The sequence below is a fragment of the Bordetella sp. BOR01 genome (genome assembly GCF_019218885.1).
GTDB lineage: Bacteria > Pseudomonadota > Gammaproteobacteria > Burkholderiales > Burkholderiaceae_B > Bordetella_A.
The window spans coordinates 1,187,036-1,243,405 of sequence record NZ_JAHUWT010000003.1 but is presented as its reverse complement, the minus strand read 5'-3'; the positions used below and the strand labels follow the sequence as shown (position 1 = coordinate 1,243,405).

At 66.1% G+C, this 56,370-nt stretch carries 55 protein-coding genes (1 of these 55 running past the window's edge); 40 read left to right on the top strand and 15 right to left on the bottom strand.

Translation table 11 applies throughout. From position 1 onward, the window contains the following. From KW845_RS20770 to KW845_RS20760, 3 genes are all read right to left on the bottom strand, one after another. Positions 1-261, bottom strand: partial view of a sterol desaturase family protein gene (locus tag KW845_RS20770; RefSeq protein WP_218371209.1) — the start only. Its footprint begins 516 nt before the window's first position; only the first 261 of its 777 coding nucleotides appear in the window; its start codon is at positions 259-261; the stop codon falls past the left edge of the window. A 234-nt stretch (positions 262-495) separates the two neighbouring features. Then, positions 496-1,452 (bottom strand): 4-hydroxy-tetrahydrodipicolinate synthase, encoded by a 957-nt coding sequence (gene dapA / locus KW845_RS20765; RefSeq protein WP_218371208.1) that lies wholly within the window; start codon positions 1,450-1,452, stop codon positions 496-498. 335 nt (positions 1,453-1,787) lie between these two features. Continuing rightward, positions 1,788-2,273 (bottom strand): GAF domain-containing protein, encoded by a 486-nt coding sequence (locus KW845_RS20760; protein ID WP_218371207.1) that lies wholly within the window; start codon positions 2,271-2,273, stop codon positions 1,788-1,790. 130 nt (positions 2,274-2,403) lie between these two features. Here KW845_RS20760 and KW845_RS20755 point away from each other — a divergent pair, with 130 nt between their 5' ends. The 5 genes from KW845_RS20755 (at position 2,404) to KW845_RS20735 (ending at position 7,478) form a co-directional block, all read left to right on the top strand. After that, positions 2,404-3,603 carry a PLP-dependent aminotransferase family protein gene (locus KW845_RS20755; RefSeq protein WP_218371206.1) on the top strand — a complete coding sequence of 400 codons (1,200 nt, stop codon included), beginning with the start codon at positions 2,404-2,406 and terminating at the stop codon, positions 3,601-3,603. Between the two features lie 71 nt (positions 3,604-3,674). Then, a complete protein-coding gene (gene ubiA, locus KW845_RS20750; protein ID WP_218371205.1) occupies positions 3,675-4,601 on the top strand; it encodes a 4-hydroxybenzoate octaprenyltransferase in 927 nt (308 codons plus the stop codon). A 44-nt stretch (positions 4,602-4,645) separates the two neighbouring features. After that, complete coding sequence (locus KW845_RS20745) at positions 4,646-5,056, top strand: DUF1090 domain-containing protein (protein ID WP_218371204.1); 411 nt, start codon at positions 4,646-4,648, stop codon at positions 5,054-5,056. Positions 5,057-5,768: 712 nt separating this feature from the next. Continuing rightward, positions 5,769-6,161, top strand: coding sequence for a DUF4148 domain-containing protein (locus KW845_RS20740; protein WP_218371203.1), 393 nt, complete (start codon positions 5,769-5,771; stop codon positions 6,159-6,161). 207 nt (positions 6,162-6,368) lie between these two features. Then, positions 6,369-7,478 (top strand): saccharopine dehydrogenase family protein, encoded by a 1,110-nt coding sequence (locus KW845_RS20735; protein WP_218371202.1) that lies wholly within the window; start codon positions 6,369-6,371, stop codon positions 7,476-7,478. A 12-nt stretch (positions 7,479-7,490) separates the two neighbouring features. On the opposite strand, the gene glcC is transcribed toward KW845_RS20735, so the two are convergent. Beyond that, the gene (gene glcC / locus KW845_RS20730) at positions 7,491-8,255 is read right to left on the bottom strand and encodes a transcriptional regulator GlcC (RefSeq protein ID WP_218371201.1); all 765 of its coding nucleotides are present in this window, start codon (positions 8,253-8,255) and stop codon (positions 7,491-7,493) included. 238 nt (positions 8,256-8,493) lie between these two features. On the opposite strand from glcC, the gene KW845_RS20725 reads away from it, so the two are divergent. The 8 genes from KW845_RS20725 (at position 8,494) to KW845_RS20690 (ending at position 17,949) form a co-directional block, all read left to right on the top strand. Then, a complete protein-coding gene (locus tag KW845_RS20725; protein WP_218371200.1) occupies positions 8,494-10,677 on the top strand; it encodes a malate synthase G in 2,184 nt (727 codons plus the stop codon). 101 nt (positions 10,678-10,778) lie between these two features. After that, positions 10,779-11,462, top strand: coding sequence for a GntR family transcriptional regulator (locus KW845_RS20720; RefSeq protein WP_218371199.1), 684 nt, complete (start codon positions 10,779-10,781; stop codon positions 11,460-11,462). 19 nt (positions 11,463-11,481) lie between these two features. After that, complete coding sequence (gene ilvD / locus KW845_RS20715) at positions 11,482-13,194, top strand: dihydroxy-acid dehydratase (RefSeq protein WP_218371198.1); 1,713 nt, start codon at positions 11,482-11,484, stop codon at positions 13,192-13,194. Next, complete coding sequence (locus KW845_RS20710) at positions 13,191-14,081, top strand: NAD(P)-dependent oxidoreductase (protein WP_218371197.1); 891 nt, start codon at positions 13,191-13,193, stop codon at positions 14,079-14,081. The genes ilvD and KW845_RS20710 overlap by 4 nt, the downstream gene beginning before the upstream one ends. Beyond that, complete coding sequence (locus KW845_RS20705) at positions 14,078-15,031, top strand: SDR family oxidoreductase (RefSeq protein WP_218371196.1); 954 nt, start codon at positions 14,078-14,080, stop codon at positions 15,029-15,031. The genes KW845_RS20710 and KW845_RS20705 overlap by 4 nt, the downstream gene beginning before the upstream one ends. Positions 15,032-15,075: 44 nt before the next feature. Then, positions 15,076-16,101, top strand: a complete 1,026-nt coding sequence (locus KW845_RS20700; RefSeq protein WP_218371195.1) for a TRAP transporter substrate-binding protein — start codon at positions 15,076-15,078, stop codon at positions 16,099-16,101. Positions 16,102-16,174: 73 nt separating this feature from the next. Then, positions 16,175-16,660: a TRAP transporter small permease gene (locus tag KW845_RS20695; RefSeq protein WP_218371194.1), complete on the top strand. Its 486-nt coding sequence runs from the start codon at positions 16,175-16,177 to the stop codon at positions 16,658-16,660. Continuing rightward, positions 16,657-17,949: a TRAP transporter large permease gene (locus tag KW845_RS20690; protein WP_218371193.1), complete on the top strand. Its 1,293-nt coding sequence runs from the start codon at positions 16,657-16,659 to the stop codon at positions 17,947-17,949. Before KW845_RS20695 ends, KW845_RS20690 begins: the two co-directional genes overlap by 4 nt. A 61-nt stretch (positions 17,950-18,010) precedes the next feature. Here KW845_RS20690 and KW845_RS20685 read toward each other — a convergent pair whose 3' ends face one another. From KW845_RS20685 to KW845_RS20675, 3 genes are all read right to left on the bottom strand, one after another. Then, entirely contained in the window at positions 18,011-18,949 is a 939-nt protein-coding gene (locus KW845_RS20685) for a glyoxylate/hydroxypyruvate reductase A (RefSeq protein WP_218371192.1), read from the bottom strand. A 67-nt stretch (positions 18,950-19,016) separates the two neighbouring features. Beyond that, the gene (locus tag KW845_RS20680; protein WP_218371191.1) at positions 19,017-19,775 is read right to left on the bottom strand and encodes an ABC transporter substrate-binding protein; all 759 of its coding nucleotides are present in this window, start codon (positions 19,773-19,775) and stop codon (positions 19,017-19,019) included. A gap of 96 nt (positions 19,776-19,871) precedes the next feature. After that, the gene (locus KW845_RS20675; protein ID WP_218371190.1) at positions 19,872-21,194 is read right to left on the bottom strand and encodes a beta-propeller fold lactonase family protein; all 1,323 of its coding nucleotides are present in this window, start codon (positions 21,192-21,194) and stop codon (positions 19,872-19,874) included. Between the two features lie 143 nt (positions 21,195-21,337). On the opposite strand from KW845_RS20675, the gene KW845_RS20670 reads away from it, so the two are divergent. From KW845_RS20670 to nadB, 3 genes are all read left to right on the top strand, one after another. Continuing rightward, positions 21,338-22,216, top strand: coding sequence for a LysR family transcriptional regulator (locus KW845_RS20670; RefSeq protein WP_218371189.1), 879 nt, complete (start codon positions 21,338-21,340; stop codon positions 22,214-22,216). Positions 22,217-22,366: 150 nt separating this feature from the next. Then, a complete protein-coding gene (nadA, locus tag KW845_RS20665; RefSeq protein WP_218371188.1) occupies positions 22,367-23,518 on the top strand; it encodes a quinolinate synthase NadA in 1,152 nt (383 codons plus the stop codon). A 14-nt stretch (positions 23,519-23,532) separates the two neighbouring features. Beyond that, a complete protein-coding gene (gene nadB / locus KW845_RS20660) occupies positions 23,533-25,110 on the top strand; it encodes an L-aspartate oxidase (RefSeq protein ID WP_218371187.1) in 1,578 nt (525 codons plus the stop codon). A gap of 58 nt (positions 25,111-25,168) precedes the next feature. On the opposite strand, the gene panB is transcribed toward nadB, so the two are convergent. After that, on the bottom strand, positions 25,169-25,996 hold the full coding sequence (gene panB / locus KW845_RS20655; protein WP_218371186.1) for a 3-methyl-2-oxobutanoate hydroxymethyltransferase: 828 nt from the start codon (positions 25,994-25,996) through the stop codon (positions 25,169-25,171). Positions 25,997-26,119: 123 nt separating this feature from the next. Here panB and KW845_RS20650 point away from each other — a divergent pair, with 123 nt between their 5' ends. Both KW845_RS20650 and KW845_RS20645 read left to right on the top strand, forming a co-directional pair. Further along, positions 26,120-26,584 (top strand): PaaI family thioesterase, encoded by a 465-nt coding sequence (locus KW845_RS20650; RefSeq protein WP_255592771.1) that lies wholly within the window; start codon positions 26,120-26,122, stop codon positions 26,582-26,584. Between the two features lie 2 nt (positions 26,585-26,586). Next, positions 26,587-27,270 (top strand): nitroreductase, encoded by a 684-nt coding sequence (locus KW845_RS20645; protein WP_218371185.1) that lies wholly within the window; start codon positions 26,587-26,589, stop codon positions 27,268-27,270. Here KW845_RS20645 and KW845_RS29740 read toward each other — a convergent pair. Then, entirely contained in the window at positions 27,248-28,240 is a 993-nt protein-coding gene (locus KW845_RS29740; RefSeq protein WP_218371184.1) for a helix-turn-helix transcriptional regulator, read from the bottom strand. The genes KW845_RS20645 and KW845_RS29740 overlap by 23 nt on opposite strands. A 229-nt stretch (positions 28,241-28,469) precedes the next feature. On the opposite strand from KW845_RS29740, the gene KW845_RS20635 reads away from it, so the two are divergent. From KW845_RS20635 to KW845_RS20615, 5 genes are all read left to right on the top strand, one after another. Beyond that, positions 28,470-28,862 carry a RidA family protein gene (locus KW845_RS20635; RefSeq protein WP_218371183.1) on the top strand — a complete coding sequence of 131 codons (393 nt, stop codon included), beginning with the start codon at positions 28,470-28,472 and terminating at the stop codon, positions 28,860-28,862. Then, positions 28,859-30,043, top strand: a complete 1,185-nt coding sequence (gene argE, locus KW845_RS20630) for an acetylornithine deacetylase (protein ID WP_218371182.1) — start codon at positions 28,859-28,861, stop codon at positions 30,041-30,043. The genes KW845_RS20635 and argE overlap by 4 nt, the downstream gene beginning before the upstream one ends. 25 nt (positions 30,044-30,068) lie before the next feature. After that, positions 30,069-31,352 carry an MFS transporter gene (locus KW845_RS20625; protein ID WP_218371181.1) on the top strand — a complete coding sequence of 428 codons (1,284 nt, stop codon included), beginning with the start codon at positions 30,069-30,071 and terminating at the stop codon, positions 31,350-31,352. 71 nt (positions 31,353-31,423) lie between these two features. Further along, the gene (locus tag KW845_RS20620; RefSeq protein WP_218371180.1) at positions 31,424-32,407 is read left to right on the top strand and encodes a threonine/serine dehydratase; all 984 of its coding nucleotides are present in this window, start codon (positions 31,424-31,426) and stop codon (positions 32,405-32,407) included. Between the two features lie 168 nt (positions 32,408-32,575). Further along, the gene (locus KW845_RS20615) at positions 32,576-33,589 is read left to right on the top strand and encodes a histone deacetylase family protein (RefSeq protein WP_218371179.1); all 1,014 of its coding nucleotides are present in this window, start codon (positions 32,576-32,578) and stop codon (positions 33,587-33,589) included. 77 nt (positions 33,590-33,666) lie between these two features. Here KW845_RS20615 and KW845_RS20610 read toward each other — a convergent pair whose 3' ends face one another. Next, positions 33,667-34,770 carry a beta-propeller fold lactonase family protein gene (locus KW845_RS20610; protein WP_218371178.1) on the bottom strand — a complete coding sequence of 368 codons (1,104 nt, stop codon included), beginning with the start codon at positions 34,768-34,770 and terminating at the stop codon, positions 33,667-33,669. A gap of 29 nt (positions 34,771-34,799) precedes the next feature. Further along, a complete protein-coding gene (locus KW845_RS20605) occupies positions 34,800-35,792 on the bottom strand; it encodes a tripartite tricarboxylate transporter substrate binding protein (RefSeq protein ID WP_218371177.1) in 993 nt (330 codons plus the stop codon). 117 nt (positions 35,793-35,909) lie between these two features. Between KW845_RS20605 and acnA the strand changes: the two genes are divergently transcribed. Further along, positions 35,910-38,555 (top strand): aconitate hydratase AcnA, encoded by a 2,646-nt coding sequence (gene acnA / locus KW845_RS20600; protein ID WP_218371176.1) that lies wholly within the window; start codon positions 35,910-35,912, stop codon positions 38,553-38,555. Positions 38,556-38,576: 21 nt separating this feature from the next. After that, a complete protein-coding gene (locus KW845_RS20595; RefSeq protein ID WP_218371175.1) occupies positions 38,577-39,497 on the top strand; it encodes a GntR family transcriptional regulator in 921 nt (306 codons plus the stop codon). 48 nt (positions 39,498-39,545) lie between these two features. Here KW845_RS20595 and KW845_RS20590 read toward each other — a convergent pair whose 3' ends face one another. Next, entirely contained in the window at positions 39,546-40,460 is a 915-nt protein-coding gene (locus tag KW845_RS20590) for a LysR family transcriptional regulator (protein ID WP_218371174.1), read from the bottom strand. 111 nt (positions 40,461-40,571) lie between these two features. On the opposite strand from KW845_RS20590, the gene KW845_RS20585 reads away from it, so the two are divergent. The 9 genes from KW845_RS20585 to KW845_RS20545 all read left to right on the top strand — a co-directional run bounded on the left by KW845_RS20585 (position 40,572) and on the right by KW845_RS20545 (position 47,834). Next, positions 40,572-41,579 (top strand): agmatinase, encoded by a 1,008-nt coding sequence (locus KW845_RS20585; protein ID WP_218371173.1) that lies wholly within the window; start codon positions 40,572-40,574, stop codon positions 41,577-41,579. Positions 41,580-41,626: 47 nt separating this feature from the next. Further along, entirely contained in the window at positions 41,627-42,040 is a 414-nt protein-coding gene (locus tag KW845_RS20580) for a RidA family protein (protein WP_218371172.1), read from the top strand. A gap of 161 nt (positions 42,041-42,201) precedes the next feature. Next, the gene (locus KW845_RS20575; RefSeq protein ID WP_218371171.1) at positions 42,202-42,987 is read left to right on the top strand and encodes a transporter substrate-binding domain-containing protein; all 786 of its coding nucleotides are present in this window, start codon (positions 42,202-42,204) and stop codon (positions 42,985-42,987) included. Positions 42,988-43,077: 90 nt separating this feature from the next. Further along, a complete protein-coding gene (locus KW845_RS20570; RefSeq protein ID WP_218371170.1) occupies positions 43,078-44,460 on the top strand; it encodes an MmgE/PrpD family protein in 1,383 nt (460 codons plus the stop codon). A gap of 40 nt (positions 44,461-44,500) precedes the next feature. Continuing rightward, the gene (locus tag KW845_RS20565; protein WP_255592770.1) at positions 44,501-45,175 is read left to right on the top strand and encodes an amino acid ABC transporter permease; all 675 of its coding nucleotides are present in this window, start codon (positions 44,501-44,503) and stop codon (positions 45,173-45,175) included. Further along, positions 45,172-45,822, top strand: coding sequence for an amino acid ABC transporter permease (locus KW845_RS20560; RefSeq protein ID WP_218371168.1), 651 nt, complete (start codon positions 45,172-45,174; stop codon positions 45,820-45,822). Before KW845_RS20565 ends, KW845_RS20560 begins: the two co-directional genes overlap by 4 nt. A gap of 10 nt (positions 45,823-45,832) precedes the next feature. Continuing rightward, positions 45,833-46,591: an amino acid ABC transporter ATP-binding protein gene (locus KW845_RS20555; protein ID WP_218371167.1), complete on the top strand. Its 759-nt coding sequence runs from the start codon at positions 45,833-45,835 to the stop codon at positions 46,589-46,591. A gap of 129 nt (positions 46,592-46,720) precedes the next feature. Beyond that, positions 46,721-47,020: an AzlD family protein gene (locus tag KW845_RS20550; protein WP_218371166.1), complete on the top strand. Its 300-nt coding sequence runs from the start codon at positions 46,721-46,723 to the stop codon at positions 47,018-47,020. A gap of 25 nt (positions 47,021-47,045) precedes the next feature. After that, positions 47,046-47,834: an AzlC family ABC transporter permease gene (locus KW845_RS20545; protein ID WP_218371165.1), complete on the top strand. Its 789-nt coding sequence runs from the start codon at positions 47,046-47,048 to the stop codon at positions 47,832-47,834. A 3-nt stretch (positions 47,835-47,837) separates the two neighbouring features. Here the strand turns inward: KW845_RS20545 and KW845_RS20540 are convergent, their stop codons facing one another. Continuing rightward, on the bottom strand, positions 47,838-48,704 hold the full coding sequence (locus tag KW845_RS20540; RefSeq protein WP_218371164.1) for a fumarylacetoacetate hydrolase family protein: 867 nt from the start codon (positions 48,702-48,704) through the stop codon (positions 47,838-47,840). Positions 48,705-48,783: 79 nt separating this feature from the next. Continuing rightward, entirely contained in the window at positions 48,784-49,908 is a 1,125-nt protein-coding gene (locus KW845_RS20535; RefSeq protein WP_218371163.1) for a mandelate racemase/muconate lactonizing enzyme family protein, read from the bottom strand. A 143-nt stretch (positions 49,909-50,051) separates the two neighbouring features. Here KW845_RS20535 and KW845_RS20530 point away from each other — a divergent pair, with 143 nt between their 5' ends. The 6 genes from KW845_RS20530 (at position 50,052) to KW845_RS20505 (ending at position 56,062) form a co-directional block, all read left to right on the top strand. Beyond that, the gene (locus tag KW845_RS20530) at positions 50,052-50,825 is read left to right on the top strand and encodes a FadR/GntR family transcriptional regulator (RefSeq protein ID WP_218371162.1); all 774 of its coding nucleotides are present in this window, start codon (positions 50,052-50,054) and stop codon (positions 50,823-50,825) included. 31 nt (positions 50,826-50,856) lie between these two features. After that, a complete protein-coding gene (locus KW845_RS20525; protein ID WP_218371161.1) occupies positions 50,857-51,624 on the top strand; it encodes an SDR family oxidoreductase in 768 nt (255 codons plus the stop codon). Next, positions 51,621-52,598, top strand: a complete 978-nt coding sequence (locus tag KW845_RS20520) for a C-terminal binding protein (protein ID WP_218371160.1) — start codon at positions 51,621-51,623, stop codon at positions 52,596-52,598. The genes KW845_RS20525 and KW845_RS20520 overlap by 4 nt, the downstream gene beginning before the upstream one ends. Positions 52,599-52,679: 81 nt before the next feature. Further along, positions 52,680-53,459 (top strand): acetoacetate decarboxylase, encoded by a 780-nt coding sequence (locus tag KW845_RS20515; protein ID WP_218371159.1) that lies wholly within the window; start codon positions 52,680-52,682, stop codon positions 53,457-53,459. A gap of 41 nt (positions 53,460-53,500) precedes the next feature. Continuing rightward, positions 53,501-54,856: an MFS transporter gene (locus KW845_RS20510; protein ID WP_218371158.1), complete on the top strand. Its 1,356-nt coding sequence runs from the start codon at positions 53,501-53,503 to the stop codon at positions 54,854-54,856. A 219-nt stretch (positions 54,857-55,075) separates the two neighbouring features. Next, on the top strand, positions 55,076-56,062 hold the full coding sequence (locus KW845_RS20505; protein WP_218371157.1) for a tripartite tricarboxylate transporter substrate binding protein: 987 nt from the start codon (positions 55,076-55,078) through the stop codon (positions 56,060-56,062). Positions 56,063-56,107: 45 nt separating this feature from the next. Here the strand turns inward: KW845_RS20505 and KW845_RS20500 are convergent, their stop codons facing one another. Beyond that, positions 56,108-56,335, bottom strand: coding sequence for a DUF1049 domain-containing protein (locus tag KW845_RS20500; RefSeq protein WP_218371156.1), 228 nt, complete (start codon positions 56,333-56,335; stop codon positions 56,108-56,110). Positions 56,336-56,370 lie beyond the last annotated feature (35 nt).

The window sequence follows — 56,370 nt, the reverse complement described above, 5'->3', positions numbered from 1 at the left end:
GCCCAGTTGCAGCAGGCCCCACGGGAAGACCATGCCCAGGCCGAAGATCAGCACCGAAATGCCCGACTGCGCCAGTTCGCGCCGTAGCTGGCCTGGCGCAAGCGGGCGCGGGTCCAGCACGCGGCCGATGCCCAGCGCCGGCAGCACATGGCGGGTCAGCAACCATGTGGCCGCGCCGAACAGCAGATAGATGCCCCCGAAGAACAGCAGGCCCGCGAACATGACCTGCCAGGCCGACAGCGATTGGAATGCTTGCGCCATGAAAGTCCGTAGCCCGCCTCCGGGCTGCCCAGGATCGCCGCATCATAGCAATCTGCCGGCGCGGTGCCACGGCGGGCGCCGCCTGCCGGGTCTTGTCAGGTGTCAGGCTCCCGCCAGGGTGCCTGACACCATACGACTGAGACAGCCTTGCCACACAATGGTGTCAGGCACCTGCGGAGCCTGACACCTGGCACCGTCGGTGTCCGACACCTGAAGATTCCTTGAGCTTCACGATCACGCTGCCGCCTGGCTGGGCAAGGGCGCCGCGCCGGCCAGCGCTGATGGCGGAAACTGCCGGTCCAGTTCCGCCACGGCTTGCGCCAGCCTGCCCGCCAGGTCTGCGCTGGCGCGCGGCATGGGCGGACGCAGCACGTCTTGCAGCAGCCACTGCCCGGCCAGCCAGGCCTTCAGCGGCCCCGGATTGGGCTCGGCGAACACCAGCCGGATCACCGGCGCCAGGGCATGGAACAGGCGGCGCGCGGTATCCAGGTCATGGGCGCGCACGGCACGGTCCAGCGCCACGAACAGGTCGGGGCGAATGTGGGCGGCCGCCGCGATCATCCCGCTGCCGCCCAGGCACAACGTAGACAGGGCATGCAGGTCTTCGCCGGCCATCACCTGCAACCCGCCGTGGGCGATCAGGGCGGCCGTCTTGTCCAGCGAGCCGCCGCAATCCTTCACGGCAGCGATATTGCCGTGCGCGGCCAAGGCCAGCAGCGTATCGGTGTCCAGCGTCGCGCCGGTGCGATACGGAATGTCGTACAGCACCAGCGGCACGCGCGAAGCGTCGGCAAGGGCATGGAAGTAGGCCTGCGCGCCCTGCTGGCCGGGTCGCACATAGTACGGCGCCGGCACCAGCACACCAGCCAGCGGCCGGGTGCCGAAGGCGGCCAGCCGCTGCAGCGCATGCCCCTGATGGTTGCCGGCCAGGCCCATCACCACCGGCAGGCCGCCCGCCTCATCCAGCACGGTATCCAGCACCGCCAGTTGCTCGGCATCATCCAGTGCGGCCGCTTCGCCGGTACTGCCGCACACCACCAGGCCATCCACGCCGGCCGCAGCGCAGTGGCGCACCAGGCGCCGCAACGCGCCGCCGTCGATGCCGGTGCCGGCACCGGAAAAGGGCGTCACCAGCGGCACCCACACGCCCTGGAATATCGCTGCCGAAGAAGAAAGAGAAGAAATTGCCATGACATACTCCTGCAAGACGGACCGCTAGGGGAAACCGTGCAGAAGTGCCAGGGATGCAGTGGAAAGCACGCAGCGCGCCGCGCCGCCGGATTGCCGCCGTTCCGTCGCCCATCTGACGGAACAGCCAGCTCCGGTCAGATGAGCTGCTGTTTTTTGGATTTCAGGCCGATGCAACGCACCGCCGCGCCGGGGGCGCGAAAGCAGGTAGCGAAGCAATGGGCCGCAATCATGGGAAGAAAACGCGCGGGCGCGAAAACCATTGAAGATACGGAAATCTACCGGGCGCCCCGCACGATGTCAACGCGCCCGTCACCCCAAGCCAGGGCCGTAAAAGGCTAGGCCAGGCTGTCCAGGAACACGGCGCACAGCGCCTGCATGCCCTGGCGGTCGTCTTCGTCGAAGCGGCCGGGCTCGGGGCTGTCGACGTCCCACACGCCAATCAGTTGGCCGGCCTGCACCAGGGGCACCACGACCTCGGAACGCGAGGCGGCATCGCAGGCAATATGGCCCGGGAAAGCGTGCACATCGGCCACCAGCTGGGTTTGCCGCTGGCTGGCGGCCGCGCCGCACACGCCGCGGTCCAGGGCAATGCGCACGCAAGCCGGCTTGCCCTGGAACGGGCCCAGCACCAGTTCGTAGCCATCGTAGAAGTAGAAGCCGGCCCAGTTGATGCGCGGCAGGGCCTGGTAGGCCAGGGCGGCGAAGTTGGCGGCGTTGGCAATGCGGTCGGTTTCGCCATGCAGCAGCGCGCGCGCCTGGGCGGCCAGTTCGGCGTAGAAACGCGGCTTGTCGTCGGTGGGCAGGTCGGTGGCGATGAACATAAAATGTAACTGTACAGGCAACTATCGAACCAACTGATTTTAGAGGCGGCACCGCATCATGCAGTGCAGTGTCGGCGTTGTGGGACAATATTTGCTCTTTTTTCCCGTTCTTTCGTCAAGAAGCCCTTCCATGGACAAGCCTTTCGAACCCGTGTGCGCATTTTCCGAACGCGCCAAGCAACTCACCAGTTCCGCCATCCGCGAAATCCTCAAGGTCACCGAGCGGCCCGAGGTCATTTCCTTCGCGGGCGGCCTGCCCGCCCCGGGCGGCTTTCCGGTCGAGGTAGTACGCGCGGCGTTCGACAAGGTATTGGCCACCAACGGCCGCGCCGCCCTGCAATACGGGCCCACCGAAGGCTATGCGCCGCTGCGGCAATGGGTGGCCGACGACCTGAACCGGGCCGGCGCCAATGTCGCCCCCGACCAGATCCTGATCGTCTCGGGTTCGCAGCAGGCGCTCGACCTGCTGGGCAAGGTGCTGATCGACGAAGGCAGCAAGATCCTGGTCGAAGACCCCAGCTACCTGGGCGCGCTGCAGTCGTTCAGCCTGTACCAGCCGCAATACGTGCCCGTGCCCACCGATGACGGCGGGCTGATCCCCGAATCCATCACGCCCGAACTGGCCGCTGGCGCACGCTTTCTTTATGCGCTGCCCAATTTCCAGAACCCCACCGGCCGCACCCTGAACCTGGCGCGCCGCAAGGCGCTGGTACAGCAGGCCGCGCAACTGGGCCTGCCCATCATCGAAGACGACCCCTACGGCGAACTGCGCTACGCTGGCGAGCCTCAGCCTGGCCTGCTGGCCCTGGCCGGCGAATACGGCGCCAACGTCATCCGCCTGGGCACGTTCTCGAAAGTGCTGGCGCCGGGCCTGCGCCTGGGCTACATCGCCGCCCACCGCAGCATCATCGACAAGCTCGTGCAGGCCAAGCAGGCCACCGACCTGCACACGCCCACGCTGACGCAAATGGCGGTGTACGAAGTCGTGAAAGACGGTTTCCTGGAAGAACACCTGCCCACCGTGCGCGAAATCTACCGCGCCCAGGGCCGCTGCATGCTGGAAGCCATCGAACAGGAATTCCCCGCCACGGTCAGCTGGACCAAGCCGGAAGGCGGCATGTTCCTGTGGGTGACGCTGCCCGAGCACATCGACAGCGCCCAGTTGCTGACCCAGGCCGTCGCGCAAAATGTAGCCTTCGTGCCGGGCGGGCCGTTCTATGCCGGCAAGCCCCGTGCCAACACGCTGCGCCTGAGCTTTGCCACGGTACCCGAAGAGCGCATCCGCACCGGTATCGCCATACTGGGCAAGCTGATCAAGCAATACGCCTGAACGCCGGGCGGCGGCCCGGCCGCCACCCCCGTTTCTTTTTAACGCCCCACGCCTACCCGTCGCATTGTCATATGGTGAGCGCGCCGCACTCAACGTCCCCCGATCTCAACGACATCGTCTTCACCGACTGGGTCGAACGCTGGCTGCCCCGCGCTTGGCGCCCCTATGCGCGCCTGTGCCGGCTGGACCGTCCCATCGGCACCTGGCTGACGCTGCTGCCGTGCATCGCCGCGCTGATCCAGGCGGCCGGCGGCCTGCCCGACCTGCGCCGCCTGATCATTTTCTCGCTGGGTGCGCTGCTGATGCGCGGCATCGGCTGCACGGTCAACGACATGTGCGACCGCGACATCGACAAGCACGTCGAACGCACGCGCTTTCGGCCGCTGACCAGCGGGCAGCTCAGCATGCGCAACGCCGTGTGGTTCTTGCTGGGCCAATTGCTGGTGTGCGGCTCGCTGCTCTTCTTCATCAATGACATGAGCCGCTGGCTGGCGGTGGCCGTGCTGCCCTTCGTCTTCATCTACCCGCTGTGCAAGCGGGTTACCTACTGGCCGCAAGTGGTGCTGGGCATCTGCTTCAACTGGGGCATGCTGATGGCCTGGTCCGATACGCAGAACATCTTGCCGTTGGCCGGCATCGCCATGTGGCTGGGCGCCGTGCTGTGGCAGGTGGGATACGACAGCATCTACGCCTATGTCGATGTGCGCGACGACCAGCAACTGGGCCTGCGTTCCACCGCCATGCGGTTCGGCGCGCAGGGCAAGCTATGGATCGGCGGCTTCTATATCGCCACCATTGCGCTGTGGGCCTGGGGCGGCTATGCCATGGGCCTGGGCTGGGGTTATCAGGTGGGCATTGCCGCCGTGGCCGCGCACTTGGCCTGGCAGCTGTATACGTTCAACCTGCAACGGCCCGACCGCAATTTCATGCTGTTCCGCGCCAACCTCTGGACCGGCGCCCTGCTGGTCGTGGCGGCGCTGGCCGGCACCCTGATCTGAACCCCGGCCACGGCCGGCATCCGACAACCCTGCAAGGATTCGCCATGCCCGCACGCGTTCGATTCTCTTTGGCACTGACTGCCGCCACGCTGGCCACGGCTGCGCTTTCGGCCGGCGCCCAGGCCGCGCAAGACTGCACCGCCCTGCGCGGCTGCGCAGCCAAGTTCTGCCATATCGAGAACGACATCGCCGCCGCGCAGGCGCAGGGCAACAGCCACCGCGAAGCCGGCCTGCGCCGCGCCTTGTCCGAGGCCCGCGGCTCGTGCACCGATGCCTCGCTGCGCGCCGAACGCCAGGACGCCATCGCCGAGCGCCGCGAAGAAGTCACCGAGCGCGAGGAAGAACTGGCCGAAGCCCGCCAGGACGGCCGGCAAGACAAGATCGACAAGGCGCTGCGCAAGCTGAAAGAAGCCCAGGACGACCTGAAAAAAGCGCAAGACGACCTGCTGCGCTAAGCTGCGAACGTACAGACGCCAGCAGGCTGAAGGCCCAGCCTTTCGTCGAATGAAGGATCGCTGCGCAACTTCCGACTTGGATGAAGTTCCGCAACTCTTTGAAGAAGCCTAATGAGGCACACTTGCCGCCTCACAGATTCTCAAGAGCGCGGAAGGGACGATGGGGGTCAACTGGAACGAAGGCATGATGCGCTGGGCGCCGTATATTGACGCGAACGGCCGGGCTATCCGCAAGTGCGGTTACGCCAAGGACGAAAACTACGTGCGTCGCGCAGGGGTTGACCACGCGATAGATTGAGCTGACCCTGCTGGGCGTTAAGCCACGCCCTCGAAGAACTAACGGCCCCGGAAAAGCGAAGGCCCCCGAAGGGGCCCCGTAGTCTGGTGGTCTGTTGCCTCCGCTTTTGGCGGAACCGCTTGCACGGCAGTCAACGCTTTTGCCCGAAGGCTCACCAGCTATTGCGTTGCTCTTGTTGTTACTCAAATTTGAGTCATGAGCAACCCAGCAAACAGAGGCGCGTAGAGTTTCACCGCCCAAACAGGCTCAATCCTTTCAGCAAACTGCGATTAGTCGTTTATTTGGAAAAATATTTTCAGAAAACTAGGGTTTATCCCAATCCCTCGCAGGTCCAGAATGTCTTCACCGGGAAACATTCGCACCCCAAGAAATCACCCAGGTGCGATGTCCCAACAAGACAACTGGAGATCTGCCATGAAGAACATTGCCACTGCCATCCTGCTTTCCCTGGGCGTCGCTGCCGGTGCCCAAGCCGCCGATACCCAATCGCAACCCCTGACCCGCGCCCAGGTGCAAGCCGAACTGGCCCAAGCCAAGGCCACCGGCCAATACAGCTTCGGCGAACTGGACTACCCCGCTCCCGCCCCCGCCGCCCAGGCATCCAGCGTCAGCCGGGCCCAGGTCCAGGACGAACTGGCCCAGGCGCGTGCCGCCGGCCTGATCACCTACGGTGAAGAGCAGTATCCGCCCCAGGTCGCCGACCAGGGCAGCCACCTGACCCGCGCCCAAGTGCAAGCCGAGCTGGCCCAGGCCAAGGCCGAAGGCCACTACTCGTTCGGCAACCTGGACTATCCGTCGCAAGGCTGATCCGGCCCCGCCGGCCCCAGCAGGAACGCAGGCCTTTTCTTCGGAAGGCCTGCGTGCTTTTGCGGGACGGTTATCACCCAATCAGACATATCAACCAATTTTCCAGTCTTTTTGTCTGAATTATTAGAACGAATCGATGTTTTGTACCCTACATATCGACTCAAGCTGGCGCTAGGATGAAGGCACACCTTCCACCAGGAGCCCGCCATGCCTCGCACACTGCAACCGGTCACCGTCCTGGGTGCCGGCAAGATCGGATACGCCATTGCCCTGCTGCTGCAACGCACCGGCGACTACGCGGTCTGCGTGGCCGACCAGGATGCCGCCCGGCTGGACGCGGTAGCGGCACTGGGCTGCCAGACCCTGCACATCGGCAATGATGATGCCGCCCTGCAAGACACGGTGGCGGGCCGCTACGCCGTATTGAACGCTCTGCCGTTTCACCGCGCCATCGCCGTGGCCGGCTTGTGCGCCCGTCACGGCGTGCACTATTTCGACCTGACCGAAGACGTGGCCAGCACGCATGCCGTCAATGCCCTGGCGCGCGAGGCCAGCACCGTGCTGATGCCGCAATGCGGCCTGGCGCCTGGCTTCATCGGTATCGTCGGCAATGACCTGGCGCGCCGCTTCGACACCTTGCTGGACCTGCGCATGCGGGTGGGCGCATTGCCTCGCTATCCCACCAACGCCTTGCGCTACAACCTGACCTGGAGCACCGAGGGGCTGATCAATGAATATTGCAACCCTTGCGTAGCCATTGTCGATGGCCAACTGACCAGCGTGCCGCCGCTCGAGGGCTACGAGACCTTCGCGCTCGACGGCGTCGAATACGAGGCCTTCAATACCTCGGGCGGGCTGGGCACCTTGCCCCAGACCCTGGCGGGCAAGGCCCGCAATGTCGACTACAAATCGGTACGCTACCCTGGCCACGGCGCCATCATGAAACTGCTGCTCAACGACCTGCGCCTGCGCGAGCGCCGCGAGCTGCTGCAAGACATCCTGGAAAACGCCATCCCCGCCACGGGGCAGGACGTCATCGTCATTCTGGCGACGGCGTCGGGCTACCGGCAGGGGCAATTGCTGCAAGAGTCGTATTCCACGCGCATCTACGGCGACACCGTGGACGGCCATGCCCTGAGCGCCATCCAGCGCTCGACGGCGGCCGGTATCTGCACCGCGCTGGACCTGGTGGCGCAGGGCACGCTGCCGCAACGCGGTTTCGTGGGGCAGGAAAGCATCGCGCTGGACGCGCTGCTGGCCAATCGCCACGGCCGCATCTATGCGGGCCAGGCCGTGCCCGACGCGCTGGCGGCCTGAAGCCGCGCGAGTCTAGGCCCAGCCTTCCAAGCGCAGGGTGGCGCGCACCAGGCGTTGTTCTTCTTGCTCGATCTCGCCCAGGCTTTGCCGCACGCTGTTGACGTGATCGGTGGCGGCCTTGTGGGCCTGCTCGGGCAGCCGCCCGATCACGGCATCGAACACGCCCGCATGCTGCAGGTCGATCTGGCGCTTGTGCGGCTCGCGGTGGTACAGGTTGTTGACGCAGGCAAACACCGACCCCAGCATCAGGTCGGTGAGCGATTGCAGGGTGTGCGTCAGCACCGGATTGTGCGAGGCCTCGCAAACCGCCAGATGGAAAGCGTGATCCAGGTGGGCATGCGTGGCGATATCGGTATCCTGCCCATGCGCGGCGATCATTTCTTCATAGCGGCGGCGGATCATGATGAAATCGGCCTCGGTGCCGCGTATGGCGGCCAGCCGCGCCGATTCGCCTTCCAGCAGGGCACGCACTTCCAGCAGGTCGTACAGCGTGCGCGGCTGCGAATGGAACAAATGCACCAGCGGGCCGGCGTCGACCTGCGAAATGGGCGCCACGAACGAACCCTTGCCCTGCTCGGTGCGAATGATGCCGCGGGCGCGCAATAGCTTCAGGCCCTCGCGCAGCGCGGTGCGCGACGCGCCCAGCTTTTCGGTCAGGCGGCGTTCGGACGGCAGGGCCTGGCCCGACTTGAGCACGCCGTCCATGATCAGACGCTCGATTCGTTCGGCCACCACATCGGCCACTTGGCGGCCGGTGGCCGCGACATCAGTTTCCATGCCACTCCAACTGGTATGACCAGATTGCACCAAGCTGCGCAACCGATCGATGCTTGCTCGGGCTCTTCCTCTCAAGATACTGAAATAAAACCATAAAAATTACCCGACGCGCAAATCGGGGGTAAATAAACTGGTATGACCAGTGTCCTGGGATATGGACATGGCTGGCTGCAGCCCCGATGATGTAGGTTCGCTGTGCCGGTTGAGCCGGCCCCGATTTTTCTTTTCCGAGACCCGCATGACTGAACGTATCCAGCAAGACGGCCTGCAAGTGGCGGCCGTGCTTCATCGCTTCATCGAGGACGAGGCGCTGCCCGCCAGCGGCATCGACGCTTCGCGCTTCTGGGCCGGCTTCGCTGCCCTGGTACGCGACCTGGCGCCCCGCAACCGCGCCTTGCTGGCCGAACGCGACAGCCTGCAGCGCGAACTCGACACCTGGCATCGGGCGCATCCCGGCCCGGTGCGCGACCTGCGTGCGTATCGCGCCTTCCTGGAACAGATCGGCTACCTGCTGCCCCAGCCTGATGCGGTGCAGGTTGAAACCGCCCATGTCGATGCCGAGATCGCCGAGCAGGCCGGCCCGCAGTTGGTGGTGCCCATGTCCAACGCGCGCTATGCGCTGAATGCGGCCAATGCCCGCTGGGGCAGCCTGTACGACGCCCTGTATGGCACCGACGCCATTGCGCCCACGCCGGGCGACACGGGCCGTGGCTACCATCCGCAGCGCGGCCAGGCCGTCATTGCGCGCGCCCGCGCCTTCCTGGACCAGGCCGCGCCACTGGCGCAAGGCTCGCACGCCGACGCCACAGGCTACAGCGTCGGCAACGGCCAGTTGCGCGTGGCGCTGGCACAAGGCAGCACCGGCCTGGCACAACCCGGACAGTTCGCCGGCTACCAGGGCGATGCGCAAGCGCCCCATGCCATCCTGCTCAAGCAGCACGGCCTGCACATCGAAATCCAGGTCGACCGCGCCCACAGCATCGGCGCCACCGATGCCGCCGGCATCAAGGACGTGGTGGTCGAAGCCGCGCTGACCACCATCATGGACTGCGAAGACTCGGTCGCCGCGGTCGATGCCGACGACAAGGTGCAGGTCTATCGCAACTGGCTGGGCCTGATGAAGGGCGACCTGGCCGAGCAAGTCACCAAGGGCGGGCAAACCTTCACGCGGCGCCTGAACGATGACCGCGAATACCGCACGCCCGGCGGTGGCACGCTGACGCTGCACGGGCGTTCGCTGATGTTCGTGCGCAACGTGGGCCACCTGATGACCAACCCCGCCGTGCTCGATCACGACGGCAAGGAAATCCCCGAAGGCATTCTCGATGCCGTGGTCACCACGCTGGCGGCCCTGCCCGACCGCGCCACCCGCCGCAACTCGCGCGCCGGCTCGATCTATATCGTCAAGCCCAAGATGCACGGCCCGGCCGAGGCGGCCTTTGCCAATGAACTGTTCGACCGCGTCGAAGACCTGCTGGACCTGCCGCGCCACACCCTGAAAATGGGCATCATGGACGAAGAGCGGCGCACCAGCGTCAACCTGAAGGCCTGCATCCAGGCCGCTGCCGGGCGCGTGGCGTTCATCAATACGGGCTTCCTGGACCGCACCGGCGACGAAATGCATTCCACCATGGAAGCCGGCCCCATGATGCGCAAGGGCGACATGAAGTCCAGCGCCTGGATCGTCGCCTACGAACGCAGCAACGTGCTGGTGGGGCTGGATTGCGGCCTGCGAGGCCGCGCCCAGATCGGCAAGGGCATGTGGGCCATGCCCGACCTGATGGCCGCCATGCTGGAACAGAAAATCGCCCATCCGAAGGCGGGCGCCAATACCGCCTGGGTGCCTTCGCCCACCGCGGCCACGCTGCATGCGCTGCACTATCACCAGGTCGACGTGCAGGCCGTGCAGCAGCAGCTCGAAGGCACATCGCTGGCCAGCGTGCGCGACGAGCTGCTCGACGGCCTGCTGACGGTGCCGGTGGGCAACCCGGCCGACTGGAGCCCCGACGACATCCGCCACGAACTCGAGAACAACGCGCAGGGCATCCTGGGCTACGTGGTGCGCTGGATCGACCAGGGCGTGGGTTGCTCGAAAGTGCCCGACATCAACAACGTGGGCCTGATGGAAGACCGCGCCACGCTGCGCATTTCCAGCCAGCACATCGCCAACTGGATGCGCCACGGCATCGCCACGCGCGACCAGGTGCGCGACACCTTCGAACGCATGGCCGAAGTGGTCGACCGCCAGAACGCCGGCGACCCCCTGTACCAGCCCATGGCGGGCCACTTCGATACCTCGGTGGCGTTCCAGGCGGCCTGCGCGCTGGTATTCGAAGGCCTGGCGCAGCCCAACGGCTACACCGAACCGCTGCTGCACCAGTACCGCCTGGCGTTCAAGGCCCGGCTGGCGGCCACCCGCTGAGGCAGTCCCGTCCCCGCGCCCGCCCATAAGGGGAAACCTGGATAGGCGGCGCGGGGATTTTTGCGCAAATTAGCGTCTTTGATTTTTGATCAAAGATCTAAATGGCCGGCCACCCCGATCTGGAACCCCTGGTCCACACCTCGGTCAACGAAGCCGTCTACCGCCGGCTGCGCGACCACCTGATGCGCGGCGACTATGCCGCCGGCGAGGTGCTGGGCATACAAGAATTGGCCGACGCCTTCGGCACCAGCGCCATGCCGGTACGCGAAGCGCTGCGCAGGCTGGCCGCGCAACGGGCGCTGGAGCCCATGAAAAGCCGGTCCATGCGCGTACCGGTCATTTCCCGCGCGCGCCTGGAAGACATCCGCCGTGCGCGCGTGTTGATCGAAGGCACGGTAACGGCTTGGGCGATCGAGCACATTACCGCCGAAGCGCTGGAAACCTTGCGCGGCCTGGCCGCGCAGATCGGCCAGTCGCTGGCCGACCCCACCTCGGTACGCGACGGCCTGGAAAACAACCAGCTTTTCCATTTCACCATTTATCGCGCGGCCCAGTCGCCCTCGATGATGGCCACCATCGAAAGCCTTTGGCTGCAATCGGGCCCGTATCTGCGCGCCACGCGCGAACTGATGCATTCCGACGAGCGCCCTACGGCCGAATTCCATGCCGCGATCGTGCAGGCTATCGCACAGCGCGACGCCGACAAGGCCCGCCTTGCCATGGAGCGCGACATCTGCTGGGCATTCGACAAACTGACGGCCCACCGCGCCATGCTGGCCGGCTGACTCACCAAGGAACCCCCGCATGTCATTGCACAAGCACCGCTCCAGGATGGTCACCGATGGCCTGACCCGGGCGCCCCACCGGGCCTTTCTACGCGCCACCGGTTTCGACGACGAGGCCCTGCAGAAGTCGGTCATCGGCATTGTCAGCACCCAGGGCGAGAACACGCCCTGTTCCATGGGCCTGGCTCCCCAGGCGGACCGGGCCCGGCTGGGCGTGGCGGCCGCAGGCGGCGTGCCGGTCAGTTTCTCGACCATATCGGTGTCTGACGGCACCTCCATGAACCATGCCGGCATGCGCATGAGCCTGCTCTCGCGCGAGACGATCGCCGACAGCGTAGAGCTGGTGATCCGCGGCCATGCCTATGACGGGCTGGTGGCCTTCGCCGGCTGCGACAAGACGCTGCCGGCCATGATGATGGCCATCGTGCGCCTGAACGTGCCGGCGGTATTCCTTTATGGCGGGGCAACGCTGCCCGGTCATGCACTGGGCAAGCAGGCCACCATCCTGGACACCATCGAAGCCGTGGGCCGTGTGCAGCATGGCGGCATGGCGGCCGCCGATCTCAAGGCCATGGAACGCACCTGTACGCCGTCGGCCGGCTCGTGCCCAGGCCAGTTCACGGCCAATACCATGGCCATGGTAGGAGAAGCCCTGGGCCTGTCGCCGCTGGGCACCGCCATGATGCCGTCGGTGTACAGCGAACGCCTGGCCATCGCGCAACGGGCGGGCGCACAAGTCATGCGCGCCCTGGCGCAGGGAGGCCCCCTGCCGCGCGACTTGGTCACGCGGGCCAGCCTGGACAACGCCTGCGCGGCGGTCGCCGCGACCGGCGGTTCGACCAACGCCGCGCTGCACATTCCCGCCATCGCCCACGAAGCCGGCATCCGCTACACCCTGGATGACGTCGCCACTGTATTCCAGCGCACGCCACTGATCGCCGACCTGCAGCCGGGCGGGCGTTTCCTGGCTCGAGACCTGCACGAAGCCGGCGGCGTACCCGCCGTGCTGAAGGCCTTGCTGGAAGGCGGCTATATCGACGGCAGCGTACTCACGCTGGACGGCCGGCCCCTGGCTGAAGCACTGGCCGACGCGCCCGGCCCCGATGGCGAAGTGGTGCGCCCCTGTGGGCGCGCCATTCATCCTTCGGGCGGTGTGGCGGTTCTGAAAGGCAATCTCAGCCCGCAGGGCGCGCTGCTCAAGATCGCGGGCCTGAAATCACTGCAGTTCTCGGGGCCGGCGCGGGTATTCGAAAACGAAGAAGATTGCATGCGCGCCGTATCGCAGCGCACCTACCGCCCGGGCGAGGTGCTGGTCATACGCAACGAGGGCCCCAAGGGGGGGCCGGGCATGCGCGAAATGCTCAGTGTGACGGCCGCCCTGTACGGCCAGGGCATGGGCGAAAAAGTGGCCCTGTTGACCGATGGCCGCTTCTCGGGCGCCACGCGCGGCCTGTGCATAGGCTATGTCGGCCCCGAAGCGGCGGCCGGCGGCCCCATCGGCCTGATCCGCGATGGCGATCTCATCCATATCGATGCCCAGGCCAACTCGTTGCGGATCGAGGTCAGCGATGCCGAGCTGGCATCCCGCCGTGCCAGCCGTGTACCGCCGATACGGCCGCGCCTGGCGGGCGCGCTCGAAAAATATGCTGTGCTGGTGCGGCCGGCGCACGAAGGCGCCGTCACGCACTCGGGCGGAATGCAATGGCCCTACGAAACCCCGGAGAACGAATGAGCGCGACGCTGGCCTTTTGCGGCACCGGCCTGATGGGCGCCCCCATGGTGCGCCGGCTGCTCGCGGCCGGGCATCGGGTGCGGGTCTGGAATCGCAGCCCCGAGAAAGCCCGGGCGCTGGCGGCCGACGGCGCCGAACCGGCCGATACGCCGGCCGAAGCGGCAGACGGCTGCGCAGGTGTCTTCCTGTGCCTGACAGACGAGCAGGCCGTGCAAGACACCGTATTCGGCGCGCAGGGCGTGCATCGCGCCTGTGGCGCCTGGCTGGTGGATCATTCCAGCATCGCCCCCGAAGCCGCGCGCCGGTTCGCCGCACAACTGCAGCCAATCAACGGACGCGTCTGGATCGATGCGCCGGTCTCGGGCGGCGTGGCGGGTGCGCAGGCCGGCACGCTATCGGTGATGGCGGGCGGGCCTGCCGACACGGTCGAGGCCGCTTCGGCCTGGATGCGCGCATACGCCGCACGCATCACCCGCCTGGGCCCGGTCGGCGCCGGGCAGATCGCCAAGCTGTGCAACCAGACTATTGTGGCCAGCACCGTCAACGCCATCGCCGAGGCCGTGGCCCTGGCGCAGCGCAGCGGCATCGACGCCGCCGCATTGAATACCGCGCTGGCCGGCGGCTGGGCCGATTCCACACTGCTGCAGATCTTCGTGCCGCGTATGACAGCCCCTATCGATCAGCCATTGGGTTCGGTGGCCACCATGCTCAAAGACGTAGAAAACGTGGCGGCGCTGGCACGCGCCACCGGCACCGAACTGGCCGGCCTGAACGGCGCGCTGGCCAGCTACCGCGCCGCCGCCGCGCAGGGCCTGGGGCCGGCCGATCTGTCAGACATCGTGCACGTGGCATGGCCCGAACGGCCCCGGACCGGAGAGGCAGCATGAATATTCTTGTCACCGGGGCCAACGGCTACATCGGCAAGGAACTCGTTCGCCAGCTCTGCGCCATGCCCGCCGTGCCCGGATACGGCGCTGCCGAAGCCATCACGCTGTGCGACCTGGCTTTCGACGATCCGCCCGCCGACCCGCGCGTGCGCTGCATCGACGGCAGCTTTGCCGATGCGGCGACGCTGGCCGCCATCACCAGCCCCGCACCGGACCTGGTCTTTCACCTGGCCTGCATTGCCAGCGGACGAGCCGAACAAGAATTTGAACTGGGATTGCACGTCAACCTGGAAGGGTCGCTGCGCCTGCTGGAACGGCTGCGGCAGCAGGGCCGCTCGCCGGCGCTGGTGTTCACCAGCAGCATCGCCGTATTCGGCGCCCCGCTGCCTGAACGGGTCGACGACCATACACCGCTGGCGCCGGCCCTGAGCTATGGCGCACACAAGTACGCCATGGAGATACTGCTGGCCGACTACACGCGGCGCGGCTTCGTGCGCGCTCGCACCGTGCGCCTGCCCGGCATCGTTCCGCGCCCGCCCGCGCCCAATGGCGCCTGGTCGGCGTTTTCCAGCACGCTGATACGGTCGCTTGCGGCCGGCGAGCCCTGCACGATGCCGGTAAGCCCGCAAGCCACGCTTTGGCTGATGTCGTTGCGTTGCTGCATTGCCAACCTGTTGCACGCCGCCGAACTCGCCACGCAACCGGCCGGCGAGCACACGGCATGGACCCTGCCCGCCCTGCGCGTATCGGTGCAAGAGATCGTGCGGGCCTACGATGCGCGCGGCAATGGCCAGGCCGGCAAATTGGTGCGCTACGCGCCCGAGCCGGCCATCGAAGCGCAGTTCGGCACGCAGCCGCCATTGCACACCCCGGCTGCCGAAGCAGCGGGCTTTCGCCACGACGGCAACCTGCCGGCCTTGCTGGACCACGCAGCGCCAGAACCACCATAGCCCCAGCCCGAAGCATAAAACCGAGACCATACCGAGGAGACACCATGATCAAATCCCTGGCCATCATCTTGACCGCCGGCGCGGCGCTGGCCGCCCCGCTGGCCGTCCAGGCCCAGAAGGTAGAGCTGACCGTATCGAGCTGGCTACCCCCCACCCACGCCGTGATCGCCGATTTCATCGTGCCCTGGGGAAAAGAGATCGAACAGGCCACCGAAGGCCGCGTCACGCTGCGCCTGCTACCCAAGGCGGTCACCAACCCGGCGGGCCATTTCGATGCGGTACGCGACGGCCTGGTGGACATTTCGTTCGTATCGCACGCCTACTACCCGGGCCGGTTCCAGTTGACCAAGTTTGCCGTGATGCCGTTCTCGGGCAACACAGCGGTATCACGCTCGGTCGCGGCATGGGATACCTACGAGAAATATCTGCTGGGAGCAGACGAGCACAAAGGCGTACGGTTGCTGGGCATCTATGCCCACGGGCCCGGCATCGCATTCACGACCAACAAACCCATTACCAGCATCGACGACTTCCGGGGGCTGAAGATCCGCGTGGGCGGCGGCATGGCGGCCGACGTCGCCCAGGCGGTCGGTGCCAGTCCAATCGCCAAGCCGGCTCCCGAATCGTATGAACTGCTGAGCACAGGCGTCGTCGACGGCGTGTTCTTCCCGGCCGAATCCCTGGTCTCTTTCAAGCTGGACGGCATCATCAAGCATGCCACGGTCTTCCCGGGCGGGCTGTATTCCGACACTCACGCCGTGATCATGAATCGCGACGCCTTCGCGCGCCTGTCCAAGAAAGACCAGGCAACCCTGCTGAAGCTGTCGGGCCGCCATCTTGCCGAGCTGGCCGGCAAGGCATGGGACAAGCACGACGCCGAGGCCCACAAGGTACTGGCCGGCGACACCATACAGCTCGTGAAAGCCGACGATGCCTTGGTGGCGGCCGTGCGGGAACGCACGCAAGGGTTCGAGAAAGCCTGGCTGGACGCCGCCGCCGCCAAGAACATAGACGGCCCGGCGGCGCTGGCCTCGTTCCGCGCCGAGATCAAGCAGCTCGACGGCCAATGACCGTGGCCAGGCAGGTTCGGCCGGCCCCGGCCGGCCAACCCGGATGGCCGGGGTCCGTTACTGCGAGAACACCATGAAATACCTGAATTGCGCCGTCATGACGGCGCTGAAGGCCATCGCGGTGGCCAGCCTGTGCGGCATGAGCTTGCTTACCGTGATCGACGCGGCAGGCCGCTATCTGTTGAATCGCCCCATCATCGGATCGGTGGAGTTGGTAGAACTGATGATGATCGCGGTGATCTTCTCCAGCATTCCCCTGATGACCCGCGCGCGCGGCCACATCACCGTGGACGGGTTCAGCCATTTGTTCTCGGCCCGCGCGGTGCGCCTGCAAGACCGATTCGGCGCGTTGATCGCCACGGCGGTCAGCGGCTTCCTGGCCTGGGTAACGTGGGCCAAGGCGGAAAGCACCGCCGAATACGGCGACATCACCGCCATGCTCGGTATTCCGCTCGCCCCGTTCGTCTACTTCATGGCGGTCATGCTTGCCCTGGATGCCGTCTGCCAGGCGGCCAATTTCTTCCACGCCGGACCCGCCACAGGAAGCCATACGCCATGACCGAATCACTGATTGCCCTGGGCGTCATGCTGACGCTGGTGTTCCTGCGCGTACCCGTGGCGTTCGCCATGGCGCTGGTCGGGTTCATCGGCCTGGGGCTGCTGCGCAACTGGAATGCCGCTTATGCCAGCGCGGGGTCGGTCATCTATGAAAGCGGGTTCCAGTATCTGCTGTCCGTACTGCCGCTGTTCATCCTGATGGGCAACTTCGTGACCCAGTCGCGCATGTCGCGCGAACTCTATGCGGCCGCGCACGCCATGCTGGGGCATCGCCGAGGGGGGCTGGCCATGTCCACCATCGTTGCCTGCGGCGGCTTCGGCGCGATTTGCGGCTCTAGCCTGGCCACCGCCGCGACCATGGCCAAAGTGGCCTACCCGGAAATGCGCCGCATCGGCTATAGCGAGAAACTGGCTGCCGGCTCGATCGCGGCAGGCGGCACGCTGGGGATCTTGATTCCCCCGTCCATCATCATGGTGGTGTACTGCCTGCTGACAGAACAAAGCATCGGCAAGATGTTCGCCGCTGGCGTGCTGCCCGGCCTGCTGGCCATCGCCTGCTACATGGGTGCCGTGGCCTGGGTGGTGCACCGCGACCCCGGCGCCGGGCCGGCAGGCCAGCGCAGTACGTGGCCGCAAATCCGCCACGCGCTGGGCCAGGTGTGGGGGGTGCTGGCACTGATCGCCATGCTGATGGGCGGCATCTATGCCGGCGTATTCACCCCCGCGGAAGCGGCCGGTATCGGCGCCTTCCTGGGCTTTGTCTTCGCGTGCTGCCGACGCACCATGAACTGGCGCACCTTCGTCGAGGTGGTAGTGGAATCGGCCAAGACCACCGGCATGATATTCCTGGTGATGATCGGTGCGCTGATGCTGGCCAACTTCATCAACTTCACCTCGCTGCCGAGCGACCTGCTCGAGCTGGTGCAGCACTATCACCTGAGCCCGCTGGCGGTGATCTTCGCCATTTGCGGCATCTACATCGTGCTGGGCTGCGTACTGGAAAGCATGTCGATGATTCTGCTGACCGTACCGGTGTTCTATCCGCTGGTGCAAAGCCTGGGATTCGATTTGATCTGGTTCGGCATCATCGTGGTCGTGGTAACCGAGATCAGCTTTATCACCCCCCCGTTCGGCATGAACGTGTTCGTGCTGCGCGGCCTGCTGCCCGGCGTCAGCACGCAAACGATATTCCGCGGCGTGATGCCGTTCGTGGTAAGCGATATCGGGCGCCTGACCGTGCTGATCCTGTTTCCGGCGATATCGCTGTTTTTGCCCCGGTTTGTCAGCTAGCGCCATTGCCGGGCCGCAGGGCAACCCGTTTCTGGCTGGCGCGCTGGCTGCCCCGATCGCCTCAGTAGCCCTTGGCCGGGTCGTACAGGTTGGGCAAGGCCTCGCCGGCCTCGCAGCGGCGGATCAGTTCGGCCACATAGCGGGCGCGCTCGCGGCGGGTGGGCGTGGCGGCGCAATGCGGCGTCACCATGACGCCCGGGTGCCGCCACAGCGGCGAATCGGCCGGCAGGGGTTCGATGTCGAAGACATCCAGCACCGCTTGCGACAACTGGCCGCTGCCCAGCGCCGCCAGCAGGTCGGGCTCTACCATGTGCGAGCCGCGCCCCACGCTGATCAGCGCCGCGCCGCGCGGCAATTGCGCGAATGTCTCGGCGCCCAGGATGCCGCGCGTGGCGTCGGTGCCGGGTAGCAGGCATACCAGGATGTCGGTGCGCGCCAGGAACGCGGCCAATCGCTGCGGCCCGGCGTAGCTTTCCACACCCGGCAGTCGCGCCGGCGAACGCGACCAGCCGGCGGTGGGAAAACCGGTGCGCGCCAGCAGCGTGGCCGTGGCCGCGCCCAGGTATCCCAGCCCCATGACGCCGACGCGCATGTCGCGCATCATGCGCGGCACTTCGGGCGTATCCCAGCGGCCGATTGCCTGGTCATTGGCAAAGCGCTTGAGGTCCTTGGTGATGGCCAGCGCCGCCGCCAATACGAACTCGCTCATCTCGCCCGCGGTTTCCTGGGTCACCAGCCGTGCAATGGGCACGTGGACGGGCCGCTGCGGATCGGCCAGGATGTGGTCTACGCCGGCCCCCGAACTGATGATCAGCTTCAGGTTGGGCAATGACGCCAGCCAGCCGGGGTCGGGTTCCCATACCAGGGCATAGCCGATCTGGCCGGGATCGGCCAGCGGTTCGTGGCGGCCGCAGATTTCCAGTGCAGGCGCAAACTCGCCGAAATACTTGCGCCATTCGGGCAGGCCCTGCGGCCCCCCGGAGTTGATCACCAGCCGCATGACTACCGGATGTTCCTTGTTCAGTTGCCGAGCCGGGGCGTGGACTTGCGTCCATGCCCCCCGCGCGTTACACCAGCTTCCACTTCTTGAGCAGCGCATCGAGTTCGCCGTTGCGCTTGATTTCGTCCAGCGCAGCCTGCAGCTTCTGCTTCAGCGCGTCTTCGCCCTGCCGCAGCCCCAGGCCGATCGAGCCGGGCAGCGAGGCCTTGTAGCTTTGCACCAGGCGCGTACGCGGAAACTGGCCCAGGCCCAGATAGTAGGAAAGCGTGGGGTAATCGGCAATACCGGCGTCGATGCGCCCGGCATTCACATCGCGGATGATGTCCGGAATGGTGTCGTAGATCTTCACCTCTTTGAACAGGCCCGTGTTCTTGAGCGATTCGCCGTATACCGTGCCGACCTGCGCCCCCACCACGCGGCCCTTGAAAGCCTGGTAGGAGTCGTAGTCGGTCTTGTCGGTGGCAGGCACGATCATGCCTTCGCCATAGGTATAGACAGGCTTGGTGAAGTCGATGACCTGGCGGCGCTTGTCAGTGATGTACATGGCCGAGGCAATGATGTCGATTTTCTGGGACGTCAGCGACGAGATCAGCGCCGAGAAATCCATGGCCTCGACAGCCGGCGTGAAGCCGGCATGCTTGCCCACGGCCTGGATCAGGTCGACCATGAACCCCTGCATCTGGTGGGTGGCCGGGTCCAGGAACGAAAACGGCACGCCGTTCGTCTCGGTACCCACCTTCATCACGGTCTGCGCGGCCGCGGGCATGCCCACGGCCGACAGCGATACCGCTGCGGCGGCCAGGGCAAACTGCATTCTTCTAATCATCTTCGTGCTCCAGGTCATGGCTTGCGCCGTTGGTGAACGCGGAAATGCCTGGGCCATTGTCCTACTTTTTCGCGGGATTGCAGCCTGCCGCAGACCCTAGCGCGCCACCGCGACGTGATGGGTGCCATGCGGCATCGGCAGGCGCCCCACGTGCCGCAGTGCAGGCGTACCGTCGCGCACGACGCGGAATACTTCCAGCCCGCCCCCTGCCGGCCCGCCGGCGTGATACTGGAACACCGTGACCAGCAAATAGTTGCCCGAGGCATCGAAGGTGGCGCCCTCGGGCAGCACGCCCTCGAACGCATAATCCGCCACCTTGGACAAATTCCCGGTAGAGGCATCGAGCGTCAGCAACGACACGCTGGCTTGGCGCGCAAACCGTGGGCTGTCCGGCGGGAACGGCGTGCCGCGCATGTTCACCGTGGCCACCAGCCCGCCATCCGGGCTGACGGCCAAGCCCTCGGAAGACTCGTCGGTCTGTGTGCGGCCCACCTGCGCATGCCGCGTGCCATCGCCATCGGCCAGGCGGATGACGCTGATCGACGACGGCCGGGCGGGCACGCGGCCATCCAGCGTCGTGGCGCTGAAATCGCGCCCCCAGTTGGCGGCCAGATAGTAGCGGCCATCTGGCGTGAACCGGCCCACGAACGGATCGGTGCCCACCACGACAGGTTCGCCCCATGGACGCAGCGCCAGCGCGCCATCGCCAGCCTCGTCCACCTGGAAAAACGCGACACGATTCAGCGTGTTCAGGTTGACCGCCAGATACCGGCCCGAGGGATGCCAGTGCACATTGGTGGCCGTAAGCCCCGCCCGCGGGGCGGTGCTGGTGACCTCGACGCCCAGTTCGCGCAGCGTGAAGCGTTGCACGCCATCGAACCGGCCCTGCTCGTAGCGCGCCAGGGTAAGCAGGCTGTCGTCCGGCGAATTGGCCACCACGGCGACGCGACGGCCATCGGCGCTGACGGACAACGCTTCCGGCAAGGGCCCGACATCCAGGGTGGCGGCGATGCGCGGCGCCTGCGGCGCGCCCAGGTCCACCGCGAACAGGCGGCTGCCTGCCGGCAGGTCGCGCACGGTCTGCGCATCGCCCTGGCGCATTCCCAGGCGTTCGACCACGAAGGCAGTGGCGCCCCCGGGCGCCAGGGCCAGGATCTCGGGCGCCGCCGTCACCGAGTTCGATACCGGGATGCGGCCGTGCGTCCAGGCGCCGTTGCGGCGCGTCCAGACCGCCAACGTGTCCTGCCAGCCCGCGTCAACCGGCGCCAGGCGGCCGGTGGCGTAGGTTTGCGCAACAAAGTCGCCGTCGGCGATAACGGCCAGTGTGCCGGCATCGATATCGGCGGCCCAGGGGGGCAAAGGCGCGGCCCAGGCGGCCAGCGGCAACCAGGCCGCACACAGCAAGTAACGTGATTGCATGATGGATCCCCGTGAAGATGGCGCGCAGCGTTGTCCGATGCTCACGCCGATGGCATGATCGAACAAATGCCTGATCACCGTCCAATCGAAAATTACCGGCCTGTGATCAGGTTTCCTGATCAGCCTCATACCGGCCTTTCACCATGGACATGCGCAGCCTGGCCTGCTTCATCACCGTCGCCGACACGCTCAACTTCCGCGGCGCCGCACAGCAGTTGCACCTGACACAACCGGCGCTGAGCGCCCGCATCCAGAACCTGGAAGACGAGATCGGCACTGCGCTGTTCGTGCGCGACCGCCGCCACGTGGCCTTGACGGCGGCCGGCGCGGCCCTGTTGCCGCATGCGCGCGCCGCCCTGGCCCGGATCTCGGCGGGCAAAGAACAGGCGCGCCGCGCCGCGCAGGGTGAAACGGGGCTGCTGCGTATCGGATTCACGCTGCTGGCAACGTACGGCATGGTGCCGCACTGCGTACGTGAATTCCGCGCCCGCTATCCCGACGTGCATGTCGAACTGGCCGAGATGAACTCGCCTTCGCTGGAAAACGCACTGGCAGCCGATGCGCTGGACGTGGCGGTACTGCACCCACCGCTGTACACCCCGGGCCTGTCGACGGCCAGCCTGCCCGGCGAACGCCTGGTGCTGGCGTTGCCAACCACGCATCGCCTGGCGCGCCGCAAGACCGTGGCCGTGCGCGACCTGGCCGGCGAACCTTTCCTGATTGCGCCGCGCGGCGTGGGCCCCAGTATCTACGACCGCGTCATCGCGATGTTCCACGACGCCGGCATCAGCCCGCACATCGTGCAAGAGGTCACGCCCATGACCTCGCTGGCCGCGCTGGTATCAGCCGGCATCGGCATGGGGCTGGTCACCGCCGGCATCGCGCGGCTGCCGCGGCCGGATGTCGCGTATCGCCCGCTGCGCCCCGCCGGGCCGGTGTTGCCCTTCGCGCTCGGTTGGCGCGGCACACTGGCGCCCGCCGCCCAGCGCTTCGTGGATTCGGTACGAGCCTGGCCGGCCTGAAGCGCTGCCTGGCCGCCGGCATGCTGGGGCTTGACACTCACTTATGCTCAGACGTAGCATAAATACGCACGCCTCTTTTTTTGATCTATAAATGCTCTATATGAGCATAAATGGGCGGCCTACCGGACCACCGCCCTGGAGACCTCAAGCATGGAAACGCCCGCCACCCGGCCGGTTGAATTCGATCTGCCTGCCACGCCCATCCAGGCATCCCATTGCCCCACTTCGGTCGGGCAAGCCTGGGCCCGTGTACCCCAGCCCCTGCCGGCCACCCGCAGGGCCGCTGTCATCGCGCATATCCGCGACCTGCTGGCGCGCGAACGCGCCGTGCTGGTGGCCCACTACTACGTCGATGCCGATCTGCAAGAGCTGGCCGAGGCCACCGGCGGCTGCGTGGGCGACTCGCTGGAGATGGCCCGCTTCGGCCGCGACCACCCCGCCCGGACACTGGTCGTGGCCGGCGTGCGGTTCATGGGCGAAACCGCCAAGATCCTCAGCCCGTCGAAGCGCATCCTGATGCCCGACCTGCAAGCCACGTGCTCGCTGGACCTGGGCTGTCCCGATGACGACTTCGCCGCCTGGTGCGATGCCCACCCCGACCGCACGGTGGTGGTCTACGCCAACACCAGCGCCGCGGTCAAGGCACGCGCCGACTGGGTGGTTACCTCGTCGATCGCGCTGGACGTGGTGGCCGACCTGCATGCGCGCGGCGAGCGTATCCTGTGGGCGCCCGACCGGCACCTGGGCAACTACGTGCAACGCCAGACCGGCGCCGACATGCTGCTGTGGCAGGGCGCCTGCATCGTGCACGATGAATTCAAGGGCACCGAACTGGAACTGCTGCGCGCCGAGCATCCGCAGGCCCGGGTGCTGGCGCATCCGGAATCGCCCCAGGCGGTATTGGCCCAGGCCGACGTGGTGGGTTCCACCACGCAGCTGATCGACGCCGCGCGCGAGCTCGACGCCGGGCAGTTCATCGTGGCCACCGACCAGGGCATTCTGCACAAGATGCGCGCCGCGGCGCCGGGCAAGGCCTTCATCGCCGCCCCCACCGCGGGCAACAGCGCCACCTGCAAAAGCTGCGCACACTGCCCGTGGATGGCCATGAACGAGCTGGCCGGCCTGGCCGACGTGCTGGAACACGGCCGCAACGAAATCGTGCTGGACCCGGCATTGGGCCGGCGCGCCAAGGTGCCCATCGACCGCATGCTGGCGTTCGCCGAACAACGCAAGCAGCGTGTGCGCGCCAGCGGCGACCTGGCCCGCGACATGCCCTTGTACGAACGGGTCGGCCCCGCCTGACAGGAGCAAGCACCATGACATACGACGTGCTTATCGTGGGCAGCGGCCTGGCCGGCCTGGCCACCGCCCTGGAGCTGGCCCCGCACTGCCGCGTGGCGGTACTGGCCAAGGGCGGCATCGAACACAGCGCCAGCCATCGCGCACAAGGCGGCATCGCCGCCGCGCTGGACCCGCAAGACAGCGTGGACGAACATGTGCGCGATACGCTGGCCGCCGGCGGCGGCCTGTGCGATGCCGAAGCCACGCGCCGCATCGCCGCCGATGCACGCCGTGCGATTGGATGGCTGCAAGACCAGGGCGTGGCCTTTTCCACCGACGCACCCGCCCAGGCCGCGCTGCACCTGACGCGCGAAGGCGGGCATACCCGTCGACGCATCGTGCACGCGGCCGACGCCACCGGCCGCGCCGTGGTCGCCGCGCTGGGCGAGCGGACGCGCCGGCATCCGAACATCACGCTGCTGCAACAGCACTACGCCATCGACGTGATACTGGCCGGGCCCGCGCACTGCCAGGGTCTGCGCGTGCTGGATGCCCGACACGACCGGCTGCTTACACTGGCCGCGCCACACGTAGTGCTAGCCACCGGCGGCGCAGGGCAGGTCTATGCCCACACCACCACGCCCCCCACGGCCACGGGCGACGGCATCGCCATGGCCTGGCGGGCCGGCTGCCGCGTGGCCAACCTGGAATTCATGCAATTCCATCCCACCAGCCTGTATCACCCGCAGGGCGATGCTTTCCTGATTTCCGAAGCGGTGCGCGGCGAGGGCGGCCTGCTGCGCCTGCCCGATGGCACGCGCTTCATGCCGGCGCACGATGCGCGCGCCGAACTGGCCCCGCGCGACGTGGTGGCGCGCGCCATCGATACGGAAATCAAGCGCCACGGCCTGGATTGCGTGTACCTGGACATCACCCACCGCCCGCGCGACTTCCTGCAGGAACACTTTCCCAACATCTATGCGCGCTGCCTGGCGCTGGGCATCGACATGGCCACCGACCCGATCCCGGTCGTGCCCGCCGCGCACTACACCTGCGGCGGCGTGGTCGCCGACACTGCCGGGCGCACCGACCTGCCCGGCCTGTATGCCGTGGGGGAAACCGCCTGCACGGGCCTGCACGGCGCCAACCGCCTGGCCAGCAACTCGCTGCTGGAATGTGTGGTGACGGGCCATGCCGCGGCGCAGGCGATCCTGGCCCTGCCCGCCGCCGCGCCCGCTGCCACCCCAGCCCATGCACCGGACATACGCGTCAACGACACGCCACACCCGACACTTGCGCACGACCGCCAGGCCCTGCGGCAATTGATGCGCGACGAGGTGGGCATCGTGCGCAGCGATGCGTCACTGGCCCGCGCCGCGCAACACCTGGCACAACGCAGCGCCGACATCACCCGACGCTGGCAAGCCGGCCACATCAGCCCCGACCTGCTGGAACTGCGCAACCTGCTGCAAGTCGCAACCCTGATCGTGCACGCCGCCGCCGCCCGCCGCGAAAGCCGCGGCGCCCATTTCAACCAGGACTGGCCCGCCACCCTGCCCAACGCGCGGCCCAGCATCATGCAAGACCGAGCCTCGCAGGCAGCAGCCGCCTGAATTCGACCTTGAACTCAACGCGCCAGCGCCCAGCGACCGCAAGCCACAAGACCAGCCATCACGCCCCCGCCCGCACACCAAAGCAATGCTCCGCCGCCGGAAACGCCCCCGCGCGCACATCCGCCGCATACTGCGCCGCCGCCCGCTCGATCTCGCCCCCCAACTGCGCGTACTGCTTCACAAACCTCGGCACCCTGGCACCCGACATGCCCAGCATGTCTTCGGTAACCAGGATCTGCCCATCGCAGGCTGGCGACGCGCCGATGCCGATCACGGGAATCTGCAGTGCTTCGGTGACGCGGCGGCCCACTGCCTCGGCGGTGCATTCGACCACCAGCGCGAACGCGCCCGCAGCCTGCAGCACCTGCGCATCGTGCAGGATGCGGTCGCTGCCGTCGGCCTGCATGCCTTGCGCCTTGTAGCCGCCCACCGTGTTGACCTGCTGCGGCATCAAGCCGATATGGCTGACCACCGGCACGCCGCGTTCGGTCAGGAACTGCACCGTGTCGGCCATCTCGGCCCCGCCTTCCAGCTTGACCGCCTGCGCGCCGGTTTCGGCCAGCACCCGCGCGGCCGACTGGAAAGCCTGCATGGGCGATGCCTGGTAGCTGCCAAACGGCAGGTCCACCACAATGCACGCCTGCGTCGAGCCCCGCACCACCGCCGCGCCGTGCGCGATCATCATGTCCAGCGTCACGGCCAAGGTGCTGGGCAAGCCATACACCACCATGCCTAGAGAGTCGCCCACCAGCAACAGATCGGCATGCGGATCGAGCTGGCGCGCCATCGGCGCAGTGTAGGCCGTCAGGGCCACCACTTTGCCGGGACCCTTGGCCTGGCGGATGGCGGTAATGGTCTTGCGGGTTTGCTGTTGCTGCGCACTCATGATTCGCACCTGCCCCATTGCGGTTCTGAAGAATCGCTTATGGTAGCGCCACGGCCCGCCGCCCGCACCGCGGCGCAGTCAACGGTATGATCTGGCCATTCGCGTCGCTACCCTGAAACACCCATGACCGGTTTCGAACATAATCCATTTCTGCACTCGCTGGGCGCCATCATCCAAAGCTGGGGCGATGGCCAGATAGTGCTCAGCATGGACCTGCACCCCCGGCACCTGAACCGCCAGGGCGCGCTGCAAGGCGGCGTAGTCTGCGCCCTGCTGGATGCCGCCTGCGGCTATTCCGGCCTGGTGCCGCAAGCCGACGACAGCCAGGGCAATGCGGTCACGATTTCGCTGGCCATCAACTTCATCAGCTCGGTCACCGCCGGCAAGGTCATCGCCACCGGCACGGTGACCGGGCGGGGCCGCAAGATCTATTTCGCACGCGCCGAAGTCTGCACGCCCGATGGCCGCGTCCTGGCCTCGGCGCAAGGCTCATTCAAATATGGCGGGCCGCAACTGGTTCCCAGCGCCCCCGCCGATGCCGACGCCGAGAACCCGCGCGCGGCTCCTTCAAGTGTGAACAGGCCTTAGCCATGAACGATACGCTGCACGCCGTCGAACAAGCCATCGTGTCGCGCCAGAGCGTGCGCGGCTTCCTGCCCAACCCGGTTCCGCCCGACCTGATCCGCCGCATTCTGCAGGCGGCGGCGCGCGCGCCCAGCGGCAGCAACATACAGCCCTGGAAAGTACACGTCGTCACGGGCGCCAAGCGCGATGCGCTGGCGCAGGCGCTGATACAGGCGCACGCGCGCGGCGAGCCCGAACGCCGCGAGTACCAGTACTACCCGGTCAATTGGCGCAGCCCCTATATCGACCGGCGCCGCGCAACGGGCTGGGGCCTGTACAGCCTGCTGGGCATCCAGAAGGGCGACCGCCAGGCATCGGCACGCCAGCATGCCAGGAACTTCGACTTCTTCGGCGCCCCCTGCGTGCTGCTGTTCACCATCGACAACGACCTGGACAAAGGTAGCTGGCTGGACTACGGCATGTTCTTGCAGAACATCATGGTGATGGCGCGCGGCGGCGGGCTCGACACCTGCCCGCAGGCGGCGCTGGCAAACTATCCCGACATCATCAAGCAGCACCTGGGCATCCCCGATGACCAGGTGGTGGCCTGCGGCATTTCAATCGGCTACCAAGACCCCGACGAACCCGCCAACCAATATCGCACCGACCGCGTGGCGGTCGACGAATTCACGATCTTCCACGATGCGTAGCGCCGACGGCCCGCGGCGATACGCCGTAATGCCTGCGAAACGCCGTGGAGAAATTGCCGGCATGGTCATAGCCGACTTCAAAAGCCACCTGCGTCACCGGTAGCTGCGCGGCGCGTATCAGCACCATGGCATGCCGCATCCTGATGGACAGCAAGTATTCCGACAGCGTGGCGCCATGCACGGCCTTGAACGTGCGCGACAGCTTCGACACGCTGACGCCGGCCTGGCCGGCCAGTTCCCGTACGCTGGGCGGATCGCGAAACGTATCGGCCAGGCGTGCCGCCACCCGGTCGGCCATCGCGCGATCGCGCGGCCGGACCTCGCCCGCCGCGTCACCCGCGCGCATGCAGGCAAAAAAGTGCCTCACGATATCTTCGGCGCGCGCCTGCAAAAGCAAGCGGCGCATGTAGCGATCGTCTATCGGTTCGAAAAAGCATTGCGCGGCCTGCTGCATGGCCGCTGTCATCCCGGCCCGGAACAACGCGAACGCAATGGGATCGTCGTCCAGGTAGCGGCCCAGCGCGCCGCCGTAGCGGCCGGCATCCAGCCCCAGTTCGTCTACCAGGTAATCGCGCGTACATGAAATAGTGACCGACCGTTCGCGATCGCCGGTGCCGAAAATCTCGATCTTGCGGGCGCCGCAGGGCTGCAGCAGGGCACTGCACGACAGCGCATCGACGCCATGCGGCACCTCGCCGCCGTCAGTCACCGACGAATAACCGGCCATGCGCAGGTGTATCTTCAGCGCGCCGCTGCAGTCGTAGTGCTCTTCCATGGCGCGTGGCCGGGTCACGTCGGCCCAACTGGCCGACAGGCCGGCCCCCAGCACCAGCGTATCGCGGTAGCCCGACATTCCGGAGCCCACCGGCCGCGTCTTGATGAAGCAGGCCGACCCGGCGGGTTCCAGGCCGACCACCTCGTAGGTGTGCGGCACATAGGCATGCAAGCGATTGGCGACTAGGTTATTCACAGCGAAGCAGTCCAGGCGGAGCCCGAGGGGGCCGGCAGTAACGTTACCGGGGCGCTTTGCGCAGCGTCAAGCCAAGGTGTGATTCATGCCGTCAACTACGGGAAAACCCGAACAAAACGCGCGATTGCGGCGATTTCTACCATTCGGCAAACAAAGCATGCACGTGCGCATAAGCGTACCTATGCGCAGACAGCTAAGCTGCCCCCACCGATCCGTCTGGAGTTTTCTGATGCAGCACGATGCCACGGCCGCTTCCGCGCCCCGCCGCCAACCGCACTTTTCCATGATCCGGCGCGCTGGCGAACTGGTCTTCGTATCGGGCCAGATGGCCTTCGGCGAGGGTTTTCGCATCGTGGGCGACGACGTGGCGGCGCAAACCCGCACCTGCCTGGACAACATCGTGCGCCAGCTCTCGGCCGCCGGGCTGGGCGCGGGCGACATCGTCAAGACCACCATCTGGCTGACCCGCGTCGAAGATTTCGCCGCGTTCGACGCGGCCTATGGCGCTTTCTTCGGCAATATCGTGCTGCCCGCCCGCTCGACCGTGCGCGCCGACCTGATGGTGCCCGGCGCTCTGGTCGAAATCGAAGCCGTGGCCTGCCACGCCGGGGCGCAATCATGAGCGTCGACCGTGCCGCGCCGCAGGCGGCAGTCGACTGGATCCAGCGCCTGGTCAGCATCGACACCACCAGCCGCAATTCCAATCTCGGCCTGATCGAAATGGTGCGCGACGAACTGCGCCACGCCGGCATCGAATCGCACCTGAGCCACGATACCAGCGGCGCCAAGGCCAACCTGTATGCCACCGTGCCGGCCGCCGACGGCAGCACGCAGGGCGGCATCGTGCTGTCGGGTCATACCGACGTCGTGCCGGTCGATGGCCAGGACTGGGACAGCGACCCGTTCCGGCCCGAGGTCCGCGACGGCAAGCTGTACGGCCGCGGCACCTGCGACATGAAAGGCTATATCGGCACCGCGCTGGCGCTGTTGCCGCGCATGACCGGCACGGACCTGAAGAAGCCGGTTCACTTCGCCCTGTCGTATGACGAAGAAGTGGGCTGCGTGGGCGCGCCACTGATGCTGGCCGAGCTGAAGGCGCGCGGCGTGCGGCCCGACGGCTGCATCGTCGGCGAACCGACCTCGATGCGGGTGATCGTGGCCCACAAGGGCATCAATGTGTGGCGCTGCTGCGTGCGCGGGCATGCCGCCCACTCGTCATTGACTCCCAAGGGCCTGAACGCCATCGAATACGCAGCGCAACTGATCTGCTTCATTCGCGAGCTGGCCGACCACATGCGCGCCGCCGGTCCGTTCGACGAGGCCTTCGATGTGCCCTTCAGCACGGCCCAGGTCGGCACCATCCAGGGCGGCATCGCCGTCAACACCATTCCCGGGCTATGCCAGTTCGAGTTCGAACATCGCAACCTGCCCGGCGCCGATCCGGAACAGTTCTACGCGCGCATCCAGTCTTACGCACAGGACACGCTGCTGCCGCGCATGCGCCGCGAGCATCCGGATGCGGCCATCGAGCTGACCTCGCTGGCCAGCGCGCCGTCGCTGGACGCATCCGAACAGGCCGCCATCACGCAACTGGTGCGCGCCCTGACCGCCGATACCGCCCACCGCAAGGTCGCCTACGGCACCGAGGCCGGCCAGTTCCAGCAAGCCGGTATTCCAGCCGTGATCTGCGGGCCGGGCGATATCCAGCAGGCCCACCGGGCCAACGAATTCGTCGCACTGGAACAGGTCGCGCAATGCCACGCGTTCCTGTCCAACGTCATCGACAGTCTTGCACAACCATAATCACAAGTTCCAGGGAGAGCCATTCATGAATACCGCAACGACGTTCCAACCGGTTGCCGGCAGGACGTCACCCCCCGCGTGGCGCATCATCGCGGCCGCCTCGATCGGCAATGCGCTGGAATGGTTCGACCTGGTGGTCTATGGCTTCTTCGCCGTCACCATCGCGCGGCTGTTCTTTCCCAGCGACAACGAAAGCATGTCGCTGCTGCTGACGCTGGGCACCTTCGGCGTGTCGTTCTTCATGCGCCCGCTGGGTGCGGTAGTGCTGGGCGTCTACGCCGACCGCGTCGGCCGGCGCGCCACGCTGACGCTGTCCATCATGCTGATGATGCTGGGCACGCTGCTGATCGCAATCATGCCCACCTACGCCACCATCGGTATCTGGGCGCCCATCGGCATCGTGGCCGCCCGCATGATCCAGGGCTTCTCGGCCGGCGGCGAATTCGGCAGCGCCACGGCCTTCCTGGCCGAACACACGCCCAACCGGCGCGGCTTCTTCGCCAGTTGGCAAGTGGCCAGCCAGGGCCTGACGACACTGCTGGCCGCCGGCTTCGGCGCCGGCCTGAACGAATGGCTGACGCCCGACCAGATGGAATCCTGGGGCTGGCGCATTCCGTTTTTCTTCGGCCTGCTGATCGGCCCGGTGGCGTATTACATCCGTACCCGCATCGACGAAACCCCCGAATTCCTGGCCACCGAACGCACTGAAACACCGTTGGGCGACACCTTCACCACGAACCGCTTGCGCCTGGTGCTGGCCATCGGCACCGTGGTGCTGGGCACCGTGGCCACCTACCTGGTGCTGTACATGCCCACCTTCGCGGTCAAGCAACTGGGCATCCCGCCCGCGGCGGCCTTCGCCGCCACGCTGGTCACCGGGGTGGTGCAGTTCATCTGCGCGCCCATGGTGGGCCACTGGTCCGACCGCCATGGCCGCACCGGCGTCATGGTGACGGCGGCCCTGCTGTTCCTGGTGCTGATCTACCCGCTTTTCCTGCTGTTGGCGGCCTCGCCCACCTTCGGCACCATGATCGTGGTGCAGATCATCATCGGCATCCTGCTGTCGGGCTACTTCGGTGCGCTGCCCGCGCTCTTGACCGACCTGTTCCCCACCCAGTCGCGCACGACCGGGATGTCGTTGTCCTATAACATTGCGGTAACCATCTTCGGCGGCTTCGCGCCCTTCATCATCGTGTGGCTGATCGCCGCCAGCGGCAACAAACTGGCGCCCAGCTTCTACCTGATCTTCGCGGCCCTGATCAGCCTTGCCTCGCTGTTTGCCGTACGCAAGCGCCTCGGATTGCGCTGAAAGCAAACTGTCTCCATACGGTGTCAGGCTCCGCAGGTACCTGACACCCTCCGTTTCAAGCAGGACCCATCATGACCCAGCAACTAGACACCACCACCGTCCCCGACCTATCCACCATCGCCGACCTGCATGCCCAGTTGCAGCGCTGGGTGCGCACCACGCCCATCATGGAAAAGGCCGACTTCGAGCCCGTGGCGGGCACGGCAGTGAACTTCAAGTTCGAACTGCTGCAGGCCAGCGGCACGTTCAAGGCGCGCGGTGCATTCTCGAACCTGCTGGCGCTGGACGACACGCAACGCGCGGCCGGCGTCACTTGCGTATCGGCGGGCAACCACGCCGTCGCGGTGGCCTACGCCGCCATGCGCCTGGGCATTCCGGCCAAGGTGGTCATGATCAAGACCGCCAGCCCCGCGCGCGTGGCACTGTGCCGCCAGTACGGAGCGGAAGTGGTGCTGGCCGAGAACGGCCAGGCCGCCTTCGATACCGTGCATCGCATCGAAAGCGAGGAAGGGCGCTTCTTCGTGCACCCGTTCAACGGTTACCGTACGGTGCTGGGCACCGCCACGCTGGGCTACGAATGGCTGGAACAGGCGGGCGAGCTCGATGCCGTGATCGTGCCCATCGGCGGCGGCGGCCTGATGGCCGGTATCAGCACTGCCGTGAAGCTGGTCGCCCCGCAATGCCAGGTCATCGGCGTGGAACCCGAGGGCGCCGATGCCATGCACCGCAGCTTCGAGACCGGCGGCCCCATCAAGATGGGCCCCATGCAAAGCATTGCCGACAGCCTGATGGCGCCCCACACCGAGCAGTACAGCTACGAGCTGTGCCGCCGCAACGTCGACCGGCTGGTCAAGGTGTCCGACGACGAACTGCGCGGCGCCATGCGCCTGCTGTTCGATCAGCTCAAGCTGGCCATCGAGCCTGCCTGCGCCACCGCCACCGCAGCGCTGGTGGGCGCACTGAAGGCCGACCTGGCCGGCAAGCGCGTCGGCGTGCTGCTGTGCGGCACCAACACCGACCCGGCCACGTTCGCGCGTCACCTGGGCATAGGCTGAACACCCGTGCGGCCCGGGGCCGGCCGGGTAGTGGCCGGCCTGCCGGGCAAGCGGTACGTGCCGCGAATGCGGAAGTGGTACTTTGGGCCGCGTCGATTCTGGTTCACAATGCCCTGCACGCTTGCCGCTCCGGGCACCGCCCGGCAACCCGCCACCCCACGGACCGCCATGAAAGCCTACTACCATCCCGACCAGGCCCTGCACCATCCGCAAACCTATTTCTCGCGCGGCAAGATGCGTACCCCGCAAGAAGTGCCAGACCGTGCCAGTGCATTGGCCGGCGCGGTCAAGCACATGGGGTTCGACGTGCGCCAGCCGCCCGATGCGGGCATGGCGCCGCTGACCGCCGTGCATGCGCTCGACTACCTGCAGTTCCTGAAGACCGCCCATCAAGAATGGAAGCAACTGCCCGAAGACTGGGGCGACGAAGTCGTGTCCAACGTGTTCGTGCGCGAACCCAATGCCCTGCGCGGCGTGCTGGCCAAGGCGGCGCGCTACCTGGCCGACGGTAGCTGCCCGGTGGGGCCGTCCACCTGGCATTCGGCCTATTGGTCGGCACAGTCGGCCGTGGCCGGCGCCGATGCCCTGCTGGCGGGCGACCGCCACGCCTACGCGCTGTGCCGCCCGCCCGGCCACCATGCCCGCCGCGACGCCGCGGGCGGCTTCTGCTACCTGAACAACAGCGCCATCGCCGCGCAGCGCCTGCGCGGCAAGTACGGCCGCGTGGTCGTGCTGGATACCGACATGCATCACGGCCAGGGCATCCAGGAAATCTTCTACCAACGCGACGACGTCTATTACGTGTCGATCCACGGCGACCCCGAAAACTTCTACCCGGTGGTGGCCGGCTACGACAACGAAAAAGGCGCGGGCGCGGGCTTCGGCTACAACCTGAACCTGCCCATGCCGCATGGCTCGGCCGAAGCGGTGTTCTTCGACAAGCTCGCCATTGCCGTGGACGCCATCCAGGTGTTCCAGCCCGATGCGTTGGTGCTGGCGCTGGGCTTTGACATCTTCGAACGCGACCCGCAGGCCAAGGTCGCGGTCAGCAGCGCCGGGTTCGAGCGCATCGGCCGCGCCGTGGCCGGCTTTGGTGTGCCGGTGCTGGTGGTGCAGGAAGGCGGCTATTACATCGAGGGCCTGCAAGAAAACGCCGAAGCATTCTTCGCAGGCCTGCGGTAAAGCACGGTGCTGCCAGGTGTCAGGCTCCGCAGGTGCCTGACACCCGTGTGTGCCAAGACTGTCTCAGTCGTATGGTGTCAGGCACCCTGACGAGAGCCTGACACCTGGCAGCACCTGGCAGCGCCGCACGGCGCCGAGAACACCATGCATACCGGGCTGCCGGTTGCCACCGACAGTCCGGTCGGCGACAGGGCGCCGGTCGCGGCGTCGACATCGAACGCCACGATGCTGTCGCTGTCTTCATTCAAGGCATACATGAAGCGGCCGTTGGGCGACAGCACCATATAGCGCGGCGTGCGCCCGCCGCTGGGCCAGGCCCCCGCCCACGACAGCAGGCCGCTGGCCGGGTCGATACCAAAGGCGGCAATGCTGTCATGGCCACGGTTCGAGGCATACACATAGTGGCCGTTGCGATCCACCTCGATCTCGGCGCCGCGGCTGTTGCCCGTGTACGTCGATGGCAGAGACGGCAGCACTTGCAGCGGTGCCAGCGCACCGGCGGCGGCGTCGCAGCGATACACGGTGACGGTCGAATCCAGTTCATTGATGCAGTACGCATACGGCGCCGCCGGGTGAAACGCGACATGGCGCGGGCCGGCCGCCTCGCGCGCCAGCGCGGGTTCCGACGGGGCCGGGTGAAGCTGGCCGCCGGTAAAGCCGAACACGAAAACGCGGTCCAGGCCCTTGTCGGGAACGACCACGTGCCGGCCGCCGGGCAGGAACGGACAGGCATGCGGCTTGGCTTGCGTCTGCTCGAGGCGATGCGGTCCGATCGGCCCGGCAATCGGCACCTGCTGCGATACCGGCCGCAGCGCCCCATCGGGCGCGATCGGCAACACCACCAGGCTGGCGCCGATGTGGTTGCACACGATCAGGTACTGCCCACTGGGATCGATGGCCAGGTGCACCGGGTTCTTGCCTTGCGTATCCTGGCTGTTCAGCAGCGCCAGCTTGCCGCTGGCCCGATCGATGGCAAACGCGCTGACGCGGGTAGTGTCGCCGTGCACCGCGTACAGGCGGTCGCCCCGTGCATTGAGCGCCAGGAACGACGGGTTCTCTTGCCCTGGCAGCAGTTGCACCAGCGCCAGGCCGCCCGTGTCCGGGTCGGCCTGGAAAACGCTGATGCCCTGGCCCCGCGCATGTCGTTCGCGCGTGGTGCGGCAGCCTACGTAGGCAAACATGGTGGCGGTTCCTTCTAAATGCCGCGCGATCAGTTCTCGGCGGAAATATCGGCCTGGGTCACGATAGCCTGGTATTGCTTGCTTTCGTGCTGGATGAATTGCTTGAATTCAGCCACCGGCATCGGCGCGGGCTCGCCGCCTTGCTCGCGCAGGCGCTGCGCCAGCTGCGGGTCTTGCAGCGCGCCGCGCACCGCCTGGTTGATGCGGTCCAGTACGGCGTCGGGCGTATGGGCCGGGGCGAACAGGCCGAACCAGTTTTCCAGGCTGTACGCGGACAGGCCCGGCGTTTCGGCAATGGCCGGAATATCCGGCGCAAAGCTGGCGCGCTTGCCCGAGGTCACGGCCAACGGCCTGACCTTGCCCGCATCGATAAAGGCCTTGGCCGCCGCATAGCTGACAAAGGTCATGTCCACGCTGCCACCCGCCACGTCGGCCAACTGGCCCGACGCGCCCTTGTACGGTACGTGCACCATGTCGATGCCGGCAATCGATTGCAGTAACGCGCCGTTCAGGTGCTGCGGATTGCCCACGCCGCTGGTGGCATAGGTCAGCCTGCCCGGATGCGCCCTGGCTTGCGCCACCAGCCCGGCCACGTCGTTTGCCTTCAGCGACGGCCCCGCCACCAGCACATTGGGCACGCGCGTCACCAGCGATACCGGCGCCAGGTCCTGTTCCGGCTGGTACAGCATGCGCGCCTTGTATACGTAGGCATTGATGGCCGTTTCGCCGGCCGAGCCCAGCAACAGGGTATAGCCGTCGGGCGCGGCCTTGGTCACGAACTGAGCCCCCAGCATGCCGCTGGCGCCGGGTTTGTTCTCGACGATGATGCTCTGCTTGAGCGTGTCGCGCAGCTTCTCGGCCAGCAAACGGGCCATGACGTCCACGCCGCCGCCGGCCGAGAATGGCACGATAAGGGTTACCGGGCGGTTCGGGTAGTCCTGCGCCATGGCCAGCGGGGCCTGGCCCAGGGCCGCCAGCAGCGTCAAGGGCGCCAGCGCGCGAAGTTTGCGGATAAAGGGCATGTCAGCCTCCTGTGTCGATCTGGGTATTGACTAGATTTTTCTGCCAGCCAATCGGGTGACGAAGGCCGTGCTTTTTTATATTGCATTTTATAAGATCAAAATGCAATAATGGTTTCCATGCATCCCGCCAGCCCAAGCCCGATTGCCACCGCCGCGCTTGCCGCGGGCGGGCAGACGTATCGCATCGTCGACCTGCCCGGCCCGTTCGGCGCCCACTACACCCGCCTGCCCGTCGTGCTGCGGCTGCTGCTGGAAAACGCGCTGCGCAACATGCAGGGCCATGAACGCGATGCCGCCGTGGGTGCGCTGTTCGACTGGCTGGCCAGCGGCACCAGCAAGGCCGAGATCGCCTTCCAGCCCGGCCGGGTACTGATGCACGACACCACCAGCACCCCCGCCCTGGTCGATATCGCCGCCATGCGCGACGCCCTGGCCGAAGCCGGCGTCGACCCGGCCGTCCTGAACCCCTGCCTGCCCGTCGACGTGTCGGTCGACCATTCCCTGGCGGTGGAAGCCTATGCCCGGCCCGACGCGGCACAACAGAACATGGGCCACGAGATCCGGCGCAACCAGGAACGCTACCGCTTCCTGCGCTGGGCCTCGCAGGCGCTGCAAGGGGTGCACATCAATCCGCCGGGCACCGGCATCATGCACACCATCAACCTCGAGCAACTGGCCACCGTCGTGCGCGTCGAGCAGCGCGACGGCCAGCCCTGGGCCGTGCCCGACATGATGATCGGCACCGACAGCCACACACCCATGATCAACGGCATAGGCGTGCTGGGCTGGGGCGTGGGCGGCCTGGAAGCGCAAACCGTCATGTTCGGCATGCCGACCCTGCTGCGCATTCCCGATGTCATCGGCGTGGAACTGACAGGTGCGCTGCGCCCGGGCGTGCTGGCCACCGACCTGGCCCTGACGGTCACGCAGCGGCTGCGCGGCATTGGCGTATCGGGCGAGTTCGTCGAGTTCTTCGGCCCCGGCGTAGCCACGCTGTCGGCCGGCGAACGGGCGGTAGTGGCCAACATGGCTCCGGAATACGGCGCCACCACCGGATATTTCCCGGCAGACGAGCACACCCTGGCCTACCTGCGCCAAACCGGCCGCAGCGCCGATGCCATCGACCTGGTGCGCGCCTACCTGCAGCGCACCGGCCTGTGGTTCGACCCCGCCGCGCGTCCGCGCTACACGCGCACCCTGCCTATCGCGCTGGACCGGATCGACATGCACGTCGCCGGCCCGCGCCGCCCGCAAGACCTGCTGGGCTACCGCGACGTGCCCGCCGCCTTGCGCACCGGCGGCTTCCCACCCGCCGACGCGCCGGCGCGCCTGCCGCGCCACCCCGTGGCCATTGCCGCCATCACCAGTTGCACCAACACCAGCGACCCGGCCCTGCTGATGGCCGCCGGGCTGGTGGCCCGCAAGGCGCGGGCGCGTGGACTGAAGGTGCCGTCATGGGTCAAGACCTCGCTGGGCCCCGGCTCGCCGGCGGCGGCCAGCTATCTGCAGCGCGCCGGCCTGGCCGACGACCTGGCCGCCGTGGGCTTCGATATCGTCGGCTATGGCTGCACCACCTGCATCGGCAATTCGGGCCCGCTGCCCGAGGTCATCGCGCAAGCCGCGCAGGCCGGCAGTATCCGGCCCGTGGCGATGCTGTCGGGCAACCGCAATTTCCCTGGCCGCATCCACCCCGACCTGGAACTGGGTTTCCTGATGTCGCCCCCGCTGGTCGTGGCCTATGCCCTGGCGGGCGATGCCGAACGCGACCTGGGCGCCGAACCCGTGGGCGTGGGCAGCGATGGGCAACCGGTAGCGCTGCAAGACCTCTGGCCCACGCGCGCGGAAGTCCAGTCCTGTCTGGCCGCCGGCCTGGACAGCGCCGATTTCCGGCGCGACTTCCAGATCGCGCTGGCCAACCCAAGCTGGCAAGCACTGGCCGCTCCGTCCACGCCGCAATTTCCGTGGGACCCCGCATCCACCATCTTGCGCCGGCCGCCCTTTGCCGCGGCGAACGCCGGCAGCCAGCTGGGCCACTACACCGCGCATCCCTTGCTGGTGGTGGGCGATGACATCACCACCGACCACATATCGCCGGCCAGCGCCATTCCGCGCGACAGCCTGGTGGCCGATTTTCTGGTCGAGCGCGGCGACGACCGCAACGACCTGAATGTATTCGCCTCGCGCCGCGGCAACTGGGAAGTGATGCTGCGCGCCGCTTTCCACAGCAAGACGCTGGTCAATCTGCTGTGCCCCGGCGCGCCGGTGGCGCACACCCTGCACGCGCCCTCGGGCGACGTCATGCCCATCTGGGAAGCCGCGCAACGCTATCGCGACGCGGGGCAAGCCGTGGTGCTGGTGGCGGGCGAACGCTACGGCACCGGTTCATCGCGCGACTGGGCGGCCAAGGGCCAGCGGCTGCTGGATATCCGCGCGGTGCTGGCCCTGAGCTTCGAACGCATCCACCGCTCGAACCTGATCGGCATGGGCGTCCTGCCGCTGCGGCTGCCCGCCGGCACGGGGCCGGATGCCCTGCAGTTGCAGCCAGGCGACCGCATCGAGATCGATGCCCCGGCCGATGCCATCCATCCACGTTGCGACGTGCCCGTGCGCATTCACCGCAAGAACGGCACCACGCAAGCCTTTACCGCCCAGGCCGCGATCGAGACCCAGCTCGACGCCGAACTGCTGGCGGCGGGCGGTGTCATTCCGGCCATACTGCGCAACACGCTGGCCGCGCAGGGCCGCGCTACGGCGGCGCCATGATTCTGGGCTACATTGCCGTCCATGACCCCGCAGAAACCCCTGGCCGCCCAGATCGTTGAGCTGATCCAGGCCGACGGCCTGGCCGTGGGCGCCCATCTGCCCGCGCAAATGCTGGCCGACCGCCTGCGCGTATCGCGCTCGCCCATCAACGAAGCCCTGCAACACCTGCACGAAATGGGCGTGCTGGCGCGCGAACGCAACCGCGGCTATTTCGTGGCCCGGGACGTGCCGTCCGGCAGCGGCGACCCGAGCACCGCGCTGGGCCTGCAGGCGCACGACGCGCTCATCGACGTCTACTTCCGCATCGCCGATGACCTGCTGCGCGGCGAACTGCCCACCTCGTTCACCGAATCCCAGATGCGCGCCCGCTACGCGCTGACGCCCGCCCAGCTGAACGCAGTACTGGGACGCATCGCAAACGAAGGCTGGGCCGAACGGCGGCCCGGTTATGGCTGGGAATTCTCGGGCATGATGCGCACGCCCGACGCCCTGCTGCAGTCATACCGACTGCGGCTGGCCCTGGAGCCCGCCGCGCTGCTGGAACCCGGCTATCGGCTGGACCCGGCCGTGCTGGCGCGCTGCCGCCAGGCAGAACTGCACCTGCTGGCCGGCGGCATAGAAACCGATACCGCCGACCAGCTGCACGATCGCGGCGTGCGCTTCCATGAATCGCTGGTCGAGGCCTCGGGCAATCCATTCTTCATCGACACCGTGCGCCGCGTCAACCGCGTGCGCCGGCTGCTGTCGTACCGCTCGATGCGCGACCGCAAGCGCTACAGGCAGCATTGCGAGCAGCACCTGCACGTGCTGGAACTGCTGGAGCACGAACGCAACGAAGATGCCTCGCGCGCGCTGCACGAACACCTGCTGAGCACGCTGAAGAACATCGGGCAGTTGACAGACATGCTGCAAGCAGCGCCGGCGCCCGGCAAGCCAAGGTAGCGGCAAGCGCATTACCCGCGGCCTGGCGGCCTACCTGGGCGCGCCTGCCTACGCCTTGCGCCCGCGAACGCGGCTCGAACGGGTGTCGTTGGCCTGGTGCAGGCTGCGCAGAATGCTCAGGAACAGCTCGGCGCGATGGCTGAGCGGGCGGGAAGCCAGCGTAACCGCGCAGCCCGCATGGGAATACTCATGGCCTCCGGCGGCCAATTGAAGGCCGAAGCGTTCCTGCAGCAGTTCTCCGTAATGCGTCGGCAACAGCCCTTGGTAGTAACCAGTGGCAACCAGGGCGCCGATCGCATCCAGGCCGCCGGCCTCGGGGCCGCGCTGATAGCGGCCGGTGGCCAGTGCCTGCTCGACATAGGGATGCGACCGGTAAACCAGCGGCAGGCGAATCTGCTCGGCCGGCCGCCTGACCTGGCTGGACACGTACACACGATGCGTTTCCACATACAGCGGCAAATAGGCGAAATCGCGGTCCTCGCGATATTTGCCGCGTATGGCGATATCGATCCGCTGCGTGCGCAATGCCTGGTCCAGTTCATTGAACGACATCACCAGGATTTCAGGCTGCACGTGGGGCGCCTGCCGGTGCAGCTCTCTCAGCGCCTCGGGCAGCCTACAGGTTGGATGCGTCAGCGAATGTTCGCCCATGCCTATGGTCAGCGGCCCCGACAACACGCCATGAACCGCATCGACTTCGGGGCGGATGCGGCTTAGCGCGTGCAGCGCGCTGGTCGCCAGGTTCAGCGCCACGATACCTTCGGGCGTCAATCTGAACCCGCCGGGTCCGCGTTCGCACAGCCGCACCCCCAGGCGTGCCTCGACTTCGCGCACGTGGCGGCTGATCGACGCCTTCGACATCAACAGGCGGGGTTCGGCGGCAGCGAATCCGCCCGCCTGGGCAACATGGCAGAACACGCGCAGCGCCCGCAAATCGCGTTCATCGAAATCCAGTTTGAGCATGGTGGGAGCCGGCGCAGGCCGCAGGGAAAGGTTTCATATTTCGAGACTATCCCAACAAAAATATCATTTTTTGATCTGGAATCCCACACGTAAAGTGGCCAGGCATTACCCATGCCACCACGCACCGCGGAGCCCACCTTGCCACCCACGCCAACGAAGCCGCTTACTGCCGCACCCAAGACAGGGCACAAGACCCTGCTCTATTCCGAGTTGGTGACCGACCTGGAAACGCTGCAGGCCGACATTGCCATCCTGGGCATGCCATTCGGCTCGCCCTATACACCGCAGGCATTCAGCAACGACCAGACGCGTGCGCCCCAAGCCATCCGGGATGTCACCGACCGCATCGTCAGAGCGCCCGAACATTACGATTTCGACATCGACGGCCCGTTGCTGCAAGGCCGCTCCGACATCCGCTTCGTCGATTGCGGCGATGTGCTGCCCGACCTGAACGTACCCGGAGACCACTACCGCCGCTGTGAACAGGCGGTACGCCGCATTCTGCGCGCCGGTGGCTTGCCCATCGTGCTGGGCGGAGATCACGGCATCACCAATCCCGTGCTGCGCGCGTACGAAGCGCTGGGCGAAACCATTACCCTGGTTCATGTCGACGCGCATCTGGACTGGCGCGACGAGGTCAACGGCGTGCGCGATGGACTATCAAGCCCCATACGGCGCGCGTCCGAACTGCCCTACGTCGGCAAGATCATCCAGATCGGCCTGCGCGCCCAGGGCAGCGGCCGGCCGGCCGATTACGAAGCTGCCCGCGCCTACGGCGCCGAGCTCATCACCGCCTACGAGCTCCATGACATCGGCATGCAGGCCGTGCTTGACCGTATCCCCGACGGGGGCAACTACTATCTTTCCATCGATGCCGATGGCCTGGATGCCACCGTGATGCCCGCCATCGATGGCCCGGCGCCCGGCGGCGTCACCTTCGTGCAGGCACGCAAACTGATCCACGGCCTGGTCTCCAAAGGCCGTGTGGTCGGCATGGACATCGTGGAGATCCAACCGTCCAAAGACACGCCGGCGCGCCTGACCTGCGTCACCGCGGGCCGCCTGATCGTGAATCTGATTGGCAGCACTATCCGCGCCGGCTATTTCGACCGCGCCTGACTGCCACGCCGCCTTCCCATAGAATCGACACCCACACAGCACACGCCATGGCACACACCCGCATCCGCAAATTCAATACCAGCGAAACCTATCCGGAACAGAAACTCGACAATGATCTTTGCCAGGCCGTCGTGGCACGCGGCACTACCGTTTTCTTGCGCGGCCAGATCGGCCAGGATCTCGACACATCCGAATGCGTTTGCATCGGCGACGCGGCCGGGCAGGCCGAACAGGCCATGAAGAACATCGACATGCTGCTGAAGGAAGCCGGCAGCCAACTGGACCACATCTGCAAGCTCACGATATACATCACCGATCCTCGCTACCGCGAGGCCGTCTATCGTGTCGTCGGCAAGTGGCTCAAGGGCGTCTATCCGGTTTCCACGGGTCTGGTGATCAGCGCGTTCGCCCGTACCGAATACCTGGTCGAGATCGATGCCACGGCCGTGATTCCCGACTGACACCCACGCCTTGCCCGGACCGGGGCCATAGAGTCCCGGCTTATATCCAGCGTCATCCTCAAGGGGAACCCGGGGAGACCATCGCGGCGTTCCGTGCGGCCCTGCCAATAGGGCAAAGCTGGCGCCGGGCCAACACAGCAACACTTTCGTAAGGACGTGATATGCATATCAAGAAATGGATTCTCGGGGCCATTGGCACATTGGCGTTTTCCATGATCGCCCCCGCGCATGCCGCGGATGCGCTCGACGACATCCTCGCGCGCGGCAGCATCCGCGTGGCCATCCCGACCGATTACCCTCCATTCGGATTCGTGGGGCCCGACATGAAGCCGCAAGGCCTCGATGTGGAAATCGCCCGGCTCATCGCCGACAAGCTGGGCGTCAAGGCCGAACTGGTCCCCGTGACGGCGCCCAACCGCATTCCCTACCTGCAGACCAGCAAGACCGACCTGACCATCTCGTCGTTGGGCAAGACGCCTGAACGCGCCAAGGTGATCGACTTCAGCATTGCCTACGCACCCTTCTTCGACGCGATATTCGGCGCCAAAGCCAATCCGGCCAAGACATACGACGACCTGGCGGGCAAGGTCATCGCAGTGACGCGCGGTTCGATGCAAGACCACGAACTCCAGGAACTGGCGCCCAAGGCCGTCATCAAGCGCTACGAAGACAACAACAGCACGATCTCGGCTTTTCTGTCCGGGCAGACAGAGATGTTCGCCAGCGGTACTCCCGTGGCTGCCACCCTGACGCAACGCAACCCGGACCTGGACCTTGAATTGAAGGTCGTGCTGGCGAACGCACCGTGCTATATCGGTGTGCGCAAAGGGCAACCCCGGCTCATGGCCAAGGTAAACGAAATCATCCGGCAGGCGAAGCAGGATGGCAAGATCGATGAGCTTTCACAGCGCTGGATGGGGGCGCCGGCGGGCGACTTGCCCGAATAAGCCGCCACGCGGCGCCGCGGTGTACCTGCGGCGTCGACGATAACGCCGCCAGGGGCCGCCGCGCGCGCCTGCGAAAAGAAGGGGAACAGCGTGGACACTGACGCCACCACCGCCGGCATGCGCCTGGCTCGCTGGGTGAGCGGGCTATCGGACATTGACGTGCCGCCCGGCATACGGCGCAAGGCCGTGGCCTGCGTTCAGGATACCTTGGGCGTCGCCATGGCCGGCAGCCTGTCGGGCCCGGCACGCGCGGCTCGGGCGTTGTGCTGCGAGCACGACCGGGGCCCCGCCACCGTGCTCGGCTCGGCCCATGGCCATAGCCCGCGCGCTGCCGCGCTCGCCAATGCCACGGCCGCCCATGCGCTGGACTTCGACGATAACTGCTATGCCGGCTTTGTCCACGGGTCGGCGGTCATCGTACCTGCGCTGCTCGCCTGCGCGCAGGCCGTGCGTGCGCCAGGATCCCGCACCATTACGGCCCTTGTGGCCGGTGCCGAATGCGAGTACGCAGTCGGGGCGGCCACTCTGGGCCACCTGTACGACCAGGGCTGGTGGACAACCGGCGTGCTGGGACCGATCGGCGCGGCAATGGCCACGGCTCACATCGTCGGGCTGGACCTGCCGCGCACGCATCATGCACTGGCATTCGCAGTTGCGATGGCGTCGGGCACCAAGTCGTGTTTTGGCTCTGACGCCAAACCGCTGATGGCGGGCCGGGCGGCCGAAACCGGCGTGCTTTGCACGCTGCTGGCGGCGGCGGGAGCCAGCGGCCCTGGCCGCCCGTTTGAAGACCCGCACGGTTTCGTGGCCCGGTTCAACGGCGGCGTCTTTGACCACGACGCGCTGGCCAGCCTGGGCACCGAATGGTACTTGAGCAATCCCGGCGTGGACGTCAAGCGCATCCCGGTTTGCCTCTCGTCCCATGCGGCCGTGGACGCAGTGCGCGAACTGGCCGAACGCCACCGGCTGTCAGCCGGCGACGTCGCCCGGGTGATATGCGACGTACCGCCCATCGTCGCGTCCAATTTGCGATACGCCGATCCCCGCTCGCCGGCCGAGGCCCGCTTCAGCATGCAATTTGCCGTGGCCATGACGCTGTGCGATCCAGACTGGGGGCTTTCCGCCCTGGATCCGCAACGCCTTGCGGATCCCGCACTTCGTGACTTGATGCATCGCGTCAGCATGGTGACGGGGCCATCGTGGCAGGCACCGGAACGCAGCACCAACGCCCCCGAAGGCGCGAGTGTGCGCCTGGATCTGCATGATGGCCGGGTGCTGCGCGGCTATCGGGCCAAAGCCGTCGGCAACGCCGGCGAGCCCCTGAGCGACGCACAGATGGATCGCAAGTTCCTGGAATGCACCGGACCCGTGATCGGCGCGGAACGCGCGCATGCGGCAATGACGGCAATACACGCGATGGACAGCGCCCGGCCGGTGCAGGCGCTGCTGGATGCGCTTGCATCCGGCCATTAGTCAACGCGGCTGCAAGCACTCATGAATGAAGGGGAACACCATGCTTGATTTCACTGGCGTATTCGCCGCCTGGCCATCGTTCCTGACGGGGCTGGGCCTGACTATCGTACTTACCCTGTTTTCCTGCTCGCTGGGGACGCTGCTGGGCATCGGCTCCGCCTGGGTCCGGGTTTACGCCTGCGGCCCGCTGCGGATCGCCGTGGCCTGGTACGTCGAGTTCTTCCGCAACACGCCATTCATCGTGCAGATATTCTTCATCTATTTCGGGCTGCCCGCAACGGGCCTGAAGCTGGCGAGTTTTCCGGCCGCCATTGTGGCGCTGACGATCAACCTTGGCGCCTATGCCTGCGAAATCATTCGCGCCGGCATACAGGCCACCCCGCGCGGGCAACTCGAGGCAGCCCAGTCGCTCGGACTGAACCGCTGGCATACCTTCACGCGCGTCATATTGCCGCCGGCGCTGTCGCGTGTCTGGCCCGCCATGATCAGCCAGCTGGTGATCATCATGCTGGCCACCGCGATCTGCAGCTTGATCTCGACCGAAGAACTGTCGTATGCCGCGAACCTGGTCGCCAGCCAGACCTTCCTGCGTTTCGAGTCCTATATCGCCGTAACGGCGCTGTACCTGTTGCTGTCCATCTGCTTCCGCCATTTCCTGCAATGGCTGGGGCCCCGTTGGTTGTTCGGCTGCGCCCCGACCGGAGGTCCGCGATGATGCAATTCACCCTGTGGGATATTGTTCGCAACCTGCTGCTGGCCGTGCCCTGGACCTTGCTGCTGTCGGCCATCGCGTTCATCGGCGGCTCACTGATCGGGCTGTTGTTGCTGATTCTGCGATTGGCCCGCCCGCGCGTCTTCGCACGGCCGGTGGCCGCCTACGTGCAGCTGTTCCAGGGAACGCCATTGCTGATGCAACTGTTCCTGGCGTACTTCGGCCTGGCGCTGATAGGCGTGGAAACGACGCCCATGGTCGCCGCCACCTTGTGCCTGGTGCTCTACGCCAGCGCCTACCTGACCGATACATGGCGCGGCTGCGTCGAATCGATTCCCAAGGGGCAATGGGAAGCCTCGGCCAGCCTCGCGCTGACATTCCGCGAACAGCTGCGCTATGTGATCTTCCCGCAGACCATACGTTTGTCGATTCCGCCAACGGTGGGGCTGCTGGTGCAGATCATCAAGAACACCTCTCTGGCGTCGGTGGTCGGCTTCGTGGAGCTGACGCGCGCAGGCCAGATGATCGCCAACGTCACCTTCCAGCCCTTCCTGATCTACGGGCTGGTCGCCTTGTTCTATTTCGCGCTGTGCTTCCCATGCTCGCTGGCGGGCGGCTGGCTTGAAAAGCGCACGCGCATTCAGTATTAAGGATGAATCCATGAATACAGATCACGACACTACCTCTTTGGTCGATGTACGCGGGCTGCACAAGCGCTTCGGCCCGAACGAAGTACTCAAGGGCATAGACCTTCAAGTCGCCCGCAGCGAAGTCGTCTGCATCATCGGCAAGAGCGGCTCCGGCAAGAGCACGCTGCTACGCTGCATCAACGGCCTGGAAACGTTCGACCGGGGCGAGATCGTGGTGGGAGGCCAGCGCGTCGAGACAGCCGACGATACCGCGCTGCGCGAACTGCGCCAGAAGGTGGGCATGATATTTCAGCAGTTCAATCTTTTCCCATCGATGACGGCTGGCGAAAATATCATGCTGGCCCCCCACTTGGTGCGCCAGCGCAGCCGCGACGATTGCCGTGCGTTGGCCCAGCGGCTATTGACGCGCGTCGGCCTCGATGGAAAGTTCGATGCCGCGCCGCATCAGCTTTCCGGAGGACAGCAACAACGCGTGGCGATTGCGCGGGCCCTTGCCATGGACCCCGAAGTGTTGCTGTGCGACGAGATGACCTCGGCGCTCGATCCGGAACTGGTCGGCGAGGTGCTTCAGGTCATCGAGCAACTGGCCCGCGACGGCGCGACGCTGATCATCGTCACGCATGAAATGAGCTTCGCCCGCAAGGTCAGCGACCGGGTCATATTCATGCATCAGGGCTGCGTGCACGAGCAAGGGCCGCCGGAAGTACTCTTTTCATCTCCGCGTACCGCCGAACTGCGCAGCTTTCTTTCGATGTCGCATCAGGCATAGCTGCCGGGAAGCGGGACAGGGCACGCCTGACTCTGGCAAGGTAGCGGCATGGGATTCCGCACACCCGTTATCATGCTAGGCCGATATCCCGTAATCACCGTGCCGGATCCCGCTCCAGCGGCCTTGCCCATGATCGACCCCGCGAACCTGCTTGCCATCGTCCTGATGGCCGCCGTTACCTACCTGACCCGTATCGGCGGCTACATCCTGCTGCGCAACCGCAGCCTCGGCCCGCGCGCCATGGCGGTGCTGGAAGCCGCGCCCGGCTGTGTGCTGATCTCGGTCATCGCGCCGGCCTTCGTATCCGACCGGCCGTCCGACCTGATCGCGCTGGCCCTTACCGTCATCGCCGCGACCCGCTTGCCGCTGCTGGCCACGGTCGTCATCGGCGTGGGCAGCGCCGCGCTGTTGCGCCACCTGTTCGCATGACGCCCCGCGCGGGCATGCCTGCAGAATGAGCCCATCGACAACACGCCGCGCCGGGACGCGCGACATCCCCGGCCAGGCCACCACCTGGACGCAATGCTGTGCCGGCGCCACGGCCAGCCTGCCCGTCCTGTTCGGCATCGCCCCTTTCGGATTGGTGCTGGGCGCCCAGGCCGCGCAAAAAGGGCTGACGCCATTCGAAGTGCCGCTCATGACCGGCCTGAACTTTGCCGGCGGCTCGGAATTCGCCGCCCTGGGCCTGTGGAGCTCGCCGCCGCACTTCTTGCTGATCATGGCGGTGACCTTCCTGGTCAATAGCCGCATGCTGGTCATGGGGGCCGCGCTGACGCCCTTCCTGCATCACCTGCCCAAGCGCAAGGTATTGCCCGCGCTGTTCCTCATGACGGATGCCTCTTGGGCCTTGTCCATGTCCGATGCCCGGCGTCGTGCCGAACAGGGCGTGGGGCCCGCCTTCAGCCTGGCCTACTACATGGGCTCGTCGCTGGTGTTCTACGTGGCCTGGATCGGCTGTACGACACTGGGCGCCATCCTGGGCCCGCTGCTGGGCCACCCCGAGGCCTACGGCCTGGACATGGCGTTTCCCGCCGTGTTCCTGGTCATGCTGCGCGGCATGTGGCGCGGCCTGCGGCGCGCCTGGCCATGGCTGGCCAGCCTGGTCGTGGCCGCCCTGGCCAGCAAGCTGCTGCCCGGCGCATGGTACGTGGCGGCCGGCGCGCTGGCGGGCATCCTGGCGGCGCTGGCCTGGGCACCCACGCAGCCGGCATCAAAGGCCCAGGGCCCGCGGCCGGGCCGATGAAGGTCAGGCGTCAATAAGTTGCGGGTTCCAGGCGTGCACCGCCTGCGCCTGCTCTCCCAGCCCCGCGATACCCAGCCGCATCCGGTCGCCCGCTTCGAGATAGATCGGGGCGGGCTTCTGCCCCATGCCCACGCCCGGCGGCGTGCCGGTCGTGATCAGGTCGCCGGGATACAGCGTCATGAAGCGGCTGATATAGCTGACCAGGTGCGCCACGCCGAAGACCATCGTCCTGGTGCTGCCAGACTGGAAGCGCTTGCCATTGACTTCCAGCCACATGTCCAGATTCTGGGGGTCGGCGACCTCGTCCGACGTCACCAGCCACGGGCCGACCGGGCCAAAGGTGTCGCAACCCTTGCCCTTGTCCCACGTTCCCCCCCGTTCGATTTGATACTCGCGCTCGGACAGGTCGTTGACCACGCAGTAGCCCGCCACGCAGTCCAGCGCATCGCTTTCATCTACGTAGCGCGCCTTGGTGCCGATGACCACGCCCAGTTCGACTTCCCAATCGCTCTTGACCGACCCTTGCGGCAGCACGACGGCATCATTGGCGCCGATCACGCAACTGGTGGGCTTCATGAACAGCACCGGTTCAGCGGGAATCGCCATGCCCGTTTCTGCGGCGTGGTCAGAATAGTTGAGCCCCACGCAAATGAACTTGCCCATGCCGGTGTAAGGCGGGGCGATGCGCACCGGGTCGCTCACCAGCGGCAGGGTCGCCGGGTCTATGGCCGCCAGGCGGGCAAGTGCGTCTTTGGCCAGCAAGTCGGCCGTCAGGTCGCCGATGACCGCCGACAAGTCTCTTAACTGTCCCTCGCGGTCCAGCATCCCGGGCTTCTCCCGGCCTTTCACACCGTAACGCATCAATTTCATCGAATTTCACCTTCTACTTGACGTTGCGGCGTCCGGGACGCCGACAGTTGCAGATCTGTGCGCGCGGAAAAGCAGGCCGTCAGCCCTGATAGCGCAGCCGGCGAACCACGTCTTCATCGACGTCGATACCCAGTCCGGGCGCCGAAGTGGCCGCCACAGTGCCGGCCTGCTGGCCGATCGCCCCCCTGGCAAGCTCTTGCTGCACAACCACCGGAAACGGCTTCAACTCGAAGAGCCGCGCATTCGGCGAGGCAAGCGACAGGTGCAGGCTGGCGGCCGTCGTGATGGCGGTGCTCCAGGCATGGGCATTGATCGCCAATCCGGCCTGTCCGGCCAGGGTATCTATCTTGCGGAACCCCGTCACGCCTTCGGCCCGGGCGGGGTCCACGCCCAGCACATCGACCGTGCCGGTCTCGATCAGGCGCTGATAGCCCGTGACGGTCCATTCGCGCTCGCCCGTGGCAATCGGTACGCGCACGGCGGCCTTGAGCTGGCGGTAGTCGTCGATATGGGTCGGATAGAAAGGCTCTTCCACCCAAGCGATGTCGTGTTGCGCCATCCGGCGTACGGTGTCGATCGCCGTGCCGGCATCCCAGCGATGCCCATTGCCCACATCCACCAGGATCTCTACCCCAGGTCCGGCTTCGCGGCGGATGCCGGCGACCAACGCAATGCTGCTTTCGGGATCATGGCCCACCGTCGACAGCGACTTCTTGGCCAGGCCCAGCTTGACGCTGCGGTAGCCGTTCGCAAAAAACCCCAGTGCCTCGTCAATACAGGCAGACAGGCTTTGCTTGTTGACGTGGCAGCTCGCGGTGGCCGGCAACGCATCGCGCATCTGGCCGAACAAGGCATACAGCGGCTTGTTCTCGATCTTGCCCTGTATATCCCACAGCGCCATATCGATGGCGCTGCAGGCAAACGACGCGATGCCGCCTTCGCCGTACCACCATGCGTGTTCGCGCATGGCCTTCCAGGCGGTCTCGCACGACAGGTCGTCTTGCGCAAGCAGCAGGGGCGCCAGGCCGTCTTCGATCACCGCAACCGTTGCACGGCAGGCCTCGGGCCACATGGCGATGCCTTCTCCCCATCCGACGACACCGTCGGCCGTTTCCACGCGAACCAGCACCGTCATCCGGGGCCGGTCCAGGTCATTGGGGTCGGGATATCGGAGCACATGGCACTCAATGCGTCCCAGCTTCATTTACACCTCGGGGCTTGACGAATTCGGAGGCCACGATATAGGCTTGCGCCGTTATTTGTCAAGTTGCCAAGTTGCCTGGCCAATTTACATTTACACACTTTGCGGCCAGATCCCCGGTCCGCTGTTTTTGGAAATACGTAGCCATGACCACCCCATCGTTCAACGTCACCAGCCTTGAGCGCGAACCTGTTTCCGAACAAGTCGTCGCGCAGTTACTGGGCATGGTGAAAGCCGGCAACCTGAAGTCCGGGGACCGCCTGCCGCCCGAACGGGACCTGGCCCAGTCGTTCGGCGTCAGCCGGCCGACCATCCGCGAGGCGGTCCGGGCGCTTGCCGTGCTGGGCGTGCTGACCACCCGCCAGGGCGGCGGCATCTATGTGTCCAACCTGCGCGCCGAAACCCTGCTCAGCCCGCTGCAGTTCTTCCTGTCGCTTGAAGAAACCTCGGTGGACGCCCTGTACGACGCGCGGCAATTGATCGAAGGCGGCATCGCCTTCCGCGCCGCCCGCGCGGCAACATCCACCGATGTGCAATACCTGCACGACCTGATCGCCCGGCAGCAAGAGGCCATCAAAGACCCGCAGGCCTACCGGAAACTGGATATCGCCTTCCACGAGCGCATCCACGGGCTGGCCGCCAACCCCTTCTTGTCGCGCGCCGCCACCAGCCTGAACACGCTGGGCCTGGAATTCCGTACCGTTGCCTCCGAGTCGCCCCAGGTCATCGAGCAAAGCCTGCTCGATCACGCCGCCATTGCGGCTGCGCTGGCGGCCAATGACCCGGCCGCCGCCGAGGCCGCGATGCGCCAGCACATGCAGAACGTGCTGGAGTCCACGCGCGCATCCATCGCGCTGCGCGCCCAGGGGCAGACGCCGGTGCCGGTACCCGTACCGGAACCGCAAGGCCGCGTCGGTTGACGCTTCCCTCCCCGCATCAAGGAGACTGCGATTGAATATCACCAGACTGGACGGCAAGACCGTCGCAATCACCGGAGCCGGGCGCGGCATCGGCGCAGCCGTCGTGCTGCGCCTGCTGGAACTGGAAGCCCGCGTCATCGCAATGGTGCAGCCGGGCACCCGGCACCCCGACCTGGACGCGATCCCGGCCGCGCTCGCGGCCCGGCTTTCGGTCGTGCCGATCGACGTGACCAGCACCGAAAGCGTGTCGGCGGCAGCGGCAAAATGCCGTGAACTGGCCAAGGGCGTCGATGTGCTGGTCAACAACGCCGGCATCATCGAGCCGATCGGCAAGCTGGCCGACGTCGATCCCGACCGCTGGGCCCAGGTGCTGGCAGTCAATGCCGGGGGGGCCATGCGCTGCGCCCGGGCATTTCTGCCCATGCTCATCGACCGCCAGGGCGCCCTCATCAACATGAGTTCGGGCGCCGCCTACAAGCCCATGGAAGGGTGGAGCGCCTACTGCGCCAGCAAGGCCGCCCTCGTCATGGTGTCGCGCTCGATCGATCTCGAATACCGCACGCAAGGCGTGCGCATGTTCTCGCTGGGCATCCCGCCCACCGACACCTCGATGCAGGCCTCGATTCGCCATTCCGGCATCAACGAGGTCAGCCTGATTCCGCAAGGCGAGCTGCACCCGCCCGCCAAGACGGCCGAAGTGGTCGCCTGGCTGTGCAGCCCCGAGGCCCGTGGCTTCGACAAGCTTGAAATCGACGTGCGCGACGAGGCATTCGCGCCGATCCTGAAGGAATGGCAATGAGCAGCACCCAAGCACGCGTGGTCATCACCGATTACACCTTTCCGAACGTCGACCAGGAGCGCGCCGCGGCGCAGCAGCACGGCGCCGGCTTGTTCACCTTCCAGTGCAAGACAGCCGAAGAAGTGGCCGATGCAGTGGAAGGCGCCAATGTCGTCGTCGTGCAGTTTGCCCCGCTGACCGAGGCCGCCATCGCCCGCATGGCGGAAAACGCCGGCATTATTCGATACGGCATCGGATACGACAACATCGACGTGCCGGCTGCCCTGCGCCGGAATTTCTCGGTGGGCTACATCCCCGACTACTGCACCGCCGAGGTCGCCGACCACACCGCATCGCTGATCCTTGCCTCGTTGCGAAAACTGCCGCAACTCGACGCCTCGGTGCGGGCGGACGATTGGAACGCGGTGGCCACGGCACGGCCGATGATGCCGTTTGGCGAGATCACCGTGGGCTTTCTGGGGCTGGGCCGTATTGGCAGCAGCGTGCTGGCCAGGCTGAAGGCCTTCGGGTTCCGGTTCCTGGTTGCCGATCCCCAGCTGGACCGTGCGCAGGCAGAATCGCTGGGCGTGGTTCCCGTCGACCGCGCAGCGCTGTTTGCGCAATCCGACCTTATTTCGTTGCACGCCCCGGCCACGGCCGAAACGACGCATGTCATCAATGCGGCAAGCATTGCCACGATGAAAAAACACGCGGTCATCGTGAATACCGCCAGGGGCAAGCTGATCGATGAAGACGCCCTGGCCGACGCGCTGGCGTCGGGCTCGCTGGGCGGCGCCGCGCTGGACGTGTTCGAGGCCGAACCCCTGCCCCAGGCATCGCCCCTGCGTACCGCGCCGAACCTCATCCTGACGCCCCACGCAGCCTGGTATTCCGATGCCGCAATCATCAGGCTGCAAGAACTGGCCGCCGAGGACATCGCGCGGCTGCTATCCGGGCGCGGGCCGCGCTGCCCGGTACCGGGATCACCTCCCTGAACACCAACCGGCGGCCAGCCATGGCCGCCGGGCCGCCTTTTTTCAATCAGCCGGCCCAGGAATGGACCAACGGAGACATTCATGCCGCAATACACCGCCGCGAAACGCCGCATCACCATCGAAGAAATCTGCGCCGGCGGCTTCTCGACACCGCTCGACGCGCCGACGATTCCGCCGTTTCCCTTTGAATTCCGCAACGTCGAAGTCCTGACGCTGGCCTATCGTTCCGATCCGCAGAAAATGGCATGCCTGCTGCCTCCGCCGCTGGAACTGGACGGCGACGTGGTGTTGATCCACATCTACAAGATGAACGACACCGACTGGCTGGGGCCGTATGGCGAGGCCAACGTCATGTTCGGCGCGCGCCTGCCGCAGGCCGGGATGGCCGGTGCCTATTCCCCCTATCTTTACCTGAGTTCCGACGTGGGGGTCTCGCATGGGCGCGAGGTGCATGGCCAGCCCAAGAAACTCGGGCAACCCAGCCTGGCGGCCCGCGGCGACGCCTGGGTCGGCACCGTGTCGCGCAACGGCATCGACATCATCACCGGAACCTTGCCCTACAAGCAGAATCGCGGCGATCTCGCCACGCTTTCGCAACTGATCGATTTCAGCAACAACTTCAATCTCAAGTCTGTCGACCATATCGACGGCAAACCGGCGATACGCCAGATCACCTCTCGCCGGCTGACCAGCGTGACCGTGCACGAATGCTGGGAAGGCCCATGCACCGTCGAGCTGCGCCCGAACATCCAGGCACCCGTCTACCGGCTACCGGTGGTCGAGATGTTGAACGCCTTTTATTGGCGTGCGGACTTCACCCTGGTGCAAGGCGAAGTCTTGCATGACTACCTGGCCAACTGATCTGAACCAACGAATTCAGCGAACATCAAGAGGAGACAACAATGGCGATATCTGACTCTGACGCGCTGCCGGGTGGCGCCCCGGCCGGCACCGGCGCCCCCGTCGAAGTGTCACAGAAAAAAGTACGGCAAGTCCTGGGGGCGGCAGTCATCGGCACGGTCATCGAATGGTATGACTTTGTGCTGTTCGCCGTGGCCTCGGGGCTGGTATTCAACAAGCTGTTCTTTCCTGAACTGTCGCCCACGGCAGGCACGCTGGCGTCGTTCTTGACCTTGGCGGTGGGCTTCCTGGCCCGCCCGCTGGGCGGCCTGATCATTTCCCACTTCGGCGACAAGAAAGGCCGCAAGCCGGCGCTGGTGTTCACCATCGCCTTGATGGGCCTGTCCACCGTCGCCATAGGCTGCCTGCCCACCTACAGCCAGATCGGGATACTGGCCCCCATCCTGCTGGTCATCCTGCGCCTGTTGCAAGGCCTGGGCGCCGGCGCGGAATACGCGGGTGCCCTGATCCTGGTCGCCGAATACGTGCCCGCCAGGCGCAAGGGCTATTACACCGCCTTTGTGCTGTCCGCCACGGTGGTGGGCCTGCTGCTTGCCTCGGGAATCTTTCGCCTGCTGGCGCAATTGCCCGAAGAAGACATTCTCGGCTGGGCATGGCGCGTTCCCTTCTTCTTGTCCGCGATACTGGTCGTGGTCGCGCTGTATATCCGCAAGCGCCTGGAAGAAACGCCCGAATACACGCGGGCGGTAAGCCATGCCGACGCGCACCGGCGCGCCGCCTCGCTACCGCTGGGCGAAGTGCTGCGCAAGCAACCCAAGGCGCTGATCTGCGGCTACCTGGCGATGGCGGGGGCCAACGCCGCCACGTACATGCTCAATACATTCGCGCTGAGCTATATGGTGAACAACCTGGGCTTTCCGCAATCCCAGGCCCTGAACGTGCTGATCCTGGCCGCCGTCGCCGGCATCGTCTGCACTCCCATCATGGGCGCAGTATCAGACCGGCTGGGCTACGCCAGGGTCTACATCCTGGGTACGCTGTTCATCCTGTTGTACACGGCGCCGATGTTCTGGCTGATGGATACCCGCAACATCATGCTGGCCACCGTGGCAATGGTCATCGGCTACGGGCTGGGATTCGGTTCAGTGGCGGGCTCCCAAGGCGCCTTCCTGACCAGCCTGTTCCCGACACGGTATCGCTTTACCGGTATCGCCTTCGTCCGTGAAATCAACGGAGCGACCGTGGCCGGGCTGACCCCCTTCATAGCCACCTGGCTGACCCAGCAAGCTGGCGGGAAGTCCACCTACCTGGTGGCCTACCTGATGGGCTTGTGCCTGATCTCCATCCTGGCCGTCCTGGCACTGAAGCGCGGCCCGCAACCGGCAGACGTCGAGTAACCCGCCGGCGACGGTGCGATGACGCGCGCGCGTCATCGCACCGCATACGATTTCTCGTATAAATAATACGAATATTTCATTTTTTGAGGCATACCTGGCAGCACATAATGGTTGTGCGCCGGCGGCCTGCCATGGCTGTACGGCTGGAATTCACGGCACTGCATGCACGGCGCCCGACCCGGGCCCTGCCGAAGACGACAACAGCCCCTGGAGACAACCATGCCATCCCGCACCCGCCGCACCCTGCTGGCTGCCACGCTGGCCGCAAGCTGCCTGGCCAGCACCGCCTGGGCCCAGGCACCCGCTTTCCCTGCCAAGCCCGTCACCCTGTATACCGCCTTCTCGATCGGCAGCGGCCCCGACGTGGTGCTGCGTATCCTGGGCCAGGAACTGAGCAAAGTGTGGAAGCAGCCCGTGGTCATCGAGAACCGGCCCGGCGGCGGCGGCTTCATTGCCCTGGAGGCCGTGGGCAAGCTGCCCGCCGATGGCTACGCCCTGCTGCAGCTCGACAGCGAACACGTATCGGCCCTGCCTCACCTGTACAAATCGCGCCACTACGTCACGCTGGAAAAGTTCGACCTGGTGGCGCCGCTGTTCTACACGCCATTCATGATCGCCGTCAGCAGCAAATCGCCCTGGAAGAATGTGGCCGACCTGGTCAACGCCGCCAAGACCAAGCCCGACAACCTGACCTATGGCTCCTGGTTCGTGGGCAGCCCAGGGCACCTGGGCGGCGAATGGCTGGCGTCGCTGACCGGCACCCAGATGATTCACGTGCCCTACAAGGAAGTCAGCCAGCTGTACACCGCGGTGGCCAACGGCGAAGTCGATTGGGCATTCGGCACGATTCCTTCCACCCGCCCCGTGTACGACAGCGGCAAGCTGCGCTACCTGGCCATCGCCGCCCCGCGGCGCAACGCCCAGTACCCCGATGTGCCCACCGTGGCCGAAGCCGGCGGCCCGGCCGAACTGGACGTCAATTCCATCGTGTCGCTGCTTGCCCCCAAGGGCATCCCCGCCGGCGTGCGCGACAAGATCTACACCGACGTCACCACCGTGCTGGCCGACCCCGCCATACGCAAGCGCTTCGAGACCTTTGCCTTCGAGCCGCTGGATTGGCCGCTGGCCCAGTTGCGCCAGCGGCTCGACGCAAAGTCGGTCACGTATGAAAAGCTGATCGAGAACGCCAGGATCAGCCTGGACTGAAGCCGGCGGGAAAGCGGGTGGCCTACACGCGGCGCCTTCGAAATGCTATGGGCTGGGCCGCCCCGCTGCGCCGCGAAATGCGCGGCGCAGCAAACTCAGCAAGAACCCGCCCGTGAACATCCCCAGGATGTACACGCCAATGACCAGCACGGAAGCCGGCAGCGTGGCGGTGGAAGACCAGAGCGACAGCGTAACCGAGTCGAAATTCTGGATCTTGAACGAAAGTACGATTGCCGTGAACAACACAATTAATACGATGTAAAGGTATCTCATGTTCCACCTTTCGTATCTGTAGGCTGAATCGCACC

Coding starts and splice junctions, on each gene's coding strand:
- dapA (WP_218371208.1), bottom strand. CDS start 1,452: ATGGCAATTTCTTCTCTTTCTTCTTCGGCAGCGATATTCCAGGGCGTG.
- KW845_RS20760 (WP_218371207.1), bottom strand. CDS start 2,273: ATGTTCATCGCCACCGACCTGCCCACCGACGACAAGCCGCGTTTCTAC.
- KW845_RS20755 (WP_218371206.1), top strand. CDS start 2,404: ATGGACAAGCCTTTCGAACCCGTGTGCGCATTTTCCGAACGCGCCAAG.
- ubiA (WP_218371205.1), top strand. CDS start 3,675: ATGGTGAGCGCGCCGCACTCAACGTCCCCCGATCTCAACGACATCGTC.
- KW845_RS20745 (WP_218371204.1), top strand. CDS start 4,646: ATGCCCGCACGCGTTCGATTCTCTTTGGCACTGACTGCCGCCACGCTG.
- KW845_RS20740 (WP_218371203.1), top strand. CDS start 5,769: ATGAAGAACATTGCCACTGCCATCCTGCTTTCCCTGGGCGTCGCTGCC.
- KW845_RS20735 (WP_218371202.1), top strand. CDS start 6,369: ATGCCTCGCACACTGCAACCGGTCACCGTCCTGGGTGCCGGCAAGATC.
- glcC (WP_218371201.1), bottom strand. CDS start 8,255: ATGGAAACTGATGTCGCGGCCACCGGCCGCCAAGTGGCCGATGTGGTG.
- KW845_RS20725 (WP_218371200.1), top strand. CDS start 8,494: ATGACTGAACGTATCCAGCAAGACGGCCTGCAAGTGGCGGCCGTGCTT.
- KW845_RS20720 (WP_218371199.1), top strand. CDS start 10,779: ATGGCCGGCCACCCCGATCTGGAACCCCTGGTCCACACCTCGGTCAAC.
- ilvD (WP_218371198.1), top strand. CDS start 11,482: ATGTCATTGCACAAGCACCGCTCCAGGATGGTCACCGATGGCCTGACC.
- KW845_RS20710 (WP_218371197.1), top strand. CDS start 13,191: ATGAGCGCGACGCTGGCCTTTTGCGGCACCGGCCTGATGGGCGCCCCC.
- KW845_RS20705 (WP_218371196.1), top strand. CDS start 14,078: ATGAATATTCTTGTCACCGGGGCCAACGGCTACATCGGCAAGGAACTC.
- KW845_RS20700 (WP_218371195.1), top strand. CDS start 15,076: ATGATCAAATCCCTGGCCATCATCTTGACCGCCGGCGCGGCGCTGGCC.
- KW845_RS20695 (WP_218371194.1), top strand. CDS start 16,175: ATGAAATACCTGAATTGCGCCGTCATGACGGCGCTGAAGGCCATCGCG.
- KW845_RS20690 (WP_218371193.1), top strand. CDS start 16,657: ATGACCGAATCACTGATTGCCCTGGGCGTCATGCTGACGCTGGTGTTC.
- KW845_RS20685 (WP_218371192.1), bottom strand. CDS start 18,949: ATGCGGCTGGTGATCAACTCCGGGGGGCCGCAGGGCCTGCCCGAATGG.
- KW845_RS20680 (WP_218371191.1), bottom strand. CDS start 19,775: ATGATTAGAAGAATGCAGTTTGCCCTGGCCGCCGCAGCGGTATCGCTG.
- KW845_RS20675 (WP_218371190.1), bottom strand. CDS start 21,194: ATGCAATCACGTTACTTGCTGTGTGCGGCCTGGTTGCCGCTGGCCGCC.
- KW845_RS20670 (WP_218371189.1), top strand. CDS start 21,338: ATGGACATGCGCAGCCTGGCCTGCTTCATCACCGTCGCCGACACGCTC.
- nadA (WP_218371188.1), top strand. CDS start 22,367: ATGGAAACGCCCGCCACCCGGCCGGTTGAATTCGATCTGCCTGCCACG.
- nadB (WP_218371187.1), top strand. CDS start 23,533: ATGACATACGACGTGCTTATCGTGGGCAGCGGCCTGGCCGGCCTGGCC.
- panB (WP_218371186.1), bottom strand. CDS start 25,996: ATGAGTGCGCAGCAACAGCAAACCCGCAAGACCATTACCGCCATCCGC.
- KW845_RS20650 (WP_255592771.1), top strand. CDS start 26,120: ATGACCGGTTTCGAACATAATCCATTTCTGCACTCGCTGGGCGCCATC.
- KW845_RS20645 (WP_218371185.1), top strand. CDS start 26,587: ATGAACGATACGCTGCACGCCGTCGAACAAGCCATCGTGTCGCGCCAG.
- KW845_RS20635 (WP_218371183.1), top strand. CDS start 28,470: ATGCAGCACGATGCCACGGCCGCTTCCGCGCCCCGCCGCCAACCGCAC.
- argE (WP_218371182.1), top strand. CDS start 28,859: ATGAGCGTCGACCGTGCCGCGCCGCAGGCGGCAGTCGACTGGATCCAG.
- KW845_RS20625 (WP_218371181.1), top strand. CDS start 30,069: ATGAATACCGCAACGACGTTCCAACCGGTTGCCGGCAGGACGTCACCC.
- KW845_RS20620 (WP_218371180.1), top strand. CDS start 31,424: ATGACCCAGCAACTAGACACCACCACCGTCCCCGACCTATCCACCATC.
- KW845_RS20615 (WP_218371179.1), top strand. CDS start 32,576: ATGAAAGCCTACTACCATCCCGACCAGGCCCTGCACCATCCGCAAACC.
- KW845_RS20610 (WP_218371178.1), bottom strand. CDS start 34,770: ATGTTTGCCTACGTAGGCTGCCGCACCACGCGCGAACGACATGCGCGG.
- KW845_RS20605 (WP_218371177.1), bottom strand. CDS start 35,792: ATGCCCTTTATCCGCAAACTTCGCGCGCTGGCGCCCTTGACGCTGCTG.
- acnA (WP_218371176.1), top strand. CDS start 35,910: ATGCATCCCGCCAGCCCAAGCCCGATTGCCACCGCCGCGCTTGCCGCG.
- KW845_RS20595 (WP_218371175.1), top strand. CDS start 38,577: ATGACCCCGCAGAAACCCCTGGCCGCCCAGATCGTTGAGCTGATCCAG.
- KW845_RS20590 (WP_218371174.1), bottom strand. CDS start 40,460: ATGCTCAAACTGGATTTCGATGAACGCGATTTGCGGGCGCTGCGCGTG.
- KW845_RS20585 (WP_218371173.1), top strand. CDS start 40,572: ATGCCACCACGCACCGCGGAGCCCACCTTGCCACCCACGCCAACGAAG.
- KW845_RS20580 (WP_218371172.1), top strand. CDS start 41,627: ATGGCACACACCCGCATCCGCAAATTCAATACCAGCGAAACCTATCCG.
- KW845_RS20575 (WP_218371171.1), top strand. CDS start 42,202: ATGCATATCAAGAAATGGATTCTCGGGGCCATTGGCACATTGGCGTTT.
- KW845_RS20565 (WP_255592770.1), top strand. CDS start 44,501: ATGCTTGATTTCACTGGCGTATTCGCCGCCTGGCCATCGTTCCTGACG.
- KW845_RS20560 (WP_218371168.1), top strand. CDS start 45,172: ATGATGCAATTCACCCTGTGGGATATTGTTCGCAACCTGCTGCTGGCC.
- KW845_RS20555 (WP_218371167.1), top strand. CDS start 45,833: ATGAATACAGATCACGACACTACCTCTTTGGTCGATGTACGCGGGCTG.
- KW845_RS20550 (WP_218371166.1), top strand. CDS start 46,721: ATGATCGACCCCGCGAACCTGCTTGCCATCGTCCTGATGGCCGCCGTT.
- KW845_RS20545 (WP_218371165.1), top strand. CDS start 47,046: ATGAGCCCATCGACAACACGCCGCGCCGGGACGCGCGACATCCCCGGC.
- KW845_RS20540 (WP_218371164.1), bottom strand. CDS start 48,704: ATGAAATTGATGCGTTACGGTGTGAAAGGCCGGGAGAAGCCCGGGATG.
- KW845_RS20535 (WP_218371163.1), bottom strand. CDS start 49,908: ATGAAGCTGGGACGCATTGAGTGCCATGTGCTCCGATATCCCGACCCC.
- KW845_RS20530 (WP_218371162.1), top strand. CDS start 50,052: ATGACCACCCCATCGTTCAACGTCACCAGCCTTGAGCGCGAACCTGTT.
- KW845_RS20520 (WP_218371160.1), top strand. CDS start 51,621: ATGAGCAGCACCCAAGCACGCGTGGTCATCACCGATTACACCTTTCCG.
- KW845_RS20515 (WP_218371159.1), top strand. CDS start 52,680: ATGCCGCAATACACCGCCGCGAAACGCCGCATCACCATCGAAGAAATC.
- KW845_RS20510 (WP_218371158.1), top strand. CDS start 53,501: ATGGCGATATCTGACTCTGACGCGCTGCCGGGTGGCGCCCCGGCCGGC.
- KW845_RS20505 (WP_218371157.1), top strand. CDS start 55,076: ATGCCATCCCGCACCCGCCGCACCCTGCTGGCTGCCACGCTGGCCGCA.
- KW845_RS20500 (WP_218371156.1), bottom strand. CDS start 56,335: ATGAGATACCTTTACATCGTATTAATTGTGTTGTTCACGGCAATCGTA.